This is a genomic window from Kribbella sp. CCNWLW201 (assembly GCF_037203805.1).
Classification (GTDB): domain Bacteria; phylum Actinomycetota; class Actinomycetes; order Propionibacteriales; family Kribbellaceae; genus Kribbella.
The window spans coordinates 113,362-171,032 of record NZ_JBBCBQ010000001.1 but is presented as its reverse complement, the minus strand read 5'-3'; the positions used below and the strand labels follow the sequence as shown (position 1 = coordinate 171,032).

Sequence of the window (57,671 nt, the reverse complement as noted above, 5' to 3'; positions counted from 1 at the left end):
TCATTCGCGGCCGTGTCCCTGGTCCTGCTGACCGCGATCCGCATCCGCGGACTGTGGCTGTACCGCTGGCTCGGTGTCCTGCTCGGCTTCCTGGTCCGGCGGCGCCGGATCGATCTCGGCGACGGCATCGCGATCAACCTGGTCAGCGCGTTCCTCGGCCGGACCGGCACCGACGAGGTCGTCGTCCGCGAACAGCCGTACGGCGTCCTCAGCCGGCCGACCGGTGCGAGTGTCGCACTCCGACTCGGCGCGGACGCACAGCACAAGGTCCTGCACCGGCTGGGCTCCCTGGCCGACTCGGCGGATGAGCAGCCGGTCGAGGTCGGCGTACAACTCGTCCTGCATACCGGTGTGAAGCAGAACCAGCCGCCGCGCGCCTGGATCGCCGTCGCCGCTGAGCGGACGCCGGACATCGCCACGGACGAGCAACTCCGCCAGGTGCTCGCGAACACGGTCCGCCGTCTGGTCCGCCGGTTCGACCGGGAGGACATCGAGTGCATGCCGCTCGACGAGTCCGACGTACTCGCGTCCCTCGGTGCTCTCGCCCACGCCAACGCCGGCCGCGGCATGATCCACGAACGCTGGTCGACCTGGTCCTGCGGGCCGGTCCGGCAACTGTGCGTTCGGCTGACCGGCTCCGCATCGTTGCCTGCAGCAACCGTGCAGGCGCTGGCCGGCGCCCTCCTCGGCACCGGGACCGGTGCCGCCCAGACCATCGCCATCACGGTGACGGCAGCCGCCGATCACTCAGCACCTCTCCGCCATGACGCCGTACTCCGGCTGGCCGCGTCACACCCGGCCACGCTCGACTCGGCCTATTCCGTCCTGACCACTCTGGCCCGGTCCTTCGGGGTCGAGCCCGAGCGACTCGACGGGCGGCACGCCACCGGTGTCGCCGCCACGCTACCTCTGGGGGTACCACTTTCATGACCGTCACCATGCTGACTTCCGGTTTCCATCAGATCCCTGCCCACAGTGGGATCGCGGAACTGCTCGCGAACGCCGAGGACGAGGTGATCGCGATGAGCAACCTCACCCCGGCCGGGCCCGCCTTCGGCCCGCGCGACGTCCGGCCCGGTCTGCGCTACCGGGCGATCTACCCCGACACCGCCCGGACCACGCCGACCGCGTGCCGGCACCTGGGCGCGATGTCGATCGCCGGGGTCGCGGTGCGGACGATGCCGTACATCCCGATGAACGCGCTCGTGATCGACGGATCGATCGCGGTCCTACCCGCGGACACGGCGACCGGCAGTGTCGCGGTGCTCCGGCTGAACAGCGTGGTCACCACGGCCATCGAGCTCTTCGAGCGGATCTGGCCGGACGCCGTACCGCTGGCCGGTGACGACCTGCCGGACGACACCGACCTATCCGGGCGCGAGCAGGAGATGCTGCGGCTACTCGCCCTCGGCGCGACCGACGAGGTGGCCGCGGCCCAGCTCGGCATCTCGGTCCGGACGGTACGGCGGATGGTCGCGCAGATCATGAACCGGCTGGGCGCGCGCAGCCGCTTCCAGGCCGGCGTGAAAGCCGCCGACCGCGGCTGGCTCCTGGAACGAGCCAGCTGATGAGGGTGCTCACCGTCGCCCCGGATCGTCCCGGTGCGTATCCGACCATCGGCTCCGCGTTGCTCGAGGCGCCCGACGGAGCCGCGATCGCGATCGCCGACGGCACGTATGCCGAGACGCTCGAACTGTCCGGTCGCTCGGTCACCCTCCGGGCCGAGGACGGGGCGACGGTGATCCTCGACGGTTCCGGCGCCGACTGGCCGACGATCCGGGCCGTGGACGGTGCGCTGACCCTGCAGGGTCTCGACGTACGGGCCAGCGAGAGCATCGCGATCTCGGTCGACCGTACGGCGCTGACCGTCGAGCAGTGCACCATCACCGGCCGGACCCGGCCCGCGATCAGTGTGCACGCGAGTACGTCGTTCACCGTCGACCGTTGCACCGTGACCGGCGCCGAGACCGGGATCGTGGTCGAGGGCGCCGGCGGCCGGATCCTGGACACCACCGTCCGGGACATCTCGGGCGACGGCATAGTCGTTGCCCTAGGCGCCGATCCGGTGATCCGGAACAGCACGATCTCCGGCTGCGGCGGCCGCGGCGTCTACATCTACCAGTACAGCCGGCCGGAGCTCACCGACACCGAGATCGCCCACACCGGCACCGAGGGGATCGGCGTCGCCCACGGCAGTACGCCGGTCATCCGGCGAGTGACCGTGCACGACACCCGTGGATCCGCGATCACGTTCGCGCCCGGGTGCGGCGGCACGGTCGAGGGCAGCCGGTTCACGAACACGGCCGAGCCCGCGCTGCTGATCGCGGCCGGCGCCACGGTCGACGTGGTCGAGGAGAGTCAGGCGATCGCGGCCGGGGCCGGCGGGCCGATCGACGAGTTGTTCGGCGATCTCGACGCGATGGTGGGTCTGCCTGGAGTCAAGGCGGAAGTGCGTGCGATGGTCGACGAGATCCAGGTCAACGAGTGGCGTCGTACCGCCGGACTGTCGGTGGGCGCGGTCAGCCATCACCTGATCTTCGCGGGTGCGCCGGGGACCGGGAAGACGACGGTCGCGCGGCTGTACGGGAAGCTGCTGAAGGCCCTCGGCGTGCTGCCGCACGGCGGCTTCACCGAGGTGTCGCGGCGGGACCTGGTCGGTCAGTACATCGGGCACACCGCGGAGAAGACGGCGCAGGTGTTCGAGAAATCGCTCGGCGGGGTGCTGTTCATCGACGAGGCGTACACGCTGTCGCGGTCGGCCGGTACCGGCGGCGACTTCGGCCAGGAGGCGATCGACGCGCTGGTCAAGCTGATGGAGGACCACCGGGACGAGATCGCGATCATCGTCGCCGGGTACACCGCGGAGATGAACGAGTTCCTGGACGCGAACCCGGGGCTGGCGTCGCGGTTCTCGAAGACGATCGAGTTCGAGAACTACAGCGCCGAGGAACTGCTGCTGATCACCGACCGGATGGTCTCCGGCGGCGACTATCTGCTCGACCCGGCCGCCGCTCCGCCGCTGACGTCGTACTTCGACCGGATCGCGAACGGCCCGAACTTCGGTAACGCCCGCGAGGCCCGCCGCCTGGTCGAAGCGATGCGCAAGGCCCAGTCCCAGCGACTCCGCACGCTCGGCCGGATGCCTACCACCGAGGAACTCCGCTCGCTGCTGCCGGCCGACGTACTGACCGCCGCCGGTGGCTGACAGGCCGGGGTCGGCGGCGGCGAAGTTCCGGGATCGCATAGAGTGAGGTGGGTTAGCACCGGATCGGAAGGACCGCCGCGGATGGCCGACGGAGAGAAGGCGCCGTACCCCGGGTTCGACATGAACAAGCCGAGTATCGCGCGGACGTACGACTACCTGCTCGGCGGCAAGGACAACTTCGCCGTCGACCGCGCCTTCGGGGACAAGTTCATCAAGGACCTGCCCGGCTCGCAGCAGATCGCGCACGACAACCGCGGCGCGCTGATCCGGGCGATTCGCGAACTGGTGTCGAACAACCGGATCCGGCAGTTCATCGACCTGGGCAGCGGGCTGCCGACGGCCGACAACGTCCACCAGGTCGCCCAGCGGTACGACCCGGACGCGAAGGTCGTGTACGTCGACAACGACCCGATCGTGCTCGCGCATGGCCGCGCGCTGCTGGCCGAGAACAGCAACACCACCGTCATCCAGTCCGACCTGCGCACTCCGAAGGAGATCTACGACCACCCGGACACGCAGGTCCTGATCGACTTCGAGCAGCCGGTCGCGGTCATCTTCAGCGCGACCTTGCACCACGTGAACGACGATGAGGACCCGGCCGGTCTGGTCAAGTTCTGGGCCGACCGCATCCCGTCCGGCAGCTATGTGTTCATCAGTCACTTCCGCAGCGAGAACGACCCGCGCAGCGCCGAGTTGGAGCAGCTGCTGCAGGGCTCCCTCGGTCGCGGCCGCTGGCGGACCGACGAGCAGATCCTGGCCCTGTTCGGCGACGGCTTCACCGTCCTCGAGCCCGGCCTGGTCCCGGCCGTCGAGTGGCGCAACCCCGCGCCCGTCGACGACATGACGGACTGGCAACGCCTGATCGCCGCCGTCTTGGCGGTCAAGAACTAGCTTGCTGCCGCTCAGGAGATGCAGGTGGCTCCGCGGAGGCTTCGGGCGGCGCTCAAGTAGGTCTCTTCGCCGTCGGTGCCCTGGATCTGGACGCAGTACTTCAGCCCGGGGTTGACCTGCACGGTCGTGCTGGTCGCGGCACCGGAATAGGCGACGCGCGGTTCTTTCGCGCCCTGCTCGGCGACGAAGACGGCGTACCGGTCGAGTTTCTTCGGGAACGACCAGGCCAGGACGACGGAGGTGCCCTTGTCCTGGGGTGGTTTGAGCACGATCGGGGACTTCGTCGGGGCGGTCGCGGCCGGGCTGGTCGGCGTACTGGCGGTCGGGGTCGGGGCGGGCGTCGCGGCCTCGTCGTCGCGGCCCGGCTGGATCATCACCGGCACCACCGCGACCAGGGAGACGGCGGCGGCCGCGCCGATCAACAACCCCTTGCGTGACTTCCGCGGGGTGGCCGTCTTCTTCCGCTTCTTCTGGATCACGGGTGTCGCCGTGATCGTTGCCATCGGCACCGTTCGTCCGGCGGCCAGCTCGTCGCTGAAGTCGTCGAAGTCGAGCTCGTCCTCCGCCGGTGGCGCGGTCAGCAACTCCTCGAACTCGCGGACCACCGTCGCCGCATCCGGCCGCGCGTCCGGTTCCTTCGCCATCATCCGCAGCAGCAACCCGGACAACGCCGGCGGCACATCCCGGCCGGACACCTCAGGCGGCGGCTCACGCAGTACTCGCAGTACGACGCCGTCCGCCGGCTCACCCGTCCGCGCCGGGAACGGCGGCTGCCCGGTCAACGCCAGATACAGTACGGCGCCGAGCCCGTAGACGTCTGCGTTCTCGGAGAGCTCGCCATCTCGCAGTACCTCAGGAGCCGTGTAGGCAGCGTCCGCCATCAGATCCCTCGGGAACCTCAGGCGCAGCGCCAACCCGAAGTCGGCGAGCGCCGGCTGACCACTCGGCCGCTCGAGGACGTTCGCCGGCGTCACCCCGCCGTGCACAAGCCCGGCCTCATGCGCCTCGGCCAGCACCGAACTCAGGATCTGCCCGAGAATCACCACATCGCCGATCGGCAACGGCCCGTTCGCGACCAGATCCGGCAACGACTGCGGGCAGAACTCCATCCGCAACCCGGTCCGCCCGTCCGGCAGCTCGTCCAGCGCCTCCACCCGCACGATCGACGCCGCCGACCGCAACCCGACCAACTTCGCCTGCTCGACCTCGACCGCGTTGTACGTCCGCCGATCCAGCGGCTGTGGGTAGACCTTCAGCACCGTCGTCCGCGCACCCGGCACCAGGTAGATGGACGCGACCGGCCCGGCGGCCCGCGGTACCAGTGCGTCGAGCGGAATCTCAGCCATCAGGGCCATCTTGTCACCCCGCGACGTCCAAGTAGGCGCAACCGTGGGCGATCAGGAACCGCAGATCACCGAGGATCTCCGCCAGCGCGGTCACCGGATTGGCCGGCTGCCCATGGTCCGCTGTCACTGTCGCCCGCAGCTCACAGCTGTGCCATAACGTCGGCGCCACCGACCCCCACTGCCACAACTCATAACAGTCCGGATCCAGCACCGCCGCCGTACCCACCCCCGGAATCCCCACCGCATGCCCGTCGACCCGATCCGGCGCATTCCCAAGCCCCACGAACAACACATCCATCCGATGACTCCGCGCGAAGTTGGCCGGATCGTCGACCACCACCACCGACCCTGCGTCGGCCAACGCCTCGAGTTCCTTGCCCGCGTCCGGGATACCGACGCTCTCGGCTTGCTGGATCACATCCTCGGGGGTCCACGCCCCCTTACCGACCTCCGGCAATCCATGCGCCAGCACCCAAACCCCGAACGCATCCTCCCCGAGCCGATGCTGGCTCCACCCGACCCGCACGACCTGCTCGGCGTCGCGCGCGCCCCCGTAGAAACCGACCGGGAACACCGTTGCACTCATCGGATCCTCCGCCGATCGAAATACGCCGCGCGCACCGCCAGCAATCCATGAGCCTGCCCGAGCACGCCCGTCAGCACCTGTCGCGGATCGATCTCCTCCACATTCGTCTCTCCCGCCTCCCGCGCCACCACCGCCGCATCCCGGCACGCCGTCCACAGCTCGGGGGCGAGCTGTGCCCAGGCCCAGACGTCGTACATGGCCGTCGAAACCTGAGCGATCGGCTGATTCAGTACTCCGACCGTCTGCAGCCCTGATTCATCCGGCCCAAGGCCGTGTAACAACGGGAACAACTGATGCTCCCGCGCGAACTCGACCGCACCGTCGGACTCCGGATCCACCGCGACGAGCAGGCCGTCCGCGAGGAACCGGTCGATCGCCGGCCCCACTCCGTCGACCGGCAGCCCGAGCTTCTCCGCCAGCTTCGTCACCGTTTCCCGGGTCGGCCGATCCGCGTCGTCGGTCCCGTGCGCGAGCAACCACACCGCGAACTCCCGGTCCTCCAGCTCCGCCACGTCGACCCCCACCCGAACCTGCTGCCGATGTGCAGACCCACTGTCCGCATACAGCACGCCCAGGTCATGCCCCACCGGGATCAGCAGTTCTCCGTCGGTCCCCACGAGCGCTCCTTCGACTAGCCGTCGTACTGAGGGTATGGACGGCGCTGCCCGCCATACCGCCGACGGCAGGAACCTGTCGCGAACCTCCTCGGTGCGTGCTGTCGCCCGATGGTTGGAGCGCCGACCTATGCGAAAGCGAGGAACCTGGTCGATGAACATCACCGGTCTGCTCCGGGTCACGGTCGCCGCCCCGCACCGGCGCCTCGACCTGGCCCTGCCCGAACAAGCCTCGGTCGCCGAGGTGCTCCCCGGCCTCCTGGCCAAAGCCGGCGAACACCTCGCCGACGAAGGTGTCCCCGACGGCGGCTGGACGCTCCGCCGGATGGACGGCAGCGAACTCAACCTCGGTCGCACCCTCGGCGCTCACCGGGTCCGCGACGGCGAGATCCTCCACCTGGTGCCGCGGACGACCGACTGGCCAGAACTCGAGTACGACGACCTCGTCGCGGCGGTCGCGACCGGCTCGGGACGACTCGGCGTGGCCTGGTCCTCATGGCACACCAGAGCCGCAGGACTGTCCATCGCGGTCCTCGCCGTACTGGCCGGATTCGTCACCGTGATCAGGGCCGGCGCGCCCTGGGCGGGTCCGGCCGGCTGGCTGCTGTTGCTGGCCTTGTTGCTCGTGGCAACAGGCGTTGCGCTGGCCAGGGCGGTCGGTGACTCCGGTGCGGGTGTCGTCGTCGGTGCCCTCGGCCTGGTTGCAGCGGCGGTGGGCGGTGGCCTCGTGCTCGCCGGTGACAGCGCGTGGCCGGCGATCGGAGCGCCGCAGTTGCTGGCCGCATCAGCCGCACTGTTGCTGGCCGGAGTCGTGTGCGCGGTGGGCATCGTCGATGGCGCCACCCTGTTCGCCGCCGCCGTCACGCTCGGCGCGCTCGGCATCGGCTGCGGGTGGATCGGCTCGGTCGAGCGGCTCGACGGCACCGACACGGCCGCGATCACGGCCGGCGGGCTGATCGCCTTGTCGCCGTTACTCGGCTCGCTGGCGATCCGGCTCGGCCGGGTGCCGATGCCGATCCTGCCCCGTACCACCGCAGATCTGGTCAGAGACGATCCGCAACCGCCACGGCGGCACGTTTACGGCGCGGTGGTCCGGGCGGACAGTCTGCTCACCGGCCTGCTGATCGGGACGACCGCCGTGGTGGCGATCTGTGAGATCCTGCTGGTCATCGACGGCTCCCGGTCGGCCACGATCCTGGCGATCCTGGTCGCCGCCGGTTGTCTGATCCGGGCCAGGCTCTACCCGATTGTGAAGCAGCGTTTGACCTTCCTCGCTGCCGGTGCCATCGGTGCCGGCGCGTTGGCCCTCGGCCCGCTCAGCGCCAGTACGGCGAACCCGGTGTCGCTGGTGCTTCCGGTGAGTCTGCTGACCGCGATCGTGGCTGTCGTCGTCGGGCTGCGGTACGCCGTACGGCCGCCGTCCCCTTATCTGGGTCGAGCGGCCGAGATTCTGGAAGTCCTGTTGATGCTCGCGCTGATCCCGGTGGTTTGTGGCGTTCTCGGGCTGTACGGGCTGCTGCGCGGATGGGGTGGCTGAGATGGCGACCCGCAAGGACCAACTGCAGTCCCACCGGTTCCTCGGCCAGCGGATGGTGTCCGCGCTGGTCACGAGAGAGTCGGATCCCGAGCAGCCGCCGTTCCGTCGTCCGCTCGCGTCGGCGATCGGCGGTGCGATCATCGCCGTGCTCGCGCTCGCAGTGGTCACCGTTTACGGGCTCGTCGTACCTGGTGGGAACAAGGCTTGGCAGTCCGGTGACGCGGTGATCGTGGAGAAGGAAACCGGCACGCGATACGTCTACCTGGACGGTCGGCTGCATCCCGTCACCAACTATGTCTCCGCACTGCTCGCCCTGGGCAAGAAAGCGACCACTCGTCAGGTGTCGCAGCGGTCACTGCGAGGCGTGCCGCGCGGACCGCGGATCGGGATTCCGGACGCGCCCGATGCGCTTGCCCCGAGCAACCGCCTGCTGACCGGTGCGTGGACGCTGTGCTCGCAACCAGTGGTGAGCTCGTCCGGGGAGCGGACCAGCGAGTCGGTGCTGATGGTGGGTGCCCAGCCGGCTGTGTCCCAACCGCTCGACACGTACGCGCTGCTGGCGGAAGTGATCGAGACCGGCGACCAGTACCTGATCATGAACGGCCGCCGGCACCGGATCGACAAGGCAGACGCGGTCACAGTCGGCCTGGCCCTCGAAACTGAGCCCTGGGCACGCGTCGGCGCCGCGTTCATCGCCGCCCTGCCGGACGGTCAGCCGATCGCGCCGATCAAGCCGGCCGGGATCGGCGCCCCGTCGACCGCCATCCCGGCGCGCCGGTCGACGAAGATCGGCCAGCTGTTCGTGGTGCAGACATCCGGTGGTGGCCGGCAGTACTACCTGGCCGCCAAGAATCGGCTGTTGCCGATCTCCGAACTGCAGTCCGACATCCAGAAAGCGTACAAGCCGATGTCGGCTGCGTACGGCGGGAAGGCACCGGCAGCGATCGAGATCAGCGTCCTCGAAGTCAGCCAGTCTGAACCCGTGCCAGACGAGACCGCTGAAGGCCGGATGCCCCGCAGCCGCCCGAAGTTCGCCGCCCCCAGCGATGGCATCACCAGCACTGTCTGTGCAACCTTCCCTCCCAACGAGCGGACTCCGTCCGTCTCGATCGACGCCCAACTGCCGCCTCGCGACGCCGTGATGATGACCCCCAAGCGCGGCCCCCAAGGCACCGCCCTCGCCGACCGGGTCATCGTCACCCCCGGCTCTGCTGCCGTAGTAGAAGCCATGCCGTCCACCCGCGCCCCGGCCGGCACCGTGGTACTGATCACCGACATGGGTCGCGCCTATCCCTTGGTCAAGCCTGACCTACTCGACTGGCTGGGGTACGCCGGCACCACGCCGGTCAGATTCCCCGCCGGTCTGATCAGCCGCATCCCGCAAGGCCAAGGCCTCAACCCCGACACGGCCACCCGCCCAGTCGCCTGAACCCACGGAGAAGAGGTCCCCGGCCCTTCATGGCCGGGGACCTCTTGGTGTGTTCTCTTGCTCAGGTTGCGAGTCGGCGAGTCGCCTGCTGACCAGTCTCCGCTGCGGTGTCCACGGTCCACAGTTCTTCGTCAAGGATCTCCAGCGTTTCTGGCCCTTCCCGATCCCGCCGTACCGCGGCCTTCGCCACCGGAGCCGCCGGGAAAGCGCCCTTCTTACCGGCCTTCCCACGGAGCCGGTCGGGGACGCCGGGTGTCGGACCACCTGCGCGGGTACGTTCCCGGCCGGTGGGCCGGATCGCTCCGCTACCAGGCTTGCCGTTCTTCCCGCCCGGACCTGCTCCGGCCGCACCGCCCATCGGCGGCATCATCGGCGGAACACCCGAGCCGCCGGCCGGGGTGCCGCCCGTCCCGGTAGCCGACCCGCCAGGCAGGCTCGGTGCCCGCCCGTTGGAGACAGCAGGATCGGCACCGGTCTTGGCCACGGTCGGAATCTGCCGATCCAGTGGTTCGAGCGGCTTGATCGGCTCGAGTGGCTTGATGCCACCACCCAGCTTCGAACCACCGATACCACCCGTGCCTAGCCCGGCCCCGATGCCGCCGCGACCGGTAGAACCGGTGATACCGCGCCCGGGGTTCGCGCCGATCGGTGTCATCGGTGTCAACGGCGTGAGCGGAGCCGTTGGAGTGGTGTCGAGCGGTGGCAACGGCACCAGCGGTTTGATGGGAGCCAGCGGCGGTAGCGTCCCAGTCCCCGCCAGCTCCGGCCCTGACGGGGTGCCGCCCCCGGGCTGCTGTCCGGGATCGGTCTGCCCGCCGCCTCCGGGGGGCTGCGCTCCTGCCGGCCCACCACCTGGCTCGCCGCCAGGATCCGTGGAAGGACCACCACTGGGGCCACCGCCCGGGCCAGTCGGCGTCGTACTCGGACTCGGACCACCGGTCGGCGCCTCACCACCACTGACATCACTGTGCGGCCCCTGCCAAACTATCTGGCCGGCAACGGTCTGCACCTTCGCGCCCAGCTGCCTGTACCCCTCCGAGACAGCATCGAGCTGGCCACCGACCTCAATCAGCCTGTCCTTGATCTGCTGTGCCTGCGCAGTCAGGTCCGGGTTCTGGTCCTGGGCTACGGCCAAGCCCTGCAAGCTGGACAGCGCCTCGGCCGCCTCCCTGGCCTGCTGCGCGTTGTCCAACGCGATCTCGAGGTTGGTGACCACGGTGTCGGCGTCGACCGGCAAGGCGCTGCCAGTGATGACCTCCCTCGTGGTGGCCATCGACTTCGCACTTGTCTGGGCAGCCTGCTCGTAGATCCCCGATTCCGGGCTGTCCCACGTCGCCAGCAGGGCCCGCGCGGCGGCGAGGAAACTGTCCTCCACACCCTTCAGGTCCATGGCCAGGTCGGGCCAGCGCTTGACCTCGGCCGGTAATGCCCCCTTCATGGCCGTGTATTCCGTGTCGGCCAGCGTCACGAACTCCTTGGCGAGGGCGAAGACGGCGCCCGGTTGAGGCGCCACTCCCTGCGCCTGCACTGCGTACGTGTCGACCATCAGATTCCTCCCGGATCCTGTGCGCGAGCCATCCGGTCGCTGTCGTTGAGAACGGTCCCCAGCAGCTGAGCGGACAGGTCGCGGGTGTACTGGAACCTGTTGCCGAGCTGATTGGTGGCACTGCCGTACGCGCCGACCCCCGTGGACATCTGGCCGAGCACGCGGCCGCCGACCTCATGCGCTGCGTTGAAGGCGTCCACCATCTCGGCTCGGCCGTGGAACGTGCCCGTCGCGACTTGGCTCGGTCCTTCGATTTTGCCGGCGAGGCCTTGGAGATCACCGGCCTGCCCTGCATAAGTCTTGGCAGTCTCGAGGAACATGCCGGGATCTTTGGCGTCGAGGTTTGCCCCCATCTGTTACTCCTTTCTCGTTGTTATCGTCCTGCGCCGGTGCCGGCGGTCAGGTCTGGGGTGGGAGGGTCAGCTGGATCAGCTGCGTGGTGCCCTGCCGGCTGATCAGCCGACCGCGGCCCGGCGGCAGCACCTGCGGCCGCAGACCGCCCAGCAGCGGGCCTTCTTCGCGGCTGCCGGACAGCATCAGGCCCGGGGAGGCGATGTCGCGCAGCCGGGCGAGGACCGGTTCGAAGAAGCCGCGGCCGGCGCCGCCGCTCCGGCGGGCGACGACGACTCGCAGGCCGATGTCGGCCGCCTGTGGGATGAACGGCAGCAGTGGCATCAGCGGATGCCCTTCCGAGGTTGCGACCAAGTCGTAGTCGTCGACGAGGAGGTACAGCTCGGGGCCTTGCCACCATGACCGGTCCCGCAACTGCTGCGCCGTCACGTCCGGTCCGGGCAGTCTCTCGGTCAGGGCCTCGCAGACCTGATTGATGAGAGTGCCGGTCGCCTGGTGATTGGTTCCGTAGCCGAGCAGGTGCTCGCCTTCGACTCCGCCGAGCAGGCTGCGTCGGTGATCGATCACCAGCAGCCGCGCCTGGTCCGGGGTGTAGGCCTCCTGGACCCGCTTGGCCAGCGTACGGAGGAAACAGGTCTTCCCCGAGGCGGTGTCGCCGAGCACGATGAAACACGGATCGACCGCGAAGTCGAGCCGGACCGGGGACAGGTCCCGCTCGGCCACGCCGATGGCCAGCCCACGTTCCGGATCGGTCTCGCCGTCAAGTTGCACATACGGAACTTCCGCCGGCAGCAACAGCACCGGCGGCGCGGACTCGCCGGTCCAGGCCGAGGCGATCCGCTCGACCAGCCGGGCGAGTCCGTCCGCGATCCGCCCGTCCGGGTCACCGGCCAACCGGGGCTTGGCGGACAGGAACTGATGCTTGCTCGCCATGATGCCGCGCCCCGGCGAATTCGCCGGTACCAGCAAGGCGGTACGGCGGTCCAGGAACGAGTCGATCGGGTCGCCGATCTTCAACTCCAGCTTGGTCCCGCACAGGTCGCGGATGTTCGTCCGCAGATCGAACCAGCGAGCCGCGCCGAGCATCAGATGGACGCCGTACGCGAGACCGCGGGTGGCGATATCGGCGAGCAGCAGTTCGAGATCCTCGAAGTCGTTGCGGATCGTCAGCCAGCCGTCGATGACGAGGAACACGTCACCGTACGGCGACGACTGCACCGAGCTGGTCCGGCGACGCTCCCGGTAGGCGGCCATCCCGTCGATACCGAGTTGAGCGAACTCGCGCTCGCGCTCGGCGATCAGGTTCAGTACCTCGGACACCGTACGGCGGACCGCGTTGACGTCCTGCCGCGCGGCGATCCCACCGACATGGGGGAGATCGCGCAGGCCCGTCAGCACGCCACCACCGAAGTCGAGAATGTAGAACTGCACCTCTGCGGGCGTGTGCGTGAGCGCGAGCGACAGGATGGTGGACGCGAGCAGTGTGCTCTTGCCGCTGTGTGGGCCGCCGACAACCGCGACATGTCCGCCACCACCGGACAGGTCGAGCTGCAGCGGGTCACGACGTTGCTCGAGTGGACGGTCCACCACGCCGGCGCGGGCGACCAAGCTCCCGGCCAGCCCCGGCTCACCGGCCATCAGTCCACGGACAGGATCGACGCGCGTCTGGCCGAGTACTTCGTCGAGTGCCGGCGACTCGCCCAATGGCGGCAGCCAGATCTGGTACGCGGGATCGCCCAGGCCGGTCATCCGTTCGACCAAGATATCCAGCAACGTCTCACCGATGCTCTCGTCGAACGGGTCGTCCGACGGCGTCTTCTGATCGTCGTCGGTCTCGGCCGCCGGAGCGACGTACCCGCTGACGAAGTCGTGCAGCACCAGCGAGTTGTCCGGTGTCGCCGGGAGCGGCAAGCCGGTCGGGCGACGGTGAACTCCGGACACGTATGCCGCGCGAAACCGATCCAGCTGCTCGGTCCCGATCCGGAGAAAGCCGTGACCAGGTGCTCTCGGCAACAAGAACGCGTCGTTCACACCGAGCACGGTCCGGCTGTCCATGTCGGAGAAGGTCCGCAGCCCGATCCGGTACGAGAGGTGGGCCTCGAGCCCGCGCAGCCGTCCTTCGTCCAGCCGCTGGCTGGCCAGCAACAGATGAACGCCCAGCGAGCGACCGACCCGGCCGATCTGGACGAACATGTCGATGAAGTCGGGCCGGTCACTGAGCAACTCGCTGAACTCGTCGCAGACCACCAGCAACGTCGGCACCTCGGGCAGCGGCGCGCCCGCCAGCCGCGCCTTCTCGTAGTCGCGCAGAGAGGCGAAGTTGCCTGCGGCCCGCAACAGCTCCTGACGCCGGATCAGCTCACCGTTGATCGCGTCGGTCATCCGGTCGACCAAGTGCAGCTCGTCGGCAAGGTTGGTGATCACCGCGCTCGTGTGCGGAAGCTTGTCGAGGGTGGCGAACGTCGCGCCGCCCTTGTAGTCGATCAGCGCGAAGTTCAGCGATCGCGGCGGATGGGTGATCGCCAGTGCCAGCACCAACGTGCGCAGCAGTTCGCTCTTGCCGGAACCGGTCGCCCCGATCAGCAGGCCGTGCGGGCCCATTCCCTCCTGCGCCGATTCCTTCAGATCGAGCTCGATCGGCAAGCCGTCGGCGCGCAGACCGAAACGCACCCGGAGCCGGTCCCGGCTCGGCCGCTGGACCCAGGTCCAGCTGGGATCGAAGTCGTAGGGATCGCCGAGCTCCAGCAGGTCCTCCAGACCGAGGTCGGCGGTCAGCGGCTGCTCCCCGTGCGCTCCCGCGGTCAGCCGCAGCGGCGCGAGCTGCCGGGCCAGCCCTTCAGCCGCGACGAGAGACAACTCGTCCGCTCGACCCAGCGACGACTCGTCGTCGATCGTCTCACTGGTCAGCGTCCCGTCGGCGGCGACGTCGAGGACGATCGCGCTGGCGTCCAGCGAGCGGGGCGGCACCGTGGCGAGGTCGAGAACGGTCACCCCTTCCAGCCCTCGGTCGGCGAGCAGATGGTCCGAGCCGCTCGTGTCACCACCGGCGAGTACGACGACCAACTGTGGGCCGGCGAAGTTGTCGCCGATGGCGGGGTCGAATCGTGGTCTCCCGGTGAGCAGATCGTCCAGCATCGCTTCGACGGCGGCGATGGCCGGCGCGATCAGCCGGACCGGTCCCAATGCGTCGGTCCGGTCCGGATGCAGGGCGTGCGGCAACCATTTCACCCAGTCCCATTCGTCCTGCTGCCCCTCGTCCGCGACGACGGCGATGCGCAGGTTGTCAGGTGCGTGCAGAGTCGCCAGCTGCGCGAGCATCGCCCGGACCAACGCCGTACCACGATCGAGGTCCCCGGTGACGTGGATGCGGGAAAACCCTGTGACCGCGATGGCCAGTGGCAGGTCCGGCACGGTCACGTAGGTGGACACGAACCGCCGCAACGCCAAGGCGGACAGGGGTTCCAGCCGTTCCAGCGGCTGCGTGTCCGGCGGTACGACGTTCACCGCCGGGCTCTGCGGGCCGACTCCGATCCGGGTGATGCCGAAGTCCTCGTCGTCGCGCCGGCGTTCCCACAGCCGATGGCTGGCCGCCAGCGTCCACAGGCTTTCCGGTTCCGGGTGCACGTAGTGAAGAGCAGCGCGTTGCTTGTTGACCGACCTGGTCAGCCTGGTCCGCTGCTGCCCGAGCTCCCGAAGGTAGGTGCGCCGGGCTTGCCCCATCTCCGCCTTGCCCGCACCTGATCGCGACAGCGTCGTAGCCACGATCATTCCCACCATCGCGACCCCGAACAAAGCGTAGATCGCGATCCGGAGCCCACCCGCGATGCTGCTGGAGAACATCAGCAGCATCGCGCCCATCATCGCCACCATCGGCAGCACGATCAGCATCTGCGCCCATTGCCGCCCACCGGGCTCTGGTACTTCTGGCGGAGCCGACAGCAGCAGCTCGCCACCGGGCAGATCTGGTCCCGGCCGCCGGTCCGGCCGCCGTACCACCATCGTCGCCATCACCGACCACCTCTCTTCGGATCCACGCTGATCGTGGCGCGGATGGCCAATGCCCTGGTGGCGATGGCAGGAACGTGCCGCGACCAGGCTTGGGGGCGGCTTCGGCTCCTAGCTTGGAGTGGGCCATTCGGCTCACCAGAGAAAGGAGTCAGCCGATGTCAATGCCTTTCGTCCAAGGCTTCGGAGACGGGATCATCACCGGCTTCGGTAAGCGGGCCGAACTTCTCGGTCAGTCGCAGGGAGAAAACCTGCAACGCAGTATTGCCACCGTCGACGTCGACCTGCACGACGGTCTGCGGGGCCTGCCACACCAGGCAGCCATGGCCAGCAACGAGGTCATCAGCCAGGGAACCCGGAAGACCCAAGGCATGACCGATATGCACGCCGACGCCGGCATGCAGATCGGTAGCAGGTTCAACGCCGCCGTCGACGAGTCAGCCGCCACGCTGACGATGGCTACCCCGCCGACGGCCTGATCGCCACGGGCGATCCGACCATTGCGCTAGGCAAAGAACAGGAAGGATGGAAATGTCGAACGAGCTGTTCATGCACTTCGGCGTCTTCGAACAGAACATCGCACAGCAGCACGGCCACTCCGGACAGAAGGTCGAGCTGGCTTCCGACTACCGCGTCGGGGTCGAACGTATGGGCGGTGAAGCGATCTGGACGAGTGGTGATGCTCAGGTCGCCTTCGATGCGGCTCGCTTGCACGAGAGCTGCATGGTCGACAACGCCCAGCACCAGCAGACCCTTGCCAATCGGGGTACGCAGGCACTGGGGTGCGGTCAGGAGACCGCCGCGTTCTCACACAACATGGTCAACGGGCTACTGACCACCTGATCCAGTCCGGGACAGGATCAGGTGATTCGCACGAAAGAGGGCCCCAGCCGCCGGTGGCGGCTGGGGCCCTTGCTGATTCAGGATCTGCGGCTGAACAGGTGTTCCGGCAGGGCCTCGGCCGGCTCGCGTGGTCCGCTGGTGCGGGTGACCTGGGAGCGGCCGGCCAGCCAGCGACGCCGTCGTCCGGCGGTCAGCAGACCGCCGGTCACGATCAGCGCCAGGGCGGTCGCCACCGCGAGGTTGGTCAGCTCTCGTGCCTCTGCCCCGGCATCGCGCCACCAGGCATGTGCCGCCAACTGCTGGAGATCCGGCGGCGCCATGGTTGCCGCTGGCACCGTTCTTCCCGATCCGCTGAGGCCTTCGGTAACGGCCCGATACGGATCGACGATGCCCGCGCCGTATTCGGGGCTGCCTGCTCCGCCACGAGCCGGGGTCGCGGTCGCCTGCAACCGTTGAACGACCTGCGCTGCCGTGAGCTTCGGCCAGGCTGCGCGAACCAAGGCGGCCGTGGCCGAGACGAAGGGCGCGGCGAAGCTGGTGCCATTGACGTACATGTGGCCGGAATGCCGCGTCCCTGCGAGTACGCCGTCGCCCGGTGCGACCAGGTCGACGTACGGGCCGACCTGTGAACCGCTTGTCTTGGCTCCGGCGATGTCGATGGCGCCGACACCCAGGACGCCTGGATAGGAGGCAGGGTAGGAGGCCTGCGTACCGGGCTCGTCGGCCTGTTGGTTGCCGACCGCGGCGACCACCACGACGTCCTTGCGAACCGCGTAGGCGATCGCTTGCCGGACCGGCTTCTTGTCTCCGCCGCCGGCCATCGACAGGTTGATCACCTTGGCGCCCTGGTCGACTGCGTAGACGATGCCGCGGGCGAGGACTGCGGGATCGATGGTCCGGACCGCGTTCTGGTCTCCGGTCTCCCGGTCGGTCACCCGGACCGGCAGGATCCTCGCCCCGGGCGCGATGCCGTGGAACCCGATCCCGGTCACGGGCTCCGCGGCGATGATGCTGGCCACGCCGGTGCCGTGCGAGATGCAGTCGTAGTTGCCGGGCAGCCGGCCGGCCAGGAAGAAGTCCCGGCCGGGGAGAACCTTTCCGGACCGGCGGAGTTGTGGGTGGTCGGCGTCGACGCCGGAGTCGATGACGGCCACCGTGACGCCGGCGCCGGTGCTGTACGGCCAGGCACGTTCGGCTCCCAGGAGGTCCTGGGCCCAGGGCAACTGCCGGACTACGGGCCGACCGGGCTCGGGGTTGGTACAGGCGCCCCGCGGTGGTGCCGCGGCGGCCGAGGCCGCCGGCAGACAGCATCCGACCAGCCCCGCGGCGATGACACCCACGCCGATTCTGGCGGTCCAACCACGTTGTGTTCCATCCACACAACGATCCTTTCCGCCCGGCGGCCTCGGCCCGGTCAAGTGGCCGGAAGAGGTCACCGCCCGCTCGCGCCCGTGATCAAGGCTCAGGGTTGGGCCAAGCAGCGAGCACTGGAGGCGTCGGATGGGGACTCCCGGCAACACAGGACCCGGCCTGCTGGCCGACATCGAACAACTCGAGCGGGACGTCCAGCTGGCCCAGCGGGCAATCGACGAGACGACGGGCACGGCCGAGGCCGGCGACGAACTGGTGGAGGCGACGGTGACCGGCCGGGGTGAGCTGACCCGGCTCGTCCTCGACGCCCGGGTGTATCGCGAGTTCGCGCCGGACGACCTCGCCGAAGAGATCGTCACGGCGGTGAACGAGGCGCGGACCAAGGCACAGCAGAACGCGGTCGACGCCCTCAACGCGGCGTTGCCCACGATGCCTCCCGTTGGCGACGATCCCGCCTTCGGCCCGCTGCTCACCGGCTCGGACACCATGCGTGCGGCGCCGCGTAGTACCGGGGGCCGGTGATGAGCCCCGCGGGACCGCCGGCCGGCCCCGGCAGCACCGGCAACCTCGACATGGATCCCGATGCGACCACGCGGGCGATCGACACCACCCAGCGACCGATCGACAACTGGGCTGCGGCGTGGCCGGCTCGGTCGAGCGCGATCGACACCGAGGGTAAAGCAGCACAGACGGGCTTCGACGACACCAGCATCAATTTCCGGAACGCCTACAACGCGGTCGAGGCCGAACTGAGTGCCAGGGTGACGGCGTTCGCCCCGAAGGTGCTCTTCGCCCTAGGTGGTGGACGGACGATCGTCGCCCGCTATGTCGAAACCTTCCAGCAGGCGGCTGATCTGCTGCGGCCCCGCTGAGCCCGGTCTGGACCGGCCACCGTGATTCCCGAACCGACGACCCTGATGTGGCCGTGGCTGCGCCGCGCGATCGACACCACCTTTCCGGTCTGGGTGGACGAGGACGCAGCCTTCCGGCTCCGCGACCTGTGGGTGGCCTCCGCTGACGAGTTCGAGCGGACCGTCAGCGAGGCGACGTCGGCCAACAATCAGGTGCCCAGCGCCTGGCGGGATCCCTACGGTGTCGGCTACCACCAGAAGGTCGACCGGTTGCTCAACTCACCGGCGATCGGGGCAGGCCAACTGGTTCAGTCCATGCGTGAGCTGGCACAGCTGGCCGGTGAGTACGGCCGGCAGATCATCTGGATCAAGGATCAGATCTATGCCGAGCTCGCCGCCAACGCGTTCGCCTTCGGCATGAGCTTCGGCGTACCGGGCCCGCTCGGAGATTGGTTTCGCCGGCAGATCCTGACCAGGGCAGCGGGCCGGATCGCCGAGGTGGTCGCGAAGGCCGCCGCGAATATCGCCAAGGCGGCCGCCGAAATGAAGCGATTGACCCCGAACGCGATGAAGGAGGTCGCCAACGAAGCCCTCTTCGAGGAGCCGCTGATCAGCATCGGCGCTCAGAAAATCGACCAGTGGCGGGGTCAGCGGGACAGCATCAACTGGCGTGATGTCGGGATCGCGTCGGCGGCCGGTGGTGTCGGTTCGGTGATCTCGAAACCACTCGCGCCGATCGGTGCCATCGCGTCCCTGCCCGCCCGCGCGGCGTTCCGCAACGCTCCACCGCGGGTGCGCGACACCTTTGTCCAGGGCTCGCAGGGGTTCGTCGTCAATGGGATCTCGTCACCTGTGTCCGGTACCTGGGTCCAGGCGATTGCCGACGGCCAGAATCCGTGGCATCAGGACTACCTGACGGCGATCGCCGATCAAGGACTCGGCGCGGGGATGCTGGGGAGCAGCCGGATCGCGGCGCACCAGTCCGGAGAAGGTCTGCGAGAGATCATCTCGCCGAGGCCGCCGACGGGCTCCGACGCCGACGGCACCATCGGCGGGAAGAACCAGGTCGGAAGCAACGGCGCGTCCGATCCCGATGGACCGAACCCGCCTGCGACGGCGAGTCCGGCAGGACAGACCGCAACCCAGAACGCCGGCCAAAACGTCGGCCAGAACGCCGTCGGGCAGGCAGGCAACACCGGCCTGGAGGACAGTGGCCAACAGGCCGCTGATCTGCAAGCAGAGGGCAGGCCGGATCTTCAGCAGTCGGCGGACGCTCTGCAGACCAACGAGTATCAGTCCGCCATCGGTCAGCACACCGGCGACGGACTGCAAGATGGCGGCAGGCAGACCGCAACCAATTCGTCTGACGGCAGTGAGCAGGGTGCCGGACGCCCGCCGATCGGGGCAGGCGCTGCCGCTCACGCTGCGACCGGCCCTGGCACCGTCAACTCCGCATCCGTGGCGACCCCGACGCACGGTGATCTCAACGGCCTACCGTCGTCACCTGCTCAGTCGGCCGCCGCCCAGCAGGCTGCCAACGGTCAGACGCAAACGTCTGCCTTGGGGCAAGGTTCGGCCCAAGGTCACGGATCCGCCCAGACGCACGGGCTGGGAGACGCTCACGGTACGGCGAAAGCCCAAGGACCAGGGCAGGCTCAGGGGGCGGCGCAGGCTCAGGGCGCGGCGCAAGGACAGCCGAGTGCTCAGGCGTCGAACGCCCAGGGATCGTCTTCTGCCGCACAGCACGGGCCCGCGGCTGCACAGACACAGCAGAATGCGCCCGGCCGGCGTGGAAAACCCGTCACCGAGGCCGACACGTCCGATGTGGATGTGGACGAGTCCGACGCCGAGGTGGACGGGTCCGAGGTTGCGGTGGACGAGTCCGGTGCCGGAACAAGGGCGACGTTGTTGGCTCGGGGGGAGGAGTTTGCGAAGCGGCAGATGGCTGACTTTGTGCCAGATGTGGAGGAGTTCCAGGGGCAGGACGGGGTTGTCCCTGCGGACCTGATGCCTGGTGGGTTCGAGCCGGGTGGCCCGTTGGTGGGTGCCGCGGTAGCGGGGCCGGCGACTGGGACTCCGCTGGCTTCCCATGCCGCGCACCGTGAACCGAACCGACGGGAAGCCGGTACGGCGGGGCCGGTGCACACGAGATCGTCGCGCTCGGCCCGCGATGAGTCCGGAAAGCCCGAGGCGAAGACCGGTCCGAATGGGCCGATCGACAACGATCCGCCGCCTCCGTCGAAGCGAGGGCCTGCGGATGAGTCGGACGACCGCGGTGAACCGGAGAACAACCACGATGACCCGGCTGGCACCCAGTCCGAGCAGAACGACGGGCAATCTGCCGGGCAAAACGACGTACAGGCTGTCGAGCAAGGCGACTCGCTGGGTGAGCGGGTGTTCGACGTCGACGTGGATGAACGGGCGGCGGTTGAACTGGCGGGGTTCGCTTCGTTTGTGGAGGCGTTGAACGAGCGGGATGCGGACCACCAACTGACCGAGGCGGCAGAGAAGTTGCGCCTGGAGTATTACAAGAATCCCGATCACGACAGCAACGGTCAGCCGACCGGCGTTGTGCAGCGTCGGAGGGGTCGGTCGAGCTTTCCGGCGGCCGGGCCTGACGGAGACGTCGTAAGGATTCCGGTTCCTCCTCTCGAGTATCAGGTCGAGACGGGCGACTACGTCGCGCATCGGGTGAACACTGGCATTGGAGTTGGCGCTCCTGTGCAGATCGAGAAGTGGGAGGCGCCGGACGGTCAGAACGGCTGGTTCGATCCGGACATGCCCGTGGCGCCGGCCGAGACGCGGGCGGAGTCGAATCCGGACTGGACGGAGTGGCATTCCTACGAAGGCAACAAGGTTCGATGGCTGGACGAGTCGCCCGATTCGCCCGGTCGGGGCCGCGCGGCCGAGGCAGTACTGCGGAAGGACTTCGGGGGCGGCGATCGCTCCAAGGAGGACCAGAGCGCACGCGAGGCTGCCACCGCCCGGGGGATCGAGAACGATGACGGCGGTCACGTCGTCGGCTGGCGGTTCTTCAAGCTGGTGCTGCCCGCCAACTACTTCCCGCAGAACCTGACCTTCAACCGGGGTGCGTACAAGAGCTTCGAGAACGAGGTCGCGGGCTGGGTCAACGCCGGATACCAGGTTGAGCTCAAAGTCTTCCTGTCGCCCAACCAAGCCCGCCCGGATCAGGTCACCTTCGTCTACACCGTGGTCGATCCCGCCACCGACAAGGCCGTGTACGCCGGCGGGCGAACCTTCGAGAACGAGCCGAAGAAGGACGTCAAGCGTTTCCCCGACCAGCGCATGCCTTCGTTCACACCACGCGTCGACGAGAACGAGAACCTCTTCGGTCCCTCGACGAGTCCGCCGACGGGGGACGCGACCGCTTCAGCCAGGCAGCTGCTCGCGTGGGGCGCCAATGAGGTGGTGCGCGAGTCGAACGGGACGAAGATTCTGCAAGTGCGGGAGATTCACCCGCAGCCGGCGGATGTCGGCGCCGGGTCGATCGGGCGGCCGGTGGTGGACGGGAAGGTGCCTGGCTGGGGGCTCTTCCGGGACGCGGCGAACAAGAGCGTCTTCCCGGCCGGTGCCGTCGTACCGTGGGACGCGGTTGCGCGGCTGGAGGATGCGGTCGCCGAGGTGGTGCGGCAGGGGCAGGAGGTCGATCTGATCTTCGCCGTCAATCCGGACACCAAGTTGCTGGAGGCGACCGCCTGGGTCTCCGATCCGGCCACCGGGCAATTGGTGCCAACTCCGCAGGCGGCGATCGACACGCTGGCTGACCAGCTCCGTCCGATGGTTGCCCCTGACGACAAGGCCGAAGCGAACCACGCGGAGCCGGACCCGAGGCATCACCATCACTCGGACGGGAAGAGCCTCTTCGCGCGGGGAGCGCCGCGGACCAATCAGGATGTGTTCGAGAACGGCGGAGGTCTGCCCCGCACGATGGACACGGTGGCGGAGGTTGCCGCGATCATCGGCGTGCCGATCCACGATGTCGAGATCGTGATCGTGGAGGACCCGGAGGAGATCCGGATGCTGGACTTCCACGCGGCCTGCGCTTATACGCCGATCGAGCTGCGCGGCGCGCAGGTCAGGCTCGGCCCGGCGACCTTCTCCGACCGGAACACCCTGGCGGCGAAGCTGCAACATGAGCGAATCCACGTCGAACAGCTCCGTGACGGCGCCGTGGTGGACACAGAGTGCAAGGGACCACTCGAGGACGTGGCGCGGGCGAGTGAACCCGACGCGCTGGAGAGGCTGGCGGAGCATGACCGCAATCAGGTTCAGGGTCGAGACGACGTTCGACATCAGGAGCAGGGGCGGGATCGTGGCTCCGGGAGAACTGATGACCGGAGTGATCGGGGCCGGGACGGTCCTGAAGGTGGAACACACGGACCAGGTGGTCCGGGTTCTGGGCGTGGAGCTGCTGACACCCGCCACCGCGACGAAGGACAAGAACACGGTGACACTGCTGCTCGATCGGGCGGACGCGACAGCGATCAGCAGCGGGACGGTGCTGATCGGTCCGGCCTGACGAACCCGGACCGCATGGCGCCGGGCCGCAGGATCACCCGGTGGTTCAGCGAGAACCGGGTGACCGGGCCGGTCGGCGAGCCGGTGGTCGGGCAGTCAGTGGTTGCGGATCTGCGGTCAGCCGGGTCCCACGCTGAGCAGGCCGGTGGACCAGTCGACGACAGTCGAACGGTCGGCCGGACGTTCTTCGGCGACGCCGGGCTCGGCGCGCTGGGGGTCACCTTCGACCCGGTCGGGTTCGCCGCGCTCGAGGCGAAGCTCGGGGAGCTGATCCGGGCCGGATCCCGGGTGACGCTGACGATCACTCGTATCGCCAGGCCGTCCGCGGACAGGTCGCCGTACCGGTTCACCGTCGAAGTGACCGATGCCTCCGGCAACAGTACGACGGATACCAGTCTGGATCTCGGTGACCTGGCCGGGCGGCTGGGAGCGGAGACCGCGGCGGTAGAGCTTGTCGGTGACTCGGTGCCGCAACGCCGGGCGGATCGTTTCCTGCCGGGATTCCTGCTGGTCGGACTCGAGGTGGCGAAGGCGATCGTTCGCTGGGACGTGATGCGAGCCGCCGGGATCAAGCTGGTCCGGCAAGCGGGCGTCAACGAGTACGCGGTCGTGACGCAGGACGGCCAGAAGTATCGGCTGGTCCTGCGTGTCATGCCGCTGGCCGACCATGTCGACGCCGAGTACATCTCCGTGCCCGGTCAGACGCCGACCGCCTGGGTGACCTTGTCCGATCGGATGTCGACGACGCGGGTTCCTTCGCTGGTGGCCCGGATCCTGGCCGAGACCTCCGTGGCCACCTTGAAGCCGTCCGCCGCGCAGTTGGCCGGCACCGAGGAGGGCAAGACCCTCGCACCCGACAGCAATCCCTGGACGGACCCGCGCTTCAGGGATGTCGATCACGGTGACCTGGCCGAGGTACGCCAACTCGTCACCGAGCACGACCTCGGGAGGCCCGGCATGCTGCGGCAGCACCGGATCAGCCGGTTGCTGGCCGGGATGATCGGGTCGATGGGCTTGCACAAGGACCAGCCGGACGCCGACGTACGGCGGGCCCTGGTCACGCCGGACGACCAGACCCTGGTGGAGCGGTTCCAGGACCGGCGCTCTCCGCAGGACAACCGGCCAGGCCCGAAGACCTATTTCGCCAAGGCGTCCGGTACGTCGATCTGGACCGCGACGCTGGTCGGGATCGCCGTACTGGTGGCAACACACGATCCGGGGCTCGCGATCGCTGCGGCGACCCCGGCGATCGGCGCCGGCTTGGCCGCCCCATGGGCCGAGTTCTGGCTTGACGGGCACAAGAGCGCGAGCAAGAAGCCGGCGTACGGCGCCGATCAGGCCGAACGGGAGCACCAGAACCCGGGGATGGAACGACTGCTCGACGGTGAGCGGCCGCCCGCGCCGCCGCCCGCCAGTGAAGCACCGCGGGCGACCGAGGGGTGGCGCTACAAGGTCCGTCATCTGGCACCGGTGGCAGGTGCGTGGACGGTGGCGGTACTCCTTCTCGCGGCGGGGAATCCGGCGGGAGTGAGTACGGCCACCGTGATCACGACGATGGCGGCCGCGAAGATGTTCACCGAGCGGCACGTCGACGTGAAGAAGCGCGATGACCGGCGTACCCGGGTGAATGCGACGGCGCTGACCGAGCTCGCCGATCCGGAGTCGGTCCGGAACCAGCTGATCGGGTTGATCGAGGAGCAGCAGAAACTCCTGACCGCGCTGGAAGCCGAGCTGAGGAAGCGAGCGGTGGAAGGTGCCGGTCGAGCCGCACCCGAGAAGCCGGCCGACGGCGACGAGCAGACCGGCTCCGGCAAGCCGGCCGACGTCGCCGAGGTCGAAGAGCAGAAGCAGAAGACGCCGTCGTTCCTGACGCACTTGCTGGCGCAGCTGTTCGACAACGATGCCGCCGCGGCCGGGCGGTGGTGGGCCGCCGCGCAACCGGGTCAGCCCTTCGACCTGGCCCAGCTCGGCCAGAATTTCGAGCTGGTGCTGGAGAGTTTCGTCACCACGTTCGGCTCGGCGGTCGGCGCCGGGCTGCTGGGTGCCACCGGAGACAAGATCTTCACGGACCTCGAGGAGCGGATCCACGCCACCCAGAAGACGTGGGACCACGCCCGGCGGGACGAGATCCGTGGCCAAGCCCTGCTCGATGCGCTGTCCGAACCTTTGCAGAACCTCGGCCAGGCGCTTCAGGAGCTTGCCCGGCTCACCGCCGAGGCCGCCCCGGACCTGACCAGCCGGGTCGCCGATCGTCGTACTCAACTGACGGCGCCGGTGCCGGAGCATGGTCCGCGGCCGAGCCGATTGATGAAGTTCCGCTGGTACTCCGTGCAGGCCTGGCTGGCGGCGGTCGGTCTGGCCGGGAGCGTGACCGCCACCGAACTCATTTTCAACATCCCCATCCACTGGTTGGCCAGCGGGATCGGCGGGGCGATCGCCGCGGTCAGTGCGGCGCCGGTCGCCAAGCTGCTGTTCCGCCGCGCCGAGCTGAACCGGAAGGACGCGAATTCCGAGCTACTGAACAAGTACGGCGTGGACCGGGACCAGCTCAACCGGGACTCCGCGATCGGCAAGTACCTCATCGCGCAGTTGCTGGAGCAGGTCCAGCAGCTGACCGAGCTGCTGAACTCCGCGACCTCACCTCCGGCCATCGTCTCGCCGGCCGATGCCGACTACACCGACCGCGTTCGCGCTGCCGTCGAACACGCGTACCTCGACAACCAGACCGGTCCGCCCGGTGAGACCGCCCGCGAACTCGCGATCCGGGAGGAGCGAGTGGCCGCGCTCGTCCGTATCGATCGCCTGGCCGCTGCGGTCGACTGGGCCGACTCGGCGGATGCCGCTGGTCCGGAGGCGGCGGCCGCTCGGGCGCGGCTCGCGCACGCGATCAGCCTGTACAACCAGATCCGTGCCGAGGGCAGGTCGTGGGAGGCTTTCCCGGAGCTGGCGCACGTGTCGCCCGTCAACGGCCGGCGGGTGACCGGCGGGCCGAACGATCAGGTCCGGGCCGGCGCGGCCCGTGCGTTCCGGCGAATGCTCCGTGAGCCGGCCGGCAAGCCGCTGCTCGCGGACCGGCTGAAGGCGCTGGCGGACATCGTCGAGGCCGCGAACGCGGTGGACATGCATGCCGATCACGCGGTCACCGGCGATGGTACGGCGGCATCCCACAAGCTGCTGCAACAGAAGCTGGCCGAGCGGATCGAGGCGTACAACCAACTGTTGCCCGAAGCAAACATTCTCGGCGCCTTCCCCCTCCCCGCGATCAGCCCCACCACCCCACCCGATGACGGCGCTGGGCGGGTGGTCAACTCGCCGCCGGTGAACACGACTCGGTATCGCGTCGACGGCCGGACGGAGGACGAAGGGCCGCTGACCGTTGAGTTGGTGGTGTTGGCGGCTGAGGGCGCCGACGTGACTGACTTCGGGGGCCTGATCAAGGAGGGGCCTACCCGCGACGACGGCTTCATTGTCGTCCGTACGCAGGACGATGCCCAGCACTACTTCAAGGTCGAAGATCCGGGCCCGGTCGACGGTGGCAACCTCGCCGAAACGCGTACGTCGACCGGCGATCGGGACAATCCGCATCGCGTCACCTTCGTCCCCGGCGTCGCGGGCGATCAGCTCACCCGCGTGTGGGTGCACGAGATCAGTCACACGCTCCAGGAGTTGCGGGCACCGTCCGGTGGTCCGGTACGACGGCTTTGGAGCAAGCTGACCGGTGGCGGGCACAACGCCTGTGTCGAGGCGCAGCAGAACGAGTTCCGCTGCCTCACCCGCATGTGGGCCGCGGCTGTGGAAGCCAACGACACGACAACCCGTGATGAGCTCGGCAAGGACATGGAGGGGCTAGCCGACGCGATCGCGGACCGCGGCGGCGCCCGCCCGACACTGCCCTGGAACGGCCCACCGATCCCCGGACCGATCGCGCAACTGAAGGCAGCCATCACCGCGGAAATCGAGGCGCTGGAGAATACGACGGACACCTTGCAAGCCATCGTCGATGCCAAGCGCAACGACGCCGACAAGGCCACCGACGAGGCGCGGAAAGCACGTGAGAAGGCCGACAAGGCGGAGCGGGCCAAAGACGATGGCCGCTTCGACCGCAAGCATGCCGCGGAGGCCGACGTCAAGAAGCAGACAGACTTGGCGAATTGGTACGGCCACCTCGAGACCCGCTACCAGCGAGCGCTCGACTCGGCGACGGCCGCACTCGACGGCTACCGGCAACTGCTGGCCGACTTCGACGCCGGTACGCCGGAACAGGTGGCGGCCGAGGCGACCAGGGTCGCCGCCGACGTAGCGTCGTACGACGCCGTCATCAGGGAGTTGGCGCCGTCGGACAGTGTGCTGCCCAGCCTGATGCCGACCGGGTCGTTGCCGCATCTGACCGCCCTCGCGGAGCGGATCAACGTGCTGCTGGGCCAGTGGGGTATCGACGAGCGGTTCACCGCGGCCGACCTGCAACGCCGGCTGAGCGCCACCTTCGGCAGGCTCGTCAGTGCGGAAGGCCTCGTACTGCGGGTTGGCCGGGACGAGATCACGGACCTGCGGATCCAGCTGTCGGTGGACGAGTTGGTGGACGTGGCCGGCGCGCCGCTCAAGGCCAACGAGATGATCATCGGCCGCTTCCCGCAGTTCTCTCGGCGGGTTTCCACGATGATGACCACGGCCCTGAACTCGAAGGGCGGCGGCTCGCTGAGCCCCTTCCTGCACGCGCTGGCGAACGCCTTCCACCTTCCCTTCCTGGCGCAGCTCACGCTGAAGGCGGAGATCAGCCACGGCTACAGCCGGGCGGTGACGGTGAGTGCCGCGGAGGCCGGGCCGGGCGGCGCCGTCGAGGACAACCGGGGTGAGTCGGTTCTCTTCAGCGGCAAAGCGTCGTACCAGCTCTCCATCCGTGCCGACCGGGAGAGCGGCTGGAGTACGGCGGACACAGTCGCCGGCAGCGAAGAGCTGCGAGCCTGGGTCTCGCATGCCTACACCGTCGACGCGGCGACCGACGTAGCTGTGCGTGAGGATCTCCAAACCGGCCGGTTGCCCGCACACATGCTGACCTCGATCAACGGCTTGGAGCAGCTCACCAACGACGTGATCGCCGACAACCGCGATTCGCTCCGTCGGATGGGTTCGGATCGTGGGCAGGTCGAGGACCAGATCCATGCGGCGCTGACGCAGGATCTTCCGGCCCGCCTGGCCGACTCCACCGATCACGCCGTACTCCGGCCGCTGATGGCCGGCGGGAAACCGATCGGCCACCTCGAGATGGAGACGGTCGTCCGGTACGAAGCGATCACACTCGACGGCGCCCAGAGCCGTACGCACTGGCAGGAATCAGTCCGGGTCGGATCCAGTACGGCGACCGTGCAGGAGACGGTCCGCGCGAACGACTCCGAGACGGCGACGGTCGGGTACGGCGGCGAGCACCTGAAGAATGTCGACGACTCCGGCGCCAACCTCGGCCCGTCGGTATCCGCCGGGCACTCGGTATCGAACGCGGAGTCGTTGTCCACCGGCGGTACGACGTACCACGTCGGCGTCCACCGGTTCACCGGGCCGACGCAGGGCTACCGGGTCGTCCTGGACCACCAGGTCAGGCTGGTCCTCAACGGCCGGGAAGCGAAGCAGACGCCCGGCCGCAGCGAGGCGCTGCTGCGGGTGCGGGTGAACGACGCCTATCGCCACGGCCTGCCGGTGGATGCTGCCGCCCTGGTCCGCGAGGACGGCAGGCCGGGGTTGCAGGGCGATGTCCAGTACGGCGTCGAGGTGCCGGGCCGGAAGTCCGAACTGCCCGGCTGGTCGATCCGCGACGGCAAGCTCTGCGCCGCCGGTCCCTGGAACATCCAGGGTGTCACGGGCGGCAAGGAGGCGCTGACGAGCATCATCAAGCACTTCGCCGCGCGCGGCTTCGTGCCACCGCTCGATGCCGACGGCAACCTGGACCTGACCAAGCTCTCGCGCGATCCGATCGAGCGGCACGGACAGCTCCTCAACATCGAGGAGCTGCGGACGCAGCTGTCGACGGAGCGGCTCGAAGCCGGCTACGACATCGCCGCGCGGGGCGGCATCGTGGTGACCCTGAGCCGGCCGAGCAGCACCCGGCCGACGGAGACGGTCAGCCTGCGGATCGGGATCGAACAGGAAGCGGTCCGGAATCCCGTCGGTGTGACCGCGGACGAGGCCGTGGTACTGCTCAATATCGGGTCCGACTCGGCCGGGCGCTCCGGCGGCCGGACGAGAGCCCTCCCGTGGCGGGCCGGGGTCGAGGTGTCGGCTTCCGCGGCGGGCACCGAGGGAAAGACCGCACTCTCGCATGGCCGGCAGGCGCTCGGGCGAGTCCTCTCCTGGGCCGGTGGCGGGACGATCAACCAGGTGACACTGGTGGAGAGCAACTCACCGGTGGCGGTCTTCGAGGTCCCGCACATCCTCACCGTCACCGAGGTCGGCACCGGTGCGCGGATCCACACCGGCGCCGGCGAGTCCGCCCGGCTGCTCATCGACAGCGGCTTCCTCCCGTACGCCGATACCGGTCCGGGCGAACCATCACAGGGGCACGCGATTCCCGGGCTGGTGCCGGCCAAGGTGCTCGACCGGGCCACGCTCCTCGCGCTGGACACCTCCGGTCTGATCGAGCTGTTGCCGGCGGATCTCAGGTCGGACCCGACCGCCCTGCAGCAACTGTCGGCCTTCCTCAACCCGCGCAACCTGCTGGCCCATCCGGAATGGGCACAGACCGGCTACAGCACCACCATCGTCGTGCCTGGCGTGGGCGGTGTGTCACGGCGCGTTCCGATCACGTTGACCGGGCGGATCCGGAATGCGAAGGCGGTCGGACAGACCGACGGAACGGCCGGCGACATCAACTTCGCCCTCGGCAGCCACGGCGTCTCGTCAGCACGGCCGACCGGTGGCAGCACGGAGCTGAGCACGAAGGTGTCGGAGAACGACACCGGCGCCGGACTCAAGGGCAGCAGGGGAAAGAGCACCTCGTCATCCCGCACCGACCAGCACATCTGGGGTGTCGAGCGGCTGATCATCGAGACCGGACGGCACGACGTCTTCGACGCCGTCGTCGACTTCGAGCTCGTGGTCGGCGCCGAGGCGCTGTCCTTCTCCTCCCGCCTCGCCTTCCAGATCGCCGAGCGGGACACGCTGCGCTTCTACAGCCAGAACACGTTCCCGCTGTCGTTGCGCCGAGCGGCGGACGCGGTCGAGCGCTACCTGCACGGCGAACTAGACCTCGACCGCAGGGCAGCCGCGGGCCTGGTCCGCCGGTACCGCGCGGAGCTGGCGATGGCGCGGGCCGAAGGCCGCCCGGTGCCGGCGCTGGCTGCCGGACACACCGTGGAAGCCTTGATCGACAAGCTCTGGAAACCGAGCCCGCACGTCTCGGGATGGCCGTCGCCGAATCCGGGCGATCTCGAGGCGAAACTCGCACAGGCACTGCAGCGGGCGAAGGAACAATCCGAGATCGCCCTGCCCGCGCACTATCGCGAACACCTCGGCTCCAGTCTGGTCGAGAGCGCCGACCTCACCCGGGAGTCATCGGAAACCAAGCAGTCGGCCGACACGCTCCTGCTGTCCGAAGTCGAGTCCATGCTGCGCGACGATCTCGGAGTCGACCCCCAGGCCGATCCGAGGCTCGCGCAGAGCCTCTTCGCGGAATTTGCCGGCAAACGCTGGTTGGGCCGCCTGGAAGACATGCTCAGCCCAGGCGGCTTCGTCCGCCACTACCCGGTCGGCGCCCCAGGCGAGCTCACCGCCGACCAGGTCACGGTCCGGATCCGTGCCGAGTTCACCGACGAGGTGCAGCACCTGGGCGAGACCAAGGATGTCGTCAGCATCGTTCAGCGCTACCTGTACGACGATCACAGCCGGACCCGGACCGTGGGACGCTCGACCGGCGCGGGCGCCGACGCCCTGCTCGACGAGATGTCGTCGCTGTCGGTCGGTACGGACCTCGCCGAGGGCAGCTCGACCACGATGGCCGAACAACTCACCCGGCTGGAACGCATCGCGACCTTCGGGGGAATGACTCGGGTCGGCCGCGGCCTGCGGATCACCATCGAGGTCAGCCGCGATGCGGTGGATCCGAACCGCGGTGGCCTCCGCCGCACTCTCGGCCCGGACGAGGTGGTGACATCTGCGCAGCCGAGAACCCTCGCCGGCGACCTGGTCCAGCTGGTCCCGACCGACCTCGTCGGCAGACCGCTCGCCTCGTCGAACCAGCAGCAGGCCGACGACCAAAGCGCCGTACCGGAAGCTGGTATGCCGCTGCGGTTGCCGGCGACGTACTTCGTCGAGGGAACCGGACCCGGCCGGTTCGGCGGGCCGGATCTGCTGACGGCGATTCTGGACGGGCTCAGGGACGAGAGCATGCTCGGAGCAGCCGGCACACGCATGCATGCGCCCGAGCTGGAGGCCTTGCTTTCGGCCTCGGATCGGCACGCCCTCTTCAGCCGGATGGCGTCCGATGAGGGCTTCCGGATGGAGGGACTGCCTCGGATCGGCTCTGCCAACGAGTACGTCGACGTGGCGGTGCGAGCGCGGGTGTCCGCGATGGAACTGGTCGCCGGGCCGATCGAGAAAGGTGAACTCGGCGACGTCAACCGCAGTCAGCGCACGGTTTCCACCAGCACCACCACGGGCCGCTTGCTGCCGGTGAGTGGAACGGGGAGCCTCAGCATCCCCGGGCTGGGTGTCGGCGGCAACGTCACGGGCGGCGAGCAGCTGGCCGACACGACGACGGACTCCTGGGGTGCGCGCGAAGAGCTCAGCCGCTTCGAAGGAGGGCCCTTGGTGGTCGTCCGGGTTCGCGTCGACTACGACCTCACCCTCACGAACAGGGTCGACGGTCCCGATGGCGCCGTACGCCACCCGAGGGTCCAGCAGGTTCCCGGCGTCGCCGCCGGAGAGGCGTACCTGACCCTCCACCAGCACGAATACGAAGCCCTGATGGCCGGAACCACCACATCCGCGGCACCACCGGTGCCGTCCGCACCTGCACCCAGGTACACGTCGCGGTGGAAGCCCGTCAATACCGGGGCGTCGACGCTGGCGGCCATCCGGAGAGCACAGAAGGCGGCGGAGGAAATGGCGGCGAGGACAGCGGGACGACCGCCTGAGCGGAGTGGACCATGACGTTGCCGATAGCAAGGACTCGGGACGAGGCGCGGTTGTTTCTCGACTTGACGCCGTGTGCGTGCGGGTCGACCGATGCCGAGTGGAAGCACGGGACCGGCCTCGTCGACGGCGAGTTGGCGAGTCGCTACTACGCGACCTGCGCGGACTGCGGTGCCGAGCGGCGACACTCGTTCGGCCTCCCGCCGACCGAGACCGCGGGCGATTTCCCGAACTTCGGCGGTCGCGAGCCGTCGCAGCTGCTCGACCCCGGTTCCTGGCTCCAGCTCGCCGACGAGCTCGCGAGCAGACTGCCACCGGACGATCCGCAGGCGAGCGCCGATGCCCTGACGCTCGCGGCCGCCGCGGTGGCTGAGGTGATCAAGTTCATCCCTCCCGGCGAGAACGCCGTACCCGAAGAAGCCTTCTGGACCGAAGACGGCCGCCGAGTTCACGCCGCGGAGCCCGGACGGTTCCGGCAGGACCGTCTGCAGATCGTTCTCGACACCTACCGACGGGAGGCCGTTACGCCTGAAGGGCCAGGAATCGCTCTCGGGTGAGGAAGGCGAGTTGGGCTGTTTTCGTGGTGCCGTCGGGGTGGGTGATCTTGGCTTCGGCGCCCAGGACGAAGCCGGTGCGGTGGAAGCGGTCGATGGCCCGGTCGTTGCGGATGTCGGGTTCGACGACGACGCGGGGATGGCCGAGGTGGACGAAGATGAAGTCGCCGATGACCCTGAGCAAGTTGCCGGTGAAATTGGGGCGGGGGTCGCCGGGGGCGATCAGGAAATGCAGGCCGATGTCCCCGGCCTGGACGTCGTACGCCGCTCCGACCGGATCGGCCTGCGGATCGTAGGTCTGCAGTAGCGCGATCGGTACATCGTCCAGATACGCGATGTACACGTGATGCGTGGGCACCGAGTCGAGGAATCGGTAGATCTCCGCGATCTCGTCCCGGGACAGGTGCCCCATGCCCCAGAAGCTCGCCCGCTCGGCCGTCACCCAGCCGTGGATCAGGTCCAGGTCGCGGTCGGGATCGAATTCGACGATCCGCGCTGCGCCGAAGCCCGCCACCTCGCTGGCATATCCGCGATCCTCACGCGTGAGATCGCCCTGGACCGGCGCCAGCTCGCCACGCAGCCAGAGCGGAAGCTGGTCGTGGTGGTGTGCATCCCCGAGTACGCCGGACGCCCCCATCGGCACGATCCAGCCACTGGCCGAACGGTCCGCGAGGTCGAAGGCATAACGGGCCGCCGAGCCGCGGATGCACACATCAGTGAGACCGGGCAGGCTCGACGTTGACATCACACAGTGGTGATCGCCGGAGACCCCGAGGTCGAACGGCTCCTCGCCCGGCGCGAACACCGGACCACGCAACATGTGCAACGGCGCCAGTTGGTGCGTCTCACCCCACGGCGGCCGAGGTTTGCGCGCGGCAACCTCCTCGAGCGCCTCCCGTGCCAGCCAACCGACGTTGACATCCGGGAGCTCGGCCGTCAGCAGATTCTCCAGCGCGTACGACGCGTGCGACAGCGTGTCGATCCACGGCTGGAACACCTCCGGACAGCTGGCGTCACCTTCCAGTACGGCGAAATGGTCCGCCAACCGGGAGACCAGCGCCTTGCGGACCGCGGCGAACGATGACGCCGTCGTACTCGTTGCCTCCATCCGCCGATCCCACTCGAGCAATTCGGTGCGCAGGGCAACCGCTTCCGGAGAGAGATTCTCCAATCCGGGCAGCAGATCCAGCAGAGTGCCGGCCGAGCCCAGGTAAGTGTCGGTGTGGATCGAAGGCATCTCGTCGACCGACCAGGTCGGCTGTGAGTCCAGTAGCTCCGCGATCCGGCTGGACCGATGCGGTGCGGCGAACTCGACGCCCAGCGGCTCGGCCAGCTCACGTGCGTTCGCCATCACCGCAGGACCGTCGACCGTTGCCTGAGGCATCGGCGCGTACCAACCCCGCCACTGGTGATCCGCTTCCCAACCAGGTACGACGCGCAGCTTGTTCGAGTGGTCACGAGTCGGGACCAATCCAGCGGTCCGGTGGAGCAGGCCGCCGGATGTGTCAGCCGCCAGCACCACGTTGACCGGCTCCACCCAGGTCTCCAATGCTGCGTCGATATCGCCGACTGTGGTTGCCCGCAGCAACTTCGGCAACACCTCGAAGCCCAGCCGTGCCGTCACTCGGGGCGGGTAGCGCAGACTGACCGTTTGCTCGTCGTTGTCGATGATGATCGGTCCGCGTTCGGTCTCGATCACCTCGATCTCGATCGGATCGGCCCCAGCCACCTCGACGACCTCGGACAGCACCGAGGCCGGCTTCCAGCCATCCGGGCCGAGCGCCTCGACCGACGACCCCGTCCGCCGGAGTTGCTCGGCGTACAGGTCCTGGTAATCCGCCATCGCGTTGGTGATCGCCCAGGCGACCGTGCCGGTGTGGCCGAAGTGGGCGATGCCCGGGATCCCCGGTACGGCGAGGCCGAGGACGTCGTACTCGGGGCAGGTCAGCCGGATCTGCTGGTAGATGCCTGGGCTCTCGATGAACCGGTGTGGGTCGCCCGCGATGATCGCCTGGCCGGACTTAGTCAGTGAACCAGGGATGAGCCAGCCGTTGCTGCCCGCGGTCCGCGGACCCTCCGAGGAGAACAGTTCGATCGCTTCGTCACCGAGGTGCCGGGCGACGTGGGTCCGCCACAACTTCGACGGGAAGCCGGCGAACAGGATGTGGACCGCGAGCCAGATCCCCAGCGGTGCCCACGGCTCCCACTTCTCCAAGGTCAGCCCGGTCTCCGCGAACTCGGGCGCCCGAGCGGCCCCGACCGGCATGCCGTGGTTGACGCCCTCGACGTACGCCGTGATCCATTCGCGCGTCTCGTTGTCGAGTGCCTCGAAGCAGCGTTGCGCGGTGTCGGCGAGCCGGGCCTGCCGGGCGAACACATCCCACGGTGCGCCCTCTGGACCGAGGAACGCGGCACTCGTGCCGAGGAACCGCCGGCGTTCGAGCTCCAGCTGCCAGGCCCGGTCCTGCGCGGCGTTGACGCCTTGCAGGTAGACGAGCGCCAACGGGTCTCCAGCTTGTAGATGCGGTACGCCGTACGCGTCCCGGAAGACCCGAGCGTTCACTGCTGTCCTCGTTTCAGTTAGGTTAGGCTGAGCTAACTTACAAGTCAGGATCATCGGCCGCAACGGCCATTGTTGCTGGAGGATCATCGTGGGGCACGGCTGGGAACACGTGGTGCTCAAGCTGTTTCGCGGGAAGGACTTCACCTTCACCGTGACGGGTGCCGAACAGGTCACAGAGCGCTACCGCCGGGTGCACTTCACTGATGGCGGGCTGCTCGAGGCGATAGGCGTACACCCGACGATGTGGGTGCGGCTGTGGTTCGACAACGCGGGCAAGCCGCATCAGCGGGCGTACACGCTGGTCGACCCGGATGCCAAGGCGGGCACTTTCAGTCTGGAGTTCGCGCTTCATGACGGGTGCGCGAGCGACTGGTCCCGCAAGGCCGAGCCGGGCGACACGATCGAGGCGACCGTGCAGGGGACCGGGTTCGAGGCGCCCGACCCGCTGCCGGAGCGGATGCTGGTGATCGGCGATCCGGCCTCGCTGCCGGCCATCAACTCGCTGCTCGCGGTCGCGCCGGAACTGCCCGCGACGATCTGGTTCGAGACCACGCACGACGGCGATCACGAACTGCCGTTCCGGATCAACCCGGACCAGCACGAACTGCGGACCGTTGCGCGTCAGGACATGGTCGAGGGGGTCAAGGCGGAGCTGCCGAAGTTCATCGGCGATCCGGCCGGCGCGTTCGTCTGGATTGCCTGCGACACCGCGACCACCCGGGCACTCTCGTCGTACGTCCTGAAGGACCTCGCCGTACCGAAGCATCGCGTCAAAGCGCTCGGCTACTGGAAGGCGGCCTGAAGTAATCTGGCGCGCGTGATCAGACCTCTCGACCTCACCGACCGGGCTCTGGCCGAACGCCTGCTGGAGATCCAGCATCGCGCGTACGCCGTCGAGGCCGAGCTGATCGGCTTCGAGGGCATCCCGCCGCTCCAGGAAGACCTCGACGGCCTGATGTCGTCCACCGAACACTGGCTCGGCCGGTACGACGGTGACGTCCTGGTCGGCGCGGTCGCGTACGAGTTCCCGGACGACGACACCGTCGACATCACCCGTCTGATCGTCGACCCCGCCCACGCCCGCCGCGGCCACGGCCGAGCTCTCCTCGACCACCTCGACGCACTGGAACCGCGGCCGACCAGCCTCGTCTCCACGGGCACGGCGAACACCCCAGCCGTCAACCTCTACAAGTCCCGCGGCTACCGCGAGGACGGCCGCACCGAGATCGCCCCGGGCATCACCGTCACGCAGTTCAAGAGGTCGGGCCTGGGTGGGGAGGGGTGACCCACCCAGGCCCGACCTGATCAGCCGGCCGTGAGGGAGAGGGCGGTCCAGCTGACAGCGGGAAGCGTGATGGTGAGCTTGCCGTCCTCCAGGCGGGCTTCGGCCGGCTGCGGGGTGACGCGGTCGGGGTGGTCGGCGGAGTTGGTCGCCAGCGGGTCGGCGTCGTGCATGATGACGGCCTCACTGACGGTGGTGACACCGGCACGGCTGACGTCGACGGTGACCTCGATCGGGCCTTCGGTCGAGCGGTTGACCAGGAAGACGGCGAGCTTGCCCTCGTCGTACGTCGCGACCGCGTCGACCGCCGTGATGTCGCCGTACTTGGCGGTGCTGACGGTCGGTGAGTCGGTCTCCAGCCGCAGTACCTGACCGGCCGCGAGCCGGGAAGTGATCGCGAACGGGTGGAAGGTGGGCTGCCGCCAGGCCGGGCCACCGCGCTCGGTCATGATCGGCGCGATCACGTTCGCCAGCTGCGCGAGACAGGCGACGCCGACGCGGTCGCTGTGCCGCAGCAGCGAGATCAACAGGTTGCCGACGACAACGGCATCGGTGACGTTGTACTCGTCCTCGATCCGCCGCGGCGCGACCGCCCAGCCGTCCCCGTCCTCGTCGGTGCGGCGGGACCGGTCGCCGTACCAGACGTTCCACTCGTCGAAGGAGATGTCGATCTTCTTCGTGCTCTTCAGCTCCGCGCCGACCGCGTCCGCGGTCGCGACCACCGCGTCGATGAAGCGGTCCATGTTGACGGCCGAGCCCAGGAACGACGCGGTGTCGCCGTCGTCGTTGCCGTAGTACGCGTGGCAGGAGATGTATTCGACGAAGTCGTACGTCTCCCGCAGTACCGTCTGCTCCCAGCTGCCGAAGGTCGGCATCGACGACGAGGACGAACCACACGCGACCAGCTGCAGGTCGGACTCGACCATCCGCATCGCCCGCGCGGTCTCGGCCGCCACCCGGCCGTACTCCTCGGCCGTCTTGTGGCCGATCTGCCAGGGCCCGTCCATCTCGTTGCCCAGGCACCACAGTTTGATCGCGTACGGCGATGCGCCGTGCTGCTCGCGCAGATCGGACAGGGCCGTGCCGCCCGGGTGGTTCGCGTACTCCTGCAGGTCGAGCGCCTCCTGGACCCCGCGGGTGCCGAGGTTGATCGCCATCATCGGCTCGACCCCGGCCTTGGCGCACCAGCGGATGAACTCGTCCAGGCCGAACTCGTTCGTCTCGACACTGTGCCAGGCCAGGTCGAGCCGGCGCGGCCGGCCTTCGCGCGGGCCGACGCCGTCCTCCCAACGGTAGCCGGAGACGAAGTTGCCGCCGGGGTAGCGGACCACGGACACCCCGAGCTCGCGGGTCAGTTCGAGGACGTCCTTGCGGAAGCCGTCCTCGTCCGCGGTCGCGTGGCCGGGCTCGTAGATGCCGGTGTAGACACAGCGGCCCATGTGCTCGACGAAGGTGCCGAAGGTACGGCGGTTCACCGGCGCGATGGTGAAACCAGGGTCGAGGGTGATGTTGGCAGCGGGCACCAGGTTGCTCCTGTCGTGACTGATTGCGGTTTTCAGGTGATCCGGGGCCAGCCGTCCGGCCCCCAGTGGATCCGCCGCAGGCCGAGCCGGAAGTCCCCGCCGGCCTGGGTGTCGTAGTAGTGATGGGCCAGCCAGCCGTCGTACACGGACTGGCCGCCGGGTCCGGCCATCGAGCCGGATCCGGACAGGATCACCGTGCCGCCTCCTTGCAGCAACGGTGTGCCGAGCCGATCGACGTACGGACCGGCAACGGCTGCGAGACGTCTCATCCCTTGATCCCTGCGTCGCCGACACCGCGTACGACGTGCCGCTGGAACAGGGCGTACACGATCAGCAGCGGGAGCCCGCCGAGCACGGCCGAGGCCATGATCTGGGCGTACCGCAGGCCGTAGGAGCCCTGCACGTTGGCCAGCCCGACCGGGATCGTCATCATCGACGGGTCGGTGGTGACGATGAACGGCCAGAGGAAGTTGTTCCAGGCGCCGATGAAGGTGAAGATGCCGACGGCAACGAGGATCGGCCGCGACATCGGCACCATCACGCTCCAGACGATCCGCCACCGGGTCGCGCCGTCCACCCGGGCGGCGTCCTCGTAGTCGCGGGAGATGCCGTCGAAGAACTTCTTCAGCACGAACACCATCACCGGCGCGACCACCTGCGGTAGCACGATGCCCCAGTAGGTGTCGACCAGCCCGAGACTGGTCATCTCCTGGAACAACGGCACGATCAGCACCTGCGGCGGGACCAGGATGCCGGCGATCATCAGCCCGAACAGTGCCTGCCGGCCGGGGAACCTGGTCCGGGAGAACCCGTACGCCGCCAGGACCGAGACCAGCAGGGTCAGGGCTGTCACCAGGACCGCCACGATCGTGCTGTTCAGGAACCAGCGGAGCAGGTCACCCTGGTCGATCACACTCCGGTAGGCGTCCGCGGTCGGTGCCGTGGGCAACCAGGTGATCGGCGACAGGGTCGTCTCCGCCTCGGGCTTGAGTGAGGTGTCGAGGGCCCAGAGCAACGGGATCAGCCAGACGACGGCGAGAATCGACGCGCCGACGATGTTCGCCACCTTCGGGAAGGTCCAGCGCGGTTCCACCGGGCCGCTCCGCGTCGTTCGCGGTGTCGCGGGCAGGGTCGCGGTAGCCATCAGACCCCCTCCTTCCGGCCGGAGAAGAGTTTGAACTGCAGTACCGAGACGATCACGATGATCGCGAAGAACATGTAGGAGATGGCCGAGGCGTAGCCGATCCGGTAGTTGGTGAAGCCGTTCTGGTAGATGTACTGGATGATCGGCCGGGTTGCGTAGTTCGGCCCGCCGTTGGTCATCAGGTAGATCTGGTCGAAGATCTTCAGCGACGCGACCAGCTGCAGGACGATGATCAGTCCAGTGGTCCGGCTGAGCAGCGGCAGCGTGATCCGGAACAGCTTCTGCCGGCCGTTCGCGCCGTCGATCGCGGCCGCTTCGTAGACCTGGGCCGGAATCCCTTGCAGGGCGGCGAGATAGAGCAGGAAGTTGAACCCGACCGTCCACCAGACGGTCGTGATCACCACTGCCAGCATCGCCCGGTTGTCGGTGTTCAGCCAGTCGATCTCGGCGAACCCGCCGGCCGTCAGCAGACCGTTCACCAAGCCGAACCCGGGCTGGTAGATCCAGACCCAGATCAGTGTCACGACGGTCGCGGGCAGCACGAACGGAGCGAAGTACGAGAACCGCAACAGCCAGCCCAGCAAGCCTTTCCTGTTGGCGAGCAACGCCATCACCAGGGCGATGATCACCAGCGGCGGCGTACTCATCGCGGTGAAAACGAGGGTGTTCTTCAGCGACGACCAGACGGCCGGGTCACCGAAAATCTCCCGCCAGTTCTGCAGGCCGAGGAACTCCTGCTTGACCCCGGCCAGGCTGGTGTTGAAGAAGCTGTTCCACAGGCCGTAGATGGTCGGCCAGAGAAGGAAGACGGCGAACAGCAGGAGGAACGGGGCGACGAAGAAGAGTCCGGCCCAGCGTTCCTTCCACGGCTGCCCGGTCTCCGGTTTCGCCGCGGTGGACGGCGTACCGGGTGTAACTCGAGGTGGTGTCTGCACGGCCATGAGTGAGATCTCCTTCAGACCGGGGACGGGGTGTCGAGGAGCGTCTGGGTGGCGGCCTTGAACTGCTCGAGCGCAGCCTTCGGTGTCGCCTGCCCGGAGAAGACGCCGCTGAACGCAGCGCCTGCCTCGTTCTGCAGTTGTGCGCCCGAGCCGCTGAACCACGCGTCCGGGTCGAAGAACACGTCGGGCGCGACGCTGCGGTACTCCGCCTGCGGTTTGAGGTCCAGGTACTGCTGGCTCGTCACCACCGGCTGGTACGCCGGGATGTGCCCGCCGGCGGCCCAGTCCGCACTGTGCTTGAGCATCCAGGCGATGTACTCGACCGTCGCCTTCGTGTCGTCTGCGTTCCGATTCGACTGGTGCGGTAGCACGAAGGTGTGCGCGTCACCGGCGAACTTCGGTACGTCGTACACGACCGGGAACGGCGCCATGCTGAACGGCATCTTCGCGGTCTGGTACGTCGTCACCTCCCACTCCCCGTTGAAGCTCAGGCCCACGTCGCCGCTGCTGAACTGGGCGACCAGGGCCGGGTAGTTGGCCGACCGCGGCACCAGGCCGTCGGCGGCGAGTTTCGCCATCAGCTCCAGGGCTTCGAGCGCCTTCGCGTCGTCGAGGATCAGCTCGGTGCCGTCCTCGTTGAAGAACTTCCCCTCGAGCTGCCCGTACAGCGTCCACCACATCCGCCACGGGTTCGTCGTCTCGATCGAGGCGCCGTACTTGCCGGTGACGTCCTTCGCCGCCTTGATCATCTCGACGAACGCGTCCACACCCTTGACCGGCTTGATCTTGCCGTCGGGCCCGAGCAGTCCGGCCTTCTTGCAGATGTCGGTGTTGTAATAGAGGACGAACGGGTGCTGGTCCAGCGGTACGGCGTACAGCTTGCCGTCGACGATGCAGCGGTTCCAGGTCGCGGGCAGGAAGTCCTCCTCGCGAATCCCGGCCTCGTTCAGCAGGTCGACCGGGATCGGGTCGAGCATGGTGTTCGGGCTGAATCCCTTCAGCCGGGACAGGTGCAGCGTGGCCACCTCGGGCGCCCGGCCGCCGGCCGCGGACATGGCCAGCTTGGTGTAGAACGGCGGACCCCAGGCCAGCGTGTGCGCCTCGAACCTGACGTCCGGGTGCTCGGCGACGTACTGCTGATGGATCTGCAGCAGACGGGCACCGTCACCGCCGCCGAACAGGTTCCATTCGCGTACGCGTGGCGTGGAGCCGAGGCTGCCGCAGCCGCTCAGGGCGAGCGCGCCGGCGGCGCCGAGCAGGCCGCCGAGAACAGCTCGGCGGGATGGGGATGGGGATGGGAGAGCGTTGTCAAGCATCTGCGTGTCCTCCTGGCGGGGGTGGAGCACGGTTTCGGGCGTGCGTGACCGCCGCGCCGGCCCAGGGGTAAACGGTCGGCGCTTGCTTTTACATCGGTGTACTACATCGGTGTAGAGAGATGATGCCCGGGCACTCCGGGACCGTCAACCCTTCAGGTCCGGTGGCTTTGAGTGACGGCTCAGCCGGCCGTGGACTCGCGCACGTGCAACTCGTACGGCGCGACGATCTCCTGGTGCTCGGAGTCGTCGCCGGCCATCCGCTGCACCAGCAGTTCGACCGCCTTCCGGGCGATCTGGACGCGGTTCGGATCGACCGTCGTCAGGGTCGGGCTGCTGTAGCTGGCCTCGTCGATGTTGTCGAAGCCCGCGACCGCGACGTCGTCCGGGATCCGGATGCCGTGCGCGGTCAGCGCGCGGACCGCGCCGAGGGCCAGCGTGTCGTTGAGGGCGAAGACGGCGTCGAACTTCTGCCCGGTGGCGAGCAACTCCTCCATCGCGTCCGCTCCGCTCGACCGGTGCCACTTCCCGCCCGACACGGCCAGCTGCTCCGGCACGGGGACGCCGTACTCGCCGAGCGTCTCGGCATAGGCGCCGTACCGGATGGCCGCGGTGCCGACCTTTTCGCCGGGACGGATGCCGATGACCGCGATCCTGCGGCGGCCCCGGTCGAGCAGATGCCGTACGACGGCCTTGGTGCCCTCGATGTTGTCGATCATCACGTGGTCGACCGGGCCGTGGAAGATCCGCTCGCCGAGCAGCACCATCGGCGTCGACGTGCGGAGCTGCTCGACATCCTCGGGGCCGAGCCCGAGCGGGCTGTAGAGCAGACCGTCGACAAGGTGGCCGCGCGGCCGGGCGAGCGCGGTCAGCTCGCGCTCACGGTCGGCGTTGGTGGTCTCGATCATCACCGTCAGGCCGTGCTCACCGGCGGCCGCGATCGCCGCGTCGGCGAGCTCGGCGAAGTACGGGTTGCTCAGCTCGGGGACGGCCAGGCCGATGATGCCGGTCCGGCCGGACTTGAGGTTCCGGGCCGAGATGTTCATCTGGTAGCCGAGGGCATCGATCGAGGCGAGCACCTTGGTCCGGGTCTCCTCGCGGATGTACGGATACCCGTTCATCACGTTGGAGACCGTCTTCGGCGACACCCCGGCATGGCGCGCCACATCCCGCATCGTCACCGCCACGGCATCACCCCCTTCGTCGATCCCCACACGGTAATGCAATCAGCGGCCGTGCGTTCAGGAGGACTGCACCTCGAGCAGCGTGCGGATCACGCCGTCTGGCAAGAATTAACCAACAGCTCCACCGGTGCGGCGGTCCTTGACCCCACTTTGTGCTCCAGATGCGCGTTTTCCGGCTCCGCCGTACGCGAATGGTGCGCAAAGTCAGCGGTCGGCTGGCGGGCGGCGGCGGAGGGTGGGGTCGGTGAGGGACGGCGGTCGCCAGGCGCCGTCGGGCGGGTAGAGATCGGTGCCGGGCGGGACGATCTCGTCGATCCGGTCCAGGGTGGCGTCGTCCAGGGTGAGGTCGGCGCCCTTCAGCAGGCTGTCCAGGTGCTCCATCGTGCGTGGTCCGCTGATCACCGACGTCACCGCCGGGTGCGTGGTGACGAACGCGAGCGCGAGTTCGGGCAGCGTGCAACCGATGCCCTCGGCAACCTCGATCAGCTGCTCGAGCGCGTCGAACTTGGCCGCGTTCCCCGGGATCGACGGATCGAACCGGAACGGCGTGAGCTTAGCCCGGCCCGTGGTCAGGTCGACCGGCTGGTCCTTGCGCACCTTCCCGGACAAGAACCCCGACGCCAGCGGACTCCAGGTCAGCACCCCCATCCCGAGCCGCTGCGTCGTCGGCAGCAGCGACCGCTCGATACCCCGGCTGATCAGCGAGTACGGCGGTTGCTCGGTCCGGAACTTCCCGTATCCGCGCCGCTCGGCCACGTGGTACGCGTTCACGATGTCCTCGGCCGGGAACGTCGAGCACCCGAACGCGCGGATCTTCCCCTGGCTGACCAGATCCGTCAGCACCCAGAGTGTCTCCTCGATGTCCGTGCTGTAGTCCGGCCGGTGAATCTGGTACAGGTCGATCCAGTCGGTGTCGAGTCGTCGCAGACTGTTCTCGACCTCCTGGACGATCCACCGCCGCGAGTTCCCGCTCCGGTTGCGACTCCCGTCCTCGAGCGGGAAGTGCACCTTCGTCGCCAGTACGACGTCGTCCCGCCGGCCCTTCAGCGCCTTGCCGACGATCTCCTCGGACTCGCCGCGGGAGTACATGTCCGCGGTGTCGACGAAGTTGATGCCCTGGTCGAGGGCGGCTTGGATGATGCGGATGCTGTCCTCGTGGTCGGGGTTGCCGACCGCACCGAACATCATCGTCCCGAGGCAGTGTGCACTGACCTCGATCCCCGTCCCACCCAGCGTGCGATAACGCATCTACAAGCTCCTAGCTCCCGGATCTCTTGCCGGGAACGCTAGAAGCTAGAGCGCTGTCTAGGTCAAGCCGACCTTGAGAAGCCACCGACCGTTGTGCGGGCCGAAATGCGGTTGGTGGGTTCTCAAGGTGAAGCCTGCGTAGGGTGGGAGCGTGGAGTTCGAGGGGTTGTGGAATGCGGAACCAGGTTGGCTGAACACTGCGTCGTACGGGTTGCCGCCGCGGCCCGCGTGGGAGGCGTTGCAGGCGGCGCTGGCCGACTGGCGGGTCGGCGCGACGAGTTGGGAGCCGTGGGACGAGTCGACCACCCGCAGCCGGGAGTCGTTCGCGCGGCTGGTCGGGGCTGACGCAGCCGATGTGTTCGTGGGCAGCACGGTCTCCGCGGCGCTGGCGCCGATCGCGACCGCGCTGCCGGACGGTGCGAAGGTGCTGACCGACGACGTCGAGTTCACCTCGAACGTGTTCCCGTGGAAGGTGCACGAGGACCGCGGCGTCGAGGTGGTCGCCGTACCGGGGGACGAACTGATCGCCGCGATCCGGCCCGGGATCGACCTGGTCGCGGTCAGCGCGGTGCAGTCGTCGACCGGGGTCGTCCTCGACCTGCCCGCGGTGATTGCCGCCAGCAAGGAAATCGGCACGTTGCTGGTGATCGACGCGAGCCAGGCACTCGGCTGGCTGCCGCTCACGGTGGACGGGATCGACGCCCTCGTCGTACACACCTACAAGTGGTTTATGTCGCCACGCGGTGCCACGCTCGGCTATCTCTCGCCGCGCTTGCAGGAACTCTGCAGGCCGTCGGCCGCCGGGTGGTACGCGGGCCGGGCTGTCCACGACTCGTACTACGGATCTCGGATGGACCTCGCCGAGGGTGCCCGGCGGTTCGATCAGTCGCCGGCGTGGTTCTGCTTTGTCGGCGCGGCACCGGCGCTCGAGCTGGTCGAGCAGATCGGCGTCGAGACGATCAACCGGCACAACCTGGACCTCGCCAACGAGTTCCGCGCCGGTCTCGGGCTGCCGCCGTCCAACTCAGCCATCGTCAGCACCTCGCTGCCCGGAGCGCAGGAGGCCTTCGCGTCCGCGGGCATCCGCGCGGCCGTCCGGGACGGGAAGTTGCGGGCGTCGTTCCACATCTACACGACGCCGGCCGACGTACATCAGGCACTCACGGCGCTCAAACCTTTGCTGTAAAACGTCTAGAGCGTGGTCTAGGTCCGGGCTAGGGTGCCGGTTATGAGCACGGGACTGAGCATCGGACAGGTGGCGGAGCGGACCGGGCTGAGTGTGCACGCCCTGCGGTTCTACGAGCGCGAGGGCTTGCTCGCTGATCCGGTACGGCGGGAGTCGAACGGCCGCCGGGTCTACACCGAGGACGACGTCGAGTGGCTCGACATGTGCATCAAGTTCCGCTCGTCCGGGATGCCGCTGGACACGATCCGGAAGTACACCGACCTGGTCCGCCAGGGCCCCGGCAACGAACAGGACCGGCTGGCCCTCCTCCGCAGCCACCAGGACCACGTCAACGCCCAGATCCAGGACCTCAAGGAGTGCCTGAACGTCATCACCCACAAGGTCGACATCTACCAGCAACACCTAGCCGCCGGCACCGCCGACTGCCTCTGGGTAGCACCGTCGTCGACCGCCGAAAACACCTCGGCGGCTTCCTGAGTTCAGCGGATCAGCTCGCTCGTGATTTCGACGGCCGTGCCCTCACCAACCGTCGCGACGACCCACAACCTGCTCGCCAGAACGTCCGGATAGGAACCGGGACAAGGAATGGTGACGTCGACTTGCGGGCCGCGAATCGACACGGTCGCGTCTGATCGCGGTATCCGCTCTCCATCACGGAAGGCATGGACCCAGACAACGAGCTGGGTCACAGGACTGGTGACTGTGATGCACTCGGGTCCGCTGCCGTCCTGGACGTCGTCGTCCAGCCAGACCCGGGGTGCCGCGGGATTTCTGAAACTGATCACCTGGTTCGAACCGTCCGGCCAGCACAGCCAGGCGTACAGATCGAGATCCACTCCCGCTTTCGCCCAGTCCAGCGTGATGGTGAGAGGGGTGGCCGGTGAAATCTCGCCGAGCTGTTCCGGCTCAGGCTGTCTTGCCGGCAGCGCGTTCGCGACGCTGGTCCGAAAGAGGTCGTTGGGAGCACCGCTGTTCGGGCGGAGTCCCGAGACAGCAACAGACCGGCCACGTTGATCTGGCGTGAGCTTGTCCATGACCGCATCGCTGACTTTGCCGTGCGAAGCGATCAACACCTGGGCGTTGGGCAGGCCGCCGGTGTAGTCGGCCAGCGCATCCGCCACGTTCTTACGCACACTACGCCGGTACTGCTTGCATTCAATCGCGAGCAAGGCGCTCCCGGCCGCTGTGACTGGTGCCCTGCTCAGCCGGTAGTCGGGCTGGATGGCGGCGGAACGTCCGCGGCCGACAGGTGTGGCGTAGGCCGATCGCAGTTCAGCCCACAACTCCACCGGACCTTCCACCGTCGAGACGGTTGCGATGTGGCTGCCCGCAAAGCTGAACGCCAAGACGCTGTCCGCGACGTGGACCCTGACGCGGTCGAAGCCGAAGGCGGCAACGATCTCAGTCAGGACCCAAGCCGAGTACATCTCGTGCCGCTTGCCCCAGACCGGGAGGCTCAGCAGATCGACCAGCTGCTTGACATCGTCCTCGATGTTCACAGTCGTCTGCGGCCTGGCACTGATGTGGTTGGCAACCTCTCGAGCAACCTCATCGGCAAGACGCTCGGCAGCAGGGCGGTCGGTGGCTGCGAGCTCGCGAACCACGTCGGCAAACCGAAACAGCCCTTCGAGCATCGCTACCGGCCACTCGTTATGGGCGGCGTAGGACAACTCCACCGTCGGGCCGGCGATTTCGGCGGCATCCTGCTGCAGTTCGTCCTCGGTTTCGACAACCAGGAAGGTGCTTTCGCCGGTCACGGCATAGATGACCTGTTCGATCACCCTCACGCAGCTTCGGACAACCTCGTCGGCCGCTGCGATGCCGGTTTCCGCCGGACGCGGAATGCCGGTCGGCCGGCGCCTCCCGTCGTACGCCGTTTCCCACGCGCGCAACTGTTCGTCGTTCACCGCAGACAGGACCGCTTGACGATCGACCAGTGCGCGTAGGGCCCACAGGGCACGGGCTGTCCAGACGCGAGCCTGCCGCGCGATCACGACGCGCTGGATCTGCTCGACCTGCTCCCGGAATTTGTGCAAGGAAAGGGCCAGTGTCTGTCCCCGTCCAAAGTCGAACTCCAACCGCAAGTTCATTCCGTCCGCGGTTTGAGCACCGACGTCTGCATAGAGGCGAAGAAGGTCGCCGAGCATCGCGGCGAAGGGTTCGGCGATCTTGAGCAGGTTCCGGACGAGATCCTGCGCCGGCACTCCGGCAAGCGCGACGTCGAATGCCCGGCCGCTCGGCAGACCCATGGCTAACCGCAACTGCTCGACCAGATCTGCGTCGTAATGCTTTGGATCGAGATGCTTCTCCCGGACGAGGCGTTGCCACAGCGCTTGCGCATCCTCAACCACGTCTGCCTTACTCATGGAGCGGCGGTCACCGTTTCCACTTCTTGAAAGAGTCGATGACCATGCCGTTCGTGATCTTGCCCTGCCAGTCGTAGTAGCTGGAGGCGAGCAGGTCGTTCAGGATCTCCAGACTCGGGCCACGCTGGTCCGACGAAGCCCAGGCCATGATCGTCCAGGTGGCCGCCACCGGGATTCCGTAGCTCTTGACGATGGCATTGATTCGAGTCTTCACGTCGTTCTTCTGTGCTCCGCGAAGAGAAGTGTGCTGCGCCCAGACTTCGACGGCTATCCAGTCGCCGGAGGTGATCCAGCCCAACAGGAAAAGCGGGCCGGAACGCTTGTCATGTTTCACACCGGCCAGGTCATAGCCGCCCTGCGGTCGCCGAACGCGGTCGAGCTCTGCCTGCACCTGCCCGATCACGCTGCTGTCGGTGTTCTCGTACAACTCCAGGAGAAGCCGGCCGGGATCGATCAAGCCGTCCCGCACGTAGTCCGGAACTTCGATCTGCTCCGCATCCGGAAATTGGAACGCGACATTACTGGAGAACAATCCCACGGACCCCTACCCCCAACGACGAACTTCGCGGCGCCCAGCCCCTGCCTGCACTATCGGCCCGGCACCACTGTGCGTTACCGAGGTGCGCGCTTGAGGCGGATGCGGTCGGGGTGGGTGTAGACGTTCATGGAGCCGTTGCGGATGAAGCCGGCCAAGGTGAGCCCGGATTCGTCGGCTAGGTCTACGGCCAACGAGGACGGGGCGGAGACGGCGCCTAGCATCGGGATGCCGGCCATGACGGCTTTTTGGGCGAGTTCGAAGGACGTGCGGCCAGAGACGATCAGGATGTGACCGCGGGCCGGGATCAAGCCGCCTAGCAGGGCCCAGCCGATGACTTTGTCGACGGCGTTGTGGCGGCCGACGTCTTCGCGGACGACGAGGAGTTCGCCGGTGGCGGTGAAGAGTCCTGCGGCGTGCAGGCCGCCGGTGCGGTCGAAGACTTGCTGCCTTGCGCGCAACGCATCCGGGAGGCCGACGAGGACGTCGTACGGGACGCGGACCTGGTCGTCGGCCGGGGAGTAGCGCGTTTTCAGGCGTACGGCGTCCAGCGAGGCCTTACCGCAGACGCCGCAGGATGAGGTGGTGTAGAAGTTGCGCTCGACACCGGTCACCGGCGCTGGCACACCGGGCGCGAGGCCGACGTCGAGGACGTTGTAGGTGTTGCGGCCTTCGTCGTCGCGTGAGTCGCAGTACCTCGCGTCGCGGATGTCGTCGACGCTGCCGATCACGCCTTCGGTGTGCAGGAATCCGTGGGCCAGCTCGACGTCGTGACCGGGCGTGCGCATCGTGACTGCGAGCGGTTTGCCGTCGACGCGGAGCTCAAGTGGTTCCTCGACGGCGATCGAGTCCGGCCGGGTCCGGTCGCCGTTCGGTCCGAGCCGCAGTACCGGACGACGTGCGATCAGACGCCCCATGGTCGCGCTCCCGGATCGAGTGGCAGCAGGCGGGCGGCGATCGCCTCCGCCGGACCGGGATCCACCACGGCAAGCGCGTCCGCCGCGGCCACCCCACGCAGCATCGCGGAACCACCATGTCCCACCGGTACGGCGCCTTGTCCGGTGACGCGGACGGGGACGAGCCGGGTACTGCGCGGATGGCAAGCCAGCCCACCTGGTACCGGCGCAACCGTCAACGCAGGAAGGGGAAGGCCGCGCATCCGCAAGATCGCCGCGACCCCCAAGGTGAGGAAGGCCGTCAACGCGGCGAAGGGGTTGCCAGGCAGGCCGAGAATCAGCCGTCCGTCGTCGAAGCGGGCGAGGGCCTGCGGATGACCGGGCCGGCAGGCGACGCCGTCGACGATCAGCTCCGCACCGAGTGCCGACAGCGCCGGCCGTAAGTGATCCGCCGGGCCTGACGCCGACGAGCCGGACACCATGATGAGGTCCGCGTCCGCTGACACCAGCGCATCAATGAGCTCGTTGCGCGAGTCAGGCAGATGCCCCACCGGCGCAGCCTGAGCACCTGCTCGCGTGATGAGCCCCGGCAGCATCGGGCCGATCGCGTCACGCACCCGACCCGGTCCCGAGGCGCCACTTCTGACCAGCTCATCACCCGTCACGAAGGCAGCGACGCGAGGCTGCGGGATCACGGTCAGCCGGTTCAGTCCGAGCGACGCAGCGAGCCCGAGCATGGGCGGATCCACCACCACTCCAGCGGGCAGCAATACCTCACCCGCCGTACATTCCTCACCAGCACGCCTGATATGCCGCCCTGGCTCACTCGGCCCCTGCAGTAATTCTCCAACCAGTACGGCATCCTCGTCGCGCATCACGGAAGTCGCGCCCCTCGGCACCGCGGCACCGGTCGTAATGCTGCACGCTTCACCACCAGTCAACGCGACGGATTCCGAGCAGCTCACCCCCACCTGCCCCACGACTCGCCACGGTCCAGCACCAGAAACGGCGTACCCATCCATCGCCGACCGATCCACCGGCGGCACCGCAACCGGCGAAACAAGCGGACCCGCCAGCACAAGGCCACCAGCGTCACTCAAAGCGTTGGACGCTGGCTTGAGCGGTGCGCCGGCCGCATGCGACAGCTGCCGGGCAACGTCCCAAGGCAGCCCGGCGGTTCCGGCGGTACCGATGGACAGGAGGTGTCCGGCAGAGTCGCCCCCTGGCTCGCTCTCCTGAGCGTCAAGCGCCGCGGACCCGGGCAACACCTCCTGTTCTTCGGTACCTCTGGTCACTTGTAGGCCGCCTGGAGCTGCTGGGCGGCCAGGGCTGCTGTTGGGTCTAGGTCTTCGGCGCCGGCTTCGACGTGCGCGATCAGGGCCTTCTTCATCCGCGGGTCCCAGGCGATCTTCAGGTGGTTGGCGATCGCGGCTGCGGCGTCGGCCGGGGCGCGGTGGGCGAACTGGGCCGCGATCTCGTTCGCCAGCCGCACGTACGGCGGGAGCGTGCTACTCATCGGGCACCGACCGACTCTCGTTCGGCGGTGGTCGTGGTCGGCTGGGTCAGCAGGTCGACCTGTACGGCGGTGACCTTGTACTCCGGGCAGTTCGTCGCCCAGTCCGAGTTGTCCGTGGTGATCACGTTCGCCCCGGTCACCGGGTGGTGGAACGTGGTGTAGCAGACCCCGACCGGCATCCGGTCGGACAGCTTCGCCCGCAGCGTGGTTCGCCCGACCCTGCTGGACAGCGCGACCGTGTCGCCGTTCTCGATGCCCCGGACTTCGGCGTCGTGCGGGTGCAGTTCGAGGATGTCCTCGGGATGCCAGGCGACGTTCGCCGTCCGCCGGGTCTGCGCGCCGACGTTGTACTGCGACAGGATCCGCCCGGTGGTCAGGATCAACGGGAACTTCCGGGTCGACCGCTCGCTGGTCGGCACGTACACGGTCTCCATGAACCTGCCTTTGCCCCGGGTGAACTCGTCCTCGTGCATGATCGGCGTCCCGTCCGGGTGCTCGAGGTTGCACGGCCACTGGATCGAGCCGACCTCGTCCAGCTTCCGGAACGATACCCCCATGAAGGTGGGGGTGGTGAGGGCTATCTCATCCATGATCTGGGCGGCCGAGTCGTAGTGCATCGGGTAGCCCATCTGCTGGGCGATCTCGCAGACGATCTGCCACTCCTGCTTCCCGGTCTGCGGCGCCATCACCGGGCGGACCCGGTTGATCCGGCGCTCGGCGTTGGTGAAGGTGCCGTCCTTCTCCAGGAACGACGTACCCGGTAGCAACACGTGGGCGAACTTCGCCGTCTCGTTGACGAACAAGTCTTGTACGACGAGAAGGTCCAGCGCACCGAGTGCGGCGAACACGTGCTGGGTGTTCGGGTCGGACTGGGCGATGTCCTCGCCTTGGACGAACAGCGCCCGGAAGGAGCCGTCGATCGCGGCGTCGAACATGTTCGGGATCCGCAGGCCGGGCTCGTTCAGCAGCGGCGTACCCCAGAGCTGCTCGTAGACCTCGCGGACACCGTCGTCCGAGACGTGCCGGTAGCCGGGCAACTCGTGCGGGAACGAGCCCATGTCGCAGGAGCCCTGGACGTTGTTCTGGCCGCGCAACGGGTTGACGCCGACACCGCGCCGGCCGATGTTGCCGGTCGCCATCGCGAGGTTCGCCATCCCCATCACCATCGTCGAGCCCTGGCTGTGCTCGGTGACGCCGAGACCGTAGTAGATCGCGGCGTTGCCGCCGGTCGCGTACAGCCGGGCCGCGGCTCGGAGCTCTTCAGCCGGTACGCCGGTGATGTCGGCGACCGCCTCCGGGCTGTGCTCGGGCTGGGCGATGAACGATGCCCAGGTGTCGAAGTCCTCACAGCGATTGTCGACAAAAGGACGATCGATCAGGTCCTCGGTGACCACGACGTGGGCGAACGCGTTGATCACCGCGACGTTCGTGCCCGGGGCCAGTTGCAGGTGGTGCGCGGCCTCGATGTGCGGCGAGCGGACCAGGTCGATCCGGCGCGGGTCGGCGACGATCAGCTTGGCGCCCTGGCGGAGCCGCTTCTTCATCCGGGACGCGAACACCGGGTGCCCGTCGGTCGGGTTGGCGCCGATCACCAGGATCACGTCGGCTTCCTCGACCGACTTGAAGTCCTGGGTGCCGGCCGACTCGCCGAAGGTCTGCTTCAACCCGTACCCGGTCGGTGAGTGGCAGACCCGGGCGCAGGTGTCGACGTTGTTGTTGCCGAAGACGGCGCGGACCATCTTCTGGACGGCGTACACCTCTTCGTTGGTCGTCCGCGACGAGGTGATCGCGCCGATCGAACCTTGGCCGTGCTCAGCCTGGATCTCCCGCAGCCGGCGCGCGGTGAAGCCGATCGCCTCCTCCCAGGAGACCTTCCGCCACTCGTCCGCGATCGTGTCCCGCACCATCGGCTCGAGCACCCGGTCCGGGTGACTCGCGTACCCGAAGGCGAACCGGCCCTTCACGCACGAGTGGCCCTCGTTCGCGCCGCCGTTCTTGTACGGCACCATCCGGACCAGCTCGTCACCACGTAGCTCGGCCTTGAACGAGCAGCCGACACCGCAGTACGCACACGTCGTGATGACCGACCGCGTCGGCATGCCGAGCTCGATGACCGACTTCTCCTGCAGGGTCGCGGTCGGGCAGGCCTGCACACACGCGCCACACGACACGCAGTCCGACTCCATGAAGGAAACGCCCGCACCTGCGGCGACCTTGGAGTCGAAACCACGACCCTCGATCGTCAGCGCGAGAGTTCCCTGTACTTCGTCACACGCCCGAACGCACCGGGAGCACGCGATGCACTTCGACTCGTCGAAGTTGAAGTACGGGTTGGAGGTGTCGGTCGGTGCGTCCAGGTGATTGGCGCCGGCGTCGACACCGGAGCCGTAACGGACCTCGCGCAGACCCGTGACACCGGCCATGTCCTGCAGTTCGCAGTCGCCGTTGGCCGAGCAGGTCAGGCAGTCGAGCGGGTGGTCGGAGATGTACAGCTCCATCACGCCACGACGCAGTTTGCCGAGCCGCTCGTTCTGGGTCCGGACCACCATCCCGTCCGCGACCGGCGTCGTACACGAGGCCGGCGTACCGCGGACGCCGTCGATCTCGACAACGCACAACCGGCAGGAACCGAAGGCCTCGAGACTGTCGGTCGCGCACAGCTTGGGGATGTCCAGCCCGGCCTCCTTGGCCGCGCGCATCACCGACGTACCCGGTGGAACGGTGACGTTCACGCCGTCGACAGTTATCGAGACAGTGGCCGCGCCCGGGCGGGCCGGCGTACCGAAATCGGGTTCCTTGAGCATGCTCATCCACGTCCTCGCTTCGCTCCGGGCGCGGATGAGACTCGAGGGGGGCTGTGTTTGATGATGAACTCGCTTCGCTCGTTCATTTGCTGAAGTCCTCTCCGAAGTGGCGGACGGCACTGCGGACCGGCATGGGCGTCAGCCCACCCATCGCGCAGAGCGAGCCGTCGGTCATCAACTCGCACAGGTCGTCGAGCAGCACGAGGTTCTTCTGCCGGTCGTCACCGGCCACGATCCGGTCGATCGTCTCCACGCCGCGGACCGCGCCGACCCGGCACGGCGTGCACTTTCCACACGACTCGGCCGCGCAGAACTCGAACGCGAACCGCGCCATCGCGGCCATGTCCACGCTCTCGTCGAACACCACGATCCCGCCGTGCCCGACCATCGCGCCGGCAGCGGCGAACGCCTCGTAGTCCATCGGCAGGTCGAACTGCTCGACCGGGAGATAGGCACCGAGCGGTCCGCCGACCTGTACGGCGCGCACCGGCCGACCGGACGACGTACCGCCGCCGAAGTCGTTCACCAGCTCGCCGAGCGTGATTCCGAAGGCCGTTTCCACGATGCCGCCGCGAGCGACGTTGCCGCCGAGCTGGAACACGCTGGTACCCAGTGATCGACCGGTCCCGTACGACGCGTAGGCCTCGGCACCGTTGGCGAGAATCGTCGGAACCGTTGCCAATGACAACACGTTGTTCACCACGGTCGGACGGCCGAAAAGCCCTTCCAGAGCAGGGATCGGCGGCTTCGCCCGGACCGTCCCACGCTTACCTTCGAGACTCTCCAGCATCGACGTCTCTTCACCGCAGATATACGCGCCGGCACCGACTCTGACATGTAGGTCGAAAGTCATCCCCGAGCCCAGGATGTCCGCACCAAGCCAGCCTTCGGAGCGCGCGATCTCGATCGCCGCCTTCAGCGTCGCGACCGCATCCGGGTACTCCGACCGCAGATAGACGTACCCCTCAGTCGCTCCGACCGCGTACGCCGCGATCGTCATCCCCTCGATCAGCGTGAACGGATCGCCCTCGATCAGCATCCGGTCCGCGAACGTTCCCGAGTCGCCCTCGTCCGCGTTACAGCAAACGAACTTGAGATCGGACGACGCGCCGAGGACGGTCCGCCACTTGATCCCGGTCGGGAACCCGGCGCCGCCGCGGCCCCGCAGCCCGGAGTCGACGACGGTCTCGACCACCTCGGCCGGGGTCATCGACAGCGCCTGCCGTAGCCCGCTGTTCCCGCCGTACGACGTATGGTCCGCTGCGGAGAGTGGATCGATCACCCCGACCCGCGCGAACGTGAGTCGCTGCTGCCGCTTCATCCACGGCAGTTCCTCGACCAGGCCGAGGTACGCCCCGATGTCGCGGACCGCGCCCCGCAGCATCCCGGCCGCGACCAGCCCGTCGACGTCCTCGGGCGCGACCGGCCCGTAGCCGACCCGGCCCTCGGGCGTCTCGATCTCGACCATCGGTTCCAGCCAGAGCATGCCGCGGGAACCAGTGCGAACGACGTCCACCTCACCGCCGACGGCGGCGATCCGCTCGGCCACTTCGTCGGCGCCGACCGATCGTGCGGCGGCGTCCCTCGGGACGTAGACCTTGGTCATCGTGCCTCCCCGAGGATCGCGTCGAGCCGGGCCGGAGTGACCCGTCCGTGCAGCTTGTCGCCGACCTGGACCGCCGGGCCGAGGGCGCAGTTGCCGAAGCAGAACACCTCATCCAGCGTCAGCCGTCCGTCCGCGGTGGTCTCGCCGAAACCACACCCGGTACGGCCCTTGGCGTGCTCGGCCAACGCGACCGCGCCGACCGATCGGCACGCCTCGGCCTGGCAGATCGCCACGGTGGTCCGGCCGGCCGCCGTACGACGGAAGTCCTTGTAGAACGTGACGACGCCATGGACCTCGGCCACGGCGATGTTCAGTACGTCGGCCACGACCGGGATGTCCCCTTGGTCGACGTACTCCAGTTCCTCCTGGATCGCATGCAGAATCGGGATCAGCGCGCCCCGGAGCCCTCGCAACTCGGTGGCTATTTCTCGCACTCGTTGGGCACGCCCGGGAACCGGGACGGAGGCAGTGGCCACGACCTCACTCGTCATGTATACAACATTCCGTGACGCTGATCCCCGGGTCAAAGCAATGCTGCCTATGACCTGATAGGCAGCGTCTATCAAACCAGCGTTGAAAGGCTCGAGGCCGGGCCGTAGATGGCGTTGGGGCGATCTTCCAGGTATGCCCAGTAGCGGTCGCCGAAGGACCAGTGCCACCACTCGGTGGGGTAGTTCACCAGGCCGGCCGCGGTGAGTACGTCGGCCAGCAGGGCGCGATTCGTCCGCGCTTCCCGGCTGACGTTGGTCGCGTCGAAGAAGCACGCGCCGTTGCTCCGCTCGGGCGTCGCGTCGATCGGCGTACCGAGGTCGAGTGGGCCGTGCGCGCCGATCAGCGTCAGGTCGACCGCGGCCCCGGCGACATGCGGTGCGACCTCGACCGGGGAGACGAACCGGCTCGCGAGCACGTGGACGTCGTGATCAGAGATGCCGGGGTGCAGCCGCTCGAGTTCGGCGCGATAGCCGTCGTAGATCTCCTGTTGGCTCTCGATCAGCCGCAGGCCTTCTACGACCTGCAGCCGTACGCCGGCCGGCAGGAATGCGTCGGCCATCGCGAGCCGGTCGGCGACGCTCTCCCGGGCGAACTGCCGGTCCGGCGTCGAGATGCCGCGCGTGAAGAGATCGACCAGCGGTTCACCACTCTCGATCGCCGGGATCCGGGTGATCCGGTCGTCGCTCAGCAGCACGGTCATCCGCGCGCCACCGCCGTACGGAGCAAGGTGTCGACCACCTCGGCGTAGCTCATCCCGGCCGACGCCCACATCCGCGGGAATTGCGACGTCGGCGTGAACCCGGGGAACGTGTTGATCTCGTTGACCACCGGCTCTCCGTCCGTCGTCACGAAGAAGTCCACCCGCGCCAGCCCTTCGCAGCCGAGGACGTCGAAGACCTCGATCGCCGTACGCCGGAGTCGCTCGGCCAGCGCCGGATCCAGCGGCGCCGGTACGACGAAGCGGGTGGCGATGCTGTCGTACTTTGCAGTCGCGTTGAAGAACGGCTGGTCCGGATCACTGTGGATCTCCAACGCCGGTGCCACCTCGACCCGCCCGTCCGGGAACTCCAGCACAGCCAGGTCGATCTCCCGCCCAACCATCTCTTTTTCGACGAGCACATGCGGATCGAGTACGGCGGCCTCCGCGATCGCATGTGACAACGACGGCAGGTTGGTCGCCCGGGCCACACCGAAGCTGGATCCACCGTTGCCGGGTTTCACGAAGACGGGAAAGTCCAGGCCGGCCGCCTTGACCGTCTGCATCGCGGCCTCGGTGTCGGTCAGATCCGATCCGCGCAGCGTGACCCCGGGCGTGACCGCGATGCCGTGAGCCTTGAGGACGGCCTTGGTGAGGTGCTTGTCCAGCCCGACCGCACTGGCTGCCACGCCGCTGCCGACGTACGGAATCTTCAGGTGTTGCAGGAATCCCTGCAGCGTTCCGTCCTCGCCGCCCTCACCGTGCAGGGCCGGGACAGTGACGTCACAGGCCTGCATGATCTCGATCGCCTCGTGCTGACCGTCCACCCAGTTGCCCTCGGCATCGATCACCAACGGGATCGCGGTGTGGCCGAGGAGGGTGATCGCCTGGAGGATGCCGCGACCGCTGGACAGGGACACCTGGTGTTCGGGGCTCGCGCCGCCCATCACGACCGCGACCTTCATCGAGCTGCCTCCTCGTACCGGCGGGGCACCCGGGATCCGATACCGCAGTAGATCTCGTGCGGAATGGTTCCGGCCCAGTCGGCCCAGTCGTCGGCGGTGGGTTCACCCCGCGAGCCGTCGCCGAAGATCGTCACCGGCTCACCCGCATCGACCGGCAGATCGCCGGCATCCACGACGAACTGGTCCATCGCGATCCGCCCGATCACCGGCATCCGGACACCTCGGCACAGCACACTCGCCCGTCCACTGGTGACGCGCGGAATGCCGTCGGCGTACCCGAGCGGGACGAGCGCCACGGTCGTGTCGCGATCCGCGGTGAAGTCATGTCCGTACGAAACCCCTTCGCCTGCGCGGATCCGCCGTACCTGGGCCAGCTTGCTCATCAGCCGCATCGCCGGCCGCAACCCGATGTCCAGCTCGTCGATGCCGTACAGCCCGGCGCCGATCCGGACCAGATCGCAGTCGGGCGCATCCAGGGTGATCGCTCCGGCCGAGTTCGCCAGATGTACGACGCTGGGCCGCAGACCAGCCCGTCGAGCCAGGGCGACGCCGGTGCGGAGCAGTTGCAACTGCCGACGGCTCTGGACCGCATCAGGTGAGTCGCCGTGGGAGAGGTGCGACC

The 57,671-nt window shown here is 68.1% G+C and carries 42 protein-coding genes (2 of these 42 only partly in view); 16 read left to right on the top strand and 26 right to left on the bottom strand.

Features of this window, described 5'->3' with window-relative positions; translation table 11 throughout:
- From V9K99_RS00725 to V9K99_RS00710, 4 genes are all read left to right on the top strand, one after another.
- Positions 1 to 930, top strand: partial view of a type VII secretion protein EccE gene (locus tag V9K99_RS00725; protein WP_337008049.1) — the 3' portion only. It extends 321 nt beyond the left edge of the window; only the last 930 of its 1,251 coding nucleotides appear in the window; the start codon falls outside the window, past its left edge; the stop codon is at positions 928 to 930.
- On the top strand, positions 927 to 1,568 hold the full coding sequence (locus tag V9K99_RS00720) for a helix-turn-helix transcriptional regulator (protein WP_337008051.1): 642 nt from the start codon (positions 927 to 929) through the stop codon (positions 1,566 to 1,568). The genes V9K99_RS00725 and V9K99_RS00720 overlap by 4 nt, the downstream gene beginning before the upstream one ends.
- Positions 1,568 to 3,205, top strand: coding sequence for a right-handed parallel beta-helix repeat-containing protein (locus V9K99_RS00715; protein WP_337008053.1), 1,638 nt, complete (start codon positions 1,568 to 1,570; stop codon positions 3,203 to 3,205). The genes V9K99_RS00720 and V9K99_RS00715 overlap by 1 nt, the downstream gene beginning before the upstream one ends.
- A gap of 81 nt (positions 3,206 to 3,286) precedes the next feature.
- Complete coding sequence (locus tag V9K99_RS00710; RefSeq protein WP_337008055.1) at positions 3,287 to 4,096, top strand: SAM-dependent methyltransferase; 810 nt, start codon at positions 3,287 to 3,289, stop codon at positions 4,094 to 4,096.
- Positions 4,097 to 4,107: 11 nt separating this feature from the next.
- Here V9K99_RS00710 and V9K99_RS00705 read toward each other — a convergent pair whose 3' ends face one another.
- Genes V9K99_RS00705 through V9K99_RS00695 form a run of 3 tightly spaced genes read right to left on the bottom strand, consistent with a single transcriptional unit; the run spans position 4,108 to position 6,645 of the window.
- Positions 4,108 to 5,442, bottom strand: a complete 1,335-nt coding sequence (locus tag V9K99_RS00705) for a protein kinase domain-containing protein (protein ID WP_337008057.1) — start codon at positions 5,440 to 5,442, stop codon at positions 4,108 to 4,110.
- Between the two features lie 13 nt (positions 5,443 to 5,455).
- Entirely contained in the window at positions 5,456 to 6,028 is a 573-nt protein-coding gene (locus tag V9K99_RS00700) for a hypothetical protein (protein WP_337008059.1), read from the bottom strand.
- Complete coding sequence (locus V9K99_RS00695; protein WP_337008061.1) at positions 6,025 to 6,645, bottom strand: hypothetical protein; 621 nt, start codon at positions 6,643 to 6,645, stop codon at positions 6,025 to 6,027. Before V9K99_RS00695 ends, V9K99_RS00700 begins: the two co-directional genes overlap by 4 nt.
- A 127-nt stretch (positions 6,646 to 6,772) precedes the next feature.
- On the opposite strand from V9K99_RS00695, the gene eccD reads away from it, so the two are divergent.
- Together eccD and eccB are read left to right on the top strand one after the other, a co-directional pair.
- The gene (gene eccD, locus V9K99_RS00690) at positions 6,773 to 8,179 is read left to right on the top strand and encodes a type VII secretion integral membrane protein EccD (RefSeq protein ID WP_337008063.1); all 1,407 of its coding nucleotides are present in this window, start codon (positions 6,773 to 6,775) and stop codon (positions 8,177 to 8,179) included.
- Position 8,180: 1 nt separating this feature from the next.
- The gene (gene eccB, locus V9K99_RS00685) at positions 8,181 to 9,608 is read left to right on the top strand and encodes a type VII secretion protein EccB (RefSeq protein ID WP_337008064.1); all 1,428 of its coding nucleotides are present in this window, start codon (positions 8,181 to 8,183) and stop codon (positions 9,606 to 9,608) included.
- Between the two features lie 61 nt (positions 9,609 to 9,669).
- Here the strand turns inward: eccB and V9K99_RS00680 are convergent, their stop codons facing one another.
- Genes V9K99_RS00680 through eccCa form a run of 3 tightly spaced genes read right to left on the bottom strand, consistent with a single transcriptional unit; the run spans position 9,670 to position 15,513 of the window.
- Positions 9,670 to 11,154: a hypothetical protein gene (locus V9K99_RS00680; protein WP_337008066.1), complete on the bottom strand. Its 1,485-nt coding sequence runs from the start codon at positions 11,152 to 11,154 to the stop codon at positions 9,670 to 9,672.
- A complete protein-coding gene (locus tag V9K99_RS00675) occupies positions 11,154 to 11,507 on the bottom strand; it encodes a hypothetical protein (RefSeq protein ID WP_337008068.1) in 354 nt (117 codons plus the stop codon). Before V9K99_RS00675 ends, V9K99_RS00680 begins: the two co-directional genes overlap by 1 nt.
- A gap of 46 nt (positions 11,508 to 11,553) precedes the next feature.
- On the bottom strand, positions 11,554 to 15,513 hold the full coding sequence (gene eccCa / locus V9K99_RS00670) for a type VII secretion protein EccCa (protein WP_337008070.1): 3,960 nt from the start codon (positions 15,511 to 15,513) through the stop codon (positions 11,554 to 11,556).
- Between the two features lie 155 nt (positions 15,514 to 15,668).
- Between eccCa and V9K99_RS00665 the strand changes: the two genes are divergently transcribed.
- Together V9K99_RS00665 and V9K99_RS00660 are read left to right on the top strand one after the other, a co-directional pair.
- Positions 15,669 to 15,989: a hypothetical protein gene (locus V9K99_RS00665; protein WP_337008072.1), complete on the top strand. Its 321-nt coding sequence runs from the start codon at positions 15,669 to 15,671 to the stop codon at positions 15,987 to 15,989.
- A 52-nt stretch (positions 15,990 to 16,041) separates the two neighbouring features.
- Entirely contained in the window at positions 16,042 to 16,353 is a 312-nt protein-coding gene (locus V9K99_RS00660) for a hypothetical protein (RefSeq protein ID WP_337008074.1), read from the top strand.
- Between the two features lie 77 nt (positions 16,354 to 16,430).
- Here the strand turns inward: V9K99_RS00660 and mycP are convergent, their stop codons facing one another.
- The gene (gene mycP / locus V9K99_RS00655) at positions 16,431 to 17,732 is read right to left on the bottom strand and encodes a type VII secretion-associated serine protease mycosin (RefSeq protein WP_337008076.1); all 1,302 of its coding nucleotides are present in this window, start codon (positions 17,730 to 17,732) and stop codon (positions 16,431 to 16,433) included.
- 121 nt (positions 17,733 to 17,853) lie between these two features.
- Between mycP and V9K99_RS00650 the strand changes: the two genes are divergently transcribed.
- Genes V9K99_RS00650 through V9K99_RS00635 form a run of 4 tightly spaced genes read left to right on the top strand, consistent with a single transcriptional unit; the run spans position 17,854 to position 32,791 of the window.
- Positions 17,854 to 18,246 carry a YbaB/EbfC family nucleoid-associated protein gene (locus tag V9K99_RS00650; protein WP_337008078.1) on the top strand — a complete coding sequence of 131 codons (393 nt, stop codon included), beginning with the start codon at positions 17,854 to 17,856 and terminating at the stop codon, positions 18,244 to 18,246.
- On the top strand, positions 18,246 to 18,596 hold the full coding sequence (locus V9K99_RS00645; protein ID WP_337008080.1) for a hypothetical protein: 351 nt from the start codon (positions 18,246 to 18,248) through the stop codon (positions 18,594 to 18,596). Before V9K99_RS00650 ends, V9K99_RS00645 begins: the two co-directional genes overlap by 1 nt.
- A gap of 21 nt (positions 18,597 to 18,617) precedes the next feature.
- Positions 18,618 to 32,252, top strand: a complete 13,635-nt coding sequence (locus V9K99_RS00640) for a WXG100-like domain-containing protein (RefSeq protein WP_337008082.1) — start codon at positions 18,618 to 18,620, stop codon at positions 32,250 to 32,252.
- Positions 32,249 to 32,791: a hypothetical protein gene (locus V9K99_RS00635; RefSeq protein ID WP_337008084.1), complete on the top strand. Its 543-nt coding sequence runs from the start codon at positions 32,249 to 32,251 to the stop codon at positions 32,789 to 32,791. The genes V9K99_RS00640 and V9K99_RS00635 overlap by 4 nt, the downstream gene beginning before the upstream one ends.
- Here the strand turns inward: V9K99_RS00635 and V9K99_RS00630 are convergent.
- Positions 32,757 to 35,351, bottom strand: a complete 2,595-nt coding sequence (locus V9K99_RS00630) for a GNAT family N-acetyltransferase (RefSeq protein WP_337008085.1) — start codon at positions 35,349 to 35,351, stop codon at positions 32,757 to 32,759. The genes V9K99_RS00635 and V9K99_RS00630 overlap by 35 nt on opposite strands.
- Before the next feature lie 88 nt (positions 35,352 to 35,439).
- Between V9K99_RS00630 and V9K99_RS00625 the strand changes: the two genes are divergently transcribed.
- Positions 35,440 to 36,153: a siderophore-interacting protein gene (locus V9K99_RS00625; RefSeq protein ID WP_337008087.1), complete on the top strand. Its 714-nt coding sequence runs from the start codon at positions 35,440 to 35,442 to the stop codon at positions 36,151 to 36,153.
- 15 nt (positions 36,154 to 36,168) lie between these two features.
- Positions 36,169 to 36,636 (top strand): GNAT family N-acetyltransferase, encoded by a 468-nt coding sequence (locus V9K99_RS00620; protein WP_337008089.1) that lies wholly within the window; start codon positions 36,169 to 36,171, stop codon positions 36,634 to 36,636.
- A gap of 20 nt (positions 36,637 to 36,656) precedes the next feature.
- Here the strand turns inward: V9K99_RS00620 and arfA are convergent, their stop codons facing one another.
- From arfA to V9K99_RS00585, 7 genes are all read right to left on the bottom strand, one after another.
- Positions 36,657 to 38,156: an arabinosylfuranosidase ArfA gene (gene arfA, locus V9K99_RS00615; protein ID WP_337008091.1), complete on the bottom strand. Its 1,500-nt coding sequence runs from the start codon at positions 38,154 to 38,156 to the stop codon at positions 36,657 to 36,659.
- A gap of 32 nt (positions 38,157 to 38,188) precedes the next feature.
- Entirely contained in the window at positions 38,189 to 38,425 is a 237-nt protein-coding gene (locus V9K99_RS00610; RefSeq protein WP_337008093.1) for a hypothetical protein, read from the bottom strand.
- Entirely contained in the window at positions 38,422 to 39,300 is an 879-nt protein-coding gene (locus V9K99_RS00605; RefSeq protein ID WP_337008096.1) for a carbohydrate ABC transporter permease, read from the bottom strand. Before V9K99_RS00605 ends, V9K99_RS00610 begins: the two co-directional genes overlap by 4 nt.
- The gene (locus tag V9K99_RS00600) at positions 39,300 to 40,241 is read right to left on the bottom strand and encodes a carbohydrate ABC transporter permease (protein ID WP_337008098.1); all 942 of its coding nucleotides are present in this window, start codon (positions 40,239 to 40,241) and stop codon (positions 39,300 to 39,302) included. The genes V9K99_RS00605 and V9K99_RS00600 overlap by 1 nt, the downstream gene beginning before the upstream one ends.
- A 14-nt stretch (positions 40,242 to 40,255) precedes the next feature.
- Positions 40,256 to 41,557 carry an extracellular solute-binding protein gene (locus V9K99_RS00595; protein ID WP_337008100.1) on the bottom strand — a complete coding sequence of 434 codons (1,302 nt, stop codon included), beginning with the start codon at positions 41,555 to 41,557 and terminating at the stop codon, positions 40,256 to 40,258.
- 179 nt (positions 41,558 to 41,736) lie between these two features.
- Positions 41,737 to 42,768: a LacI family DNA-binding transcriptional regulator gene (locus tag V9K99_RS00590; RefSeq protein ID WP_337008102.1), complete on the bottom strand. Its 1,032-nt coding sequence runs from the start codon at positions 42,766 to 42,768 to the stop codon at positions 41,737 to 41,739.
- Positions 42,769 to 42,942: 174 nt separating this feature from the next.
- Complete coding sequence (locus V9K99_RS00585; protein ID WP_337008104.1) at positions 42,943 to 43,986, bottom strand: aldo/keto reductase; 1,044 nt, start codon at positions 43,984 to 43,986, stop codon at positions 42,943 to 42,945.
- Positions 43,987 to 44,137: 151 nt separating this feature from the next.
- Here V9K99_RS00585 and V9K99_RS00580 point away from each other — a divergent pair, with 151 nt between their 5' ends.
- Entirely contained in the window at positions 44,138 to 45,172 is a 1,035-nt protein-coding gene (locus V9K99_RS00580) for an aminotransferase class V-fold PLP-dependent enzyme (protein WP_337008106.1), read from the top strand.
- Between the two features lie 42 nt (positions 45,173 to 45,214).
- Positions 45,215 to 45,649 (top strand): MerR family transcriptional regulator, encoded by a 435-nt coding sequence (locus V9K99_RS00575; RefSeq protein ID WP_337008109.1) that lies wholly within the window; start codon positions 45,215 to 45,217, stop codon positions 45,647 to 45,649.
- A gap of 2 nt (positions 45,650 to 45,651) precedes the next feature.
- Here V9K99_RS00575 and V9K99_RS00570 read toward each other — a convergent pair whose 3' ends face one another.
- The 11 genes from V9K99_RS00570 to alr all read right to left on the bottom strand — a co-directional run.
- Positions 45,652 to 47,538, bottom strand: a complete 1,887-nt coding sequence (locus tag V9K99_RS00570; RefSeq protein ID WP_337008111.1) for a hypothetical protein — start codon at positions 47,536 to 47,538, stop codon at positions 45,652 to 45,654.
- Between the two features lie 10 nt (positions 47,539 to 47,548).
- The gene (locus V9K99_RS00565) at positions 47,549 to 48,076 is read right to left on the bottom strand and encodes a hypothetical protein (protein WP_337008113.1); all 528 of its coding nucleotides are present in this window, start codon (positions 48,074 to 48,076) and stop codon (positions 47,549 to 47,551) included.
- A gap of 74 nt (positions 48,077 to 48,150) precedes the next feature.
- Positions 48,151 to 48,990: a formate dehydrogenase accessory sulfurtransferase FdhD gene (gene fdhD, locus V9K99_RS00560; protein ID WP_337008115.1), complete on the bottom strand. Its 840-nt coding sequence runs from the start codon at positions 48,988 to 48,990 to the stop codon at positions 48,151 to 48,153.
- Positions 48,978 to 50,237, bottom strand: coding sequence for a molybdopterin molybdotransferase MoeA (locus tag V9K99_RS00555; protein ID WP_337323619.1), 1,260 nt, complete (start codon positions 50,235 to 50,237; stop codon positions 48,978 to 48,980). Before V9K99_RS00555 ends, fdhD begins: the two co-directional genes overlap by 13 nt.
- 23 nt (positions 50,238 to 50,260) lie before the next feature.
- The gene (locus V9K99_RS00550; RefSeq protein ID WP_337008119.1) at positions 50,261 to 50,485 is read right to left on the bottom strand and encodes a formate dehydrogenase subunit delta; all 225 of its coding nucleotides are present in this window, start codon (positions 50,483 to 50,485) and stop codon (positions 50,261 to 50,263) included.
- Positions 50,482 to 53,295, bottom strand: a complete 2,814-nt coding sequence (gene fdhF / locus V9K99_RS00545; RefSeq protein WP_337008121.1) for a formate dehydrogenase subunit alpha — start codon at positions 53,293 to 53,295, stop codon at positions 50,482 to 50,484. The genes V9K99_RS00550 and fdhF overlap by 4 nt, the downstream gene beginning before the upstream one ends.
- 76 nt (positions 53,296 to 53,371) lie before the next feature.
- Positions 53,372 to 54,895: a formate dehydrogenase beta subunit gene (locus V9K99_RS00540; protein WP_337008123.1), complete on the bottom strand. Its 1,524-nt coding sequence runs from the start codon at positions 54,893 to 54,895 to the stop codon at positions 53,372 to 53,374.
- Positions 54,892 to 55,386: an NAD(P)H-dependent oxidoreductase subunit E gene (locus V9K99_RS00535; protein ID WP_337008125.1), complete on the bottom strand. Its 495-nt coding sequence runs from the start codon at positions 55,384 to 55,386 to the stop codon at positions 54,892 to 54,894. Before V9K99_RS00535 ends, V9K99_RS00540 begins: the two co-directional genes overlap by 4 nt.
- A gap of 71 nt (positions 55,387 to 55,457) precedes the next feature.
- Complete coding sequence (locus V9K99_RS00530) at positions 55,458 to 56,087, bottom strand: M15 family metallopeptidase (RefSeq protein ID WP_337008127.1); 630 nt, start codon at positions 56,085 to 56,087, stop codon at positions 55,458 to 55,460.
- Positions 56,084 to 57,049, bottom strand: a complete 966-nt coding sequence (locus V9K99_RS00525; protein ID WP_337008129.1) for a D-alanine--D-alanine ligase family protein — start codon at positions 57,047 to 57,049, stop codon at positions 56,084 to 56,086. Before V9K99_RS00525 ends, V9K99_RS00530 begins: the two co-directional genes overlap by 4 nt.
- Positions 57,046 to 57,671 carry the 3' portion of an alanine racemase gene (alr, locus tag V9K99_RS00520; RefSeq protein ID WP_337008131.1) on the bottom strand. 532 nt of this gene lie beyond the right edge of the window, so 626 of the gene's 1,158 nt are visible here — the last part of the coding sequence; its start codon lies beyond the right edge, outside the window; its stop codon occupies positions 57,046 to 57,048. Before alr ends, V9K99_RS00525 begins: the two co-directional genes overlap by 4 nt.

What these genes read in the sequence shown, in the direction of transcription:
- V9K99_RS00530 (WP_337008127.1), bottom strand. Translation starts at nt 56,087, where the DNA reads ATGACCGTGCTGCTGAGCGACGACCGGATCACCCGGATCCCGGCGATC.
- V9K99_RS00610 (WP_337008093.1), bottom strand. Translation starts at nt 38,425, where the DNA reads ATGAGACGTCTCGCAGCCGTTGCCGGTCCGTACGTCGATCGGCTCGGC.
- V9K99_RS00675 (WP_337008068.1), bottom strand. Translation starts at nt 11,507, where the DNA reads ATGGGGGCAAACCTCGACGCCAAAGATCCCGGCATGTTCCTCGAGACT.
- eccCa (WP_337008070.1), bottom strand. Translation starts at nt 15,513, where the DNA reads ATGGCGACGATGGTGGTACGGCGGCCGGACCGGCGGCCGGGACCAGAT.
- V9K99_RS00595 (WP_337008100.1), bottom strand. Translation starts at nt 41,557, where the DNA reads ATGCTTGACAACGCTCTCCCATCCCCATCCCCATCCCGCCGAGCTGTT.
- V9K99_RS00700 (WP_337008059.1), bottom strand. Translation starts at nt 6,028, where the DNA reads ATGAGTGCAACGGTGTTCCCGGTCGGTTTCTACGGGGGCGCGCGCGAC.
- V9K99_RS00535 (WP_337008125.1), bottom strand. Translation starts at nt 55,386, where the DNA reads ATGACGAGTGAGGTCGTGGCCACTGCCTCCGTCCCGGTTCCCGGGCGT.
- V9K99_RS00715 (WP_337008053.1), top strand. Translation starts at nt 1,568, where the DNA reads ATGAGGGTGCTCACCGTCGCCCCGGATCGTCCCGGTGCGTATCCGACC.
- V9K99_RS00575 (WP_337008109.1), top strand. Translation starts at nt 45,215, where the DNA reads ATGAGCACGGGACTGAGCATCGGACAGGTGGCGGAGCGGACCGGGCTG.
- V9K99_RS00540 (WP_337008123.1), bottom strand. Translation starts at nt 54,895, where the DNA reads ATGACCAAGGTCTACGTCCCGAGGGACGCCGCCGCACGATCGGTCGGC.
- V9K99_RS00585 (WP_337008104.1), bottom strand. Translation starts at nt 43,986, where the DNA reads ATGCGTTATCGCACGCTGGGTGGGACGGGGATCGAGGTCAGTGCACAC.
- fdhF (WP_337008121.1), bottom strand. Translation starts at nt 53,295, where the DNA reads ATGAGCATGCTCAAGGAACCCGATTTCGGTACGCCGGCCCGCCCGGGC.
- fdhD (WP_337008115.1), bottom strand. Translation starts at nt 48,990, where the DNA reads ATGGGGCGTCTGATCGCACGTCGTCCGGTACTGCGGCTCGGACCGAAC.
- V9K99_RS00600 (WP_337008098.1), bottom strand. Translation starts at nt 40,241, where the DNA reads ATGGCCGTGCAGACACCACCTCGAGTTACACCCGGTACGCCGTCCACC.
- eccB (WP_337008064.1), top strand. Translation starts at nt 8,181, where the DNA reads ATGGCGACCCGCAAGGACCAACTGCAGTCCCACCGGTTCCTCGGCCAG.
- V9K99_RS00605 (WP_337008096.1), bottom strand. Translation starts at nt 39,300, where the DNA reads ATGGCTACCGCGACCCTGCCCGCGACACCGCGAACGACGCGGAGCGGC.
- V9K99_RS00635 (WP_337008084.1), top strand. Translation starts at nt 32,249, where the DNA reads ATGACGTTGCCGATAGCAAGGACTCGGGACGAGGCGCGGTTGTTTCTC.
- V9K99_RS00705 (WP_337008057.1), bottom strand. Translation starts at nt 5,442, where the DNA reads ATGGCTGAGATTCCGCTCGACGCACTGGTACCGCGGGCCGCCGGGCCG.
- V9K99_RS00665 (WP_337008072.1), top strand. Translation starts at nt 15,669, where the DNA reads ATGTCAATGCCTTTCGTCCAAGGCTTCGGAGACGGGATCATCACCGGC.
- V9K99_RS00680 (WP_337008066.1), bottom strand. Translation starts at nt 11,154, where the DNA reads ATGGTCGACACGTACGCAGTGCAGGCGCAGGGAGTGGCGCCTCAACCG.
- V9K99_RS00720 (WP_337008051.1), top strand. Translation starts at nt 927, where the DNA reads ATGACCGTCACCATGCTGACTTCCGGTTTCCATCAGATCCCTGCCCAC.
- eccD (WP_337008063.1), top strand. Translation starts at nt 6,773, where the DNA reads ATGCGAAAGCGAGGAACCTGGTCGATGAACATCACCGGTCTGCTCCGG.
- V9K99_RS00650 (WP_337008078.1), top strand. Translation starts at nt 17,854, where the DNA reads ATGGGGACTCCCGGCAACACAGGACCCGGCCTGCTGGCCGACATCGAA.
- V9K99_RS00525 (WP_337008129.1), bottom strand. Translation starts at nt 57,049, where the DNA reads ATGAAGGTCGCGGTCGTGATGGGCGGCGCGAGCCCCGAACACCAGGTG.
- V9K99_RS00570 (WP_337008111.1), bottom strand. Translation starts at nt 47,538, where the DNA reads ATGAGTAAGGCAGACGTGGTTGAGGATGCGCAAGCGCTGTGGCAACGC.
- V9K99_RS00710 (WP_337008055.1), top strand. Translation starts at nt 3,287, where the DNA reads ATGGCCGACGGAGAGAAGGCGCCGTACCCCGGGTTCGACATGAACAAG.
- V9K99_RS00660 (WP_337008074.1), top strand. Translation starts at nt 16,042, where the DNA reads ATGTCGAACGAGCTGTTCATGCACTTCGGCGTCTTCGAACAGAACATC.
- V9K99_RS00645 (WP_337008080.1), top strand. Translation starts at nt 18,246, where the DNA reads ATGAGCCCCGCGGGACCGCCGGCCGGCCCCGGCAGCACCGGCAACCTC.
- V9K99_RS00550 (WP_337008119.1), bottom strand. Translation starts at nt 50,485, where the DNA reads ATGAGTAGCACGCTCCCGCCGTACGTGCGGCTGGCGAACGAGATCGCG.